Annotated in this window: 48 protein-coding genes (2 of these 48 only partly in view); 19 read left to right on the forward strand and 29 right to left on the reverse strand. The window is 65.4% G+C overall.

The genetic code is table 11. The features are described 5' to 3' along the window. The 4 genes from MWN34_RS02455 to MWN34_RS02470 form a co-directional block, all read right to left on the reverse strand. Positions 1–150, reverse strand: partial view of a monovalent cation/H+ antiporter complex subunit F gene (locus MWN34_RS02455; protein ID WP_247026210.1) — the start only. Its footprint begins 234 nt before the window's first position; 150 of the gene's 384 nt are visible here — the first part of the coding sequence; its start codon is at positions 148–150; the stop codon falls past the left edge of the window. Beyond that, positions 143–712 carry a Na+/H+ antiporter subunit E gene (locus MWN34_RS02460; protein WP_247026211.1) on the reverse strand — a complete coding sequence of 190 codons (570 nt, stop codon included), beginning with the start codon at positions 710–712 and terminating at the stop codon, positions 143–145. Before MWN34_RS02460 ends, MWN34_RS02455 begins: the two co-directional genes overlap by 8 nt. Before the next feature lie 374 nt (positions 713–1,086). After that, complete coding sequence (locus MWN34_RS02465) at positions 1,087–2,238, reverse strand: aromatic ring-hydroxylating oxygenase subunit alpha (protein WP_247026212.1); 1,152 nt, start codon at positions 2,236–2,238, stop codon at positions 1,087–1,089. A gap of 4 nt (positions 2,239–2,242) precedes the next feature. Then, a complete protein-coding gene (locus MWN34_RS02470) occupies positions 2,243–3,397 on the reverse strand; it encodes an aromatic ring-hydroxylating oxygenase subunit alpha (protein ID WP_247026213.1) in 1,155 nt (384 codons plus the stop codon). A gap of 126 nt (positions 3,398–3,523) precedes the next feature. Between MWN34_RS02470 and MWN34_RS02475 the strand changes: the two genes are divergently transcribed. Then, entirely contained in the window at positions 3,524–4,444 is a 921-nt protein-coding gene (locus tag MWN34_RS02475) for a LysR family transcriptional regulator (RefSeq protein ID WP_247026214.1), read from the forward strand. Positions 4,445–4,607: 163 nt separating this feature from the next. On the opposite strand, the gene MWN34_RS02480 is transcribed toward MWN34_RS02475, so the two are convergent. The 4 genes from MWN34_RS02480 to MWN34_RS02495 all read right to left on the reverse strand — a co-directional run bounded on the left by MWN34_RS02480 (position 4,608) and on the right by MWN34_RS02495 (position 9,160). Further along, positions 4,608–5,501 carry an amidohydrolase family protein gene (locus MWN34_RS02480; RefSeq protein ID WP_247026215.1) on the reverse strand — a complete coding sequence of 298 codons (894 nt, stop codon included), beginning with the start codon at positions 5,499–5,501 and terminating at the stop codon, positions 4,608–4,610. 88 nt (positions 5,502–5,589) lie between these two features. Further along, entirely contained in the window at positions 5,590–6,579 is a 990-nt protein-coding gene (locus tag MWN34_RS02485) for a substrate-binding domain-containing protein (protein WP_247026216.1), read from the reverse strand. Positions 6,580–6,632: 53 nt separating this feature from the next. Next, positions 6,633–7,643, reverse strand: a complete 1,011-nt coding sequence (locus MWN34_RS02490; protein ID WP_247026217.1) for an ABC transporter permease — start codon at positions 7,641–7,643, stop codon at positions 6,633–6,635. Between the two features lie 47 nt (positions 7,644–7,690). Continuing rightward, a complete protein-coding gene (locus MWN34_RS02495; RefSeq protein ID WP_247026218.1) occupies positions 7,691–9,160 on the reverse strand; it encodes a sugar ABC transporter ATP-binding protein in 1,470 nt (489 codons plus the stop codon). 538 nt (positions 9,161–9,698) lie between these two features. Between MWN34_RS02495 and tkt the strand changes: the two genes are divergently transcribed. Together tkt and MWN34_RS02505 are read left to right on the forward strand one after the other, a co-directional pair. Beyond that, entirely contained in the window at positions 9,699–11,654 is a 1,956-nt protein-coding gene (gene tkt, locus MWN34_RS02500) for a transketolase (RefSeq protein ID WP_247026878.1), read from the forward strand. Between the two features lie 32 nt (positions 11,655–11,686). Then, positions 11,687–12,646 (forward strand): D-2-hydroxyacid dehydrogenase, encoded by a 960-nt coding sequence (locus MWN34_RS02505; protein WP_247026219.1) that lies wholly within the window; start codon positions 11,687–11,689, stop codon positions 12,644–12,646. 115 nt (positions 12,647–12,761) lie between these two features. Here the strand turns inward: MWN34_RS02505 and MWN34_RS02510 are convergent, their stop codons facing one another. From MWN34_RS02510 to MWN34_RS02535, 6 genes are all read right to left on the reverse strand, one after another. Beyond that, positions 12,762–14,630: a TRAP transporter large permease gene (locus tag MWN34_RS02510; RefSeq protein WP_425532051.1), complete on the reverse strand. Its 1,869-nt coding sequence runs from the start codon at positions 14,628–14,630 to the stop codon at positions 12,762–12,764. A 16-nt stretch (positions 14,631–14,646) separates the two neighbouring features. After that, complete coding sequence (locus MWN34_RS02515; protein ID WP_247026221.1) at positions 14,647–15,669, reverse strand: TRAP transporter substrate-binding protein; 1,023 nt, start codon at positions 15,667–15,669, stop codon at positions 14,647–14,649. 62 nt (positions 15,670–15,731) lie between these two features. Further along, on the reverse strand, positions 15,732–16,631 hold the full coding sequence (locus tag MWN34_RS02520; protein ID WP_343311810.1) for an NAD(P)-dependent oxidoreductase: 900 nt from the start codon (positions 16,629–16,631) through the stop codon (positions 15,732–15,734). A 30-nt stretch (positions 16,632–16,661) separates the two neighbouring features. Then, positions 16,662–17,687 (reverse strand): transketolase family protein, encoded by a 1,026-nt coding sequence (locus tag MWN34_RS02525; RefSeq protein ID WP_247026223.1) that lies wholly within the window; start codon positions 17,685–17,687, stop codon positions 16,662–16,664. After that, positions 17,684–18,529, reverse strand: a complete 846-nt coding sequence (locus MWN34_RS02530; RefSeq protein ID WP_247026224.1) for a transketolase — start codon at positions 18,527–18,529, stop codon at positions 17,684–17,686. Before MWN34_RS02530 ends, MWN34_RS02525 begins: the two co-directional genes overlap by 4 nt. Before the next feature lie 89 nt (positions 18,530–18,618). Beyond that, entirely contained in the window at positions 18,619–19,368 is a 750-nt protein-coding gene (locus MWN34_RS02535; RefSeq protein ID WP_247026225.1) for an SDR family NAD(P)-dependent oxidoreductase, read from the reverse strand. Between the two features lie 136 nt (positions 19,369–19,504). On the opposite strand from MWN34_RS02535, the gene MWN34_RS02540 reads away from it, so the two are divergent. Beyond that, on the forward strand, positions 19,505–20,392 hold the full coding sequence (locus tag MWN34_RS02540) for a LysR substrate-binding domain-containing protein (protein ID WP_247026226.1): 888 nt from the start codon (positions 19,505–19,507) through the stop codon (positions 20,390–20,392). Between the two features lie 24 nt (positions 20,393–20,416). Here MWN34_RS02540 and MWN34_RS02545 read toward each other — a convergent pair whose 3' ends face one another. Next, entirely contained in the window at positions 20,417–21,430 is a 1,014-nt protein-coding gene (locus MWN34_RS02545) for a zinc-dependent alcohol dehydrogenase family protein (RefSeq protein WP_247026227.1), read from the reverse strand. 222 nt (positions 21,431–21,652) lie between these two features. On the opposite strand from MWN34_RS02545, the gene MWN34_RS02550 reads away from it, so the two are divergent. From MWN34_RS02550 to MWN34_RS02575, 6 genes are all read left to right on the forward strand, one after another. Then, complete coding sequence (locus MWN34_RS02550) at positions 21,653–21,949, forward strand: cupin domain-containing protein (protein WP_247026228.1); 297 nt, start codon at positions 21,653–21,655, stop codon at positions 21,947–21,949. Between the two features lie 250 nt (positions 21,950–22,199). Further along, entirely contained in the window at positions 22,200–23,300 is a 1,101-nt protein-coding gene (locus tag MWN34_RS02555; protein WP_247026229.1) for an ABC transporter ATP-binding protein, read from the forward strand. Between the two features lie 65 nt (positions 23,301–23,365). Then, complete coding sequence (locus MWN34_RS02560; RefSeq protein ID WP_247026230.1) at positions 23,366–24,421, forward strand: ABC transporter substrate-binding protein; 1,056 nt, start codon at positions 23,366–23,368, stop codon at positions 24,419–24,421. 24 nt (positions 24,422–24,445) lie between these two features. Further along, a complete protein-coding gene (locus MWN34_RS02565; protein WP_247026231.1) occupies positions 24,446–25,684 on the forward strand; it encodes an ABC transporter permease in 1,239 nt (412 codons plus the stop codon). A gap of 4 nt (positions 25,685–25,688) precedes the next feature. Beyond that, complete coding sequence (locus MWN34_RS02570; RefSeq protein ID WP_247026232.1) at positions 25,689–26,489, forward strand: ABC transporter permease; 801 nt, start codon at positions 25,689–25,691, stop codon at positions 26,487–26,489. 97 nt (positions 26,490–26,586) lie between these two features. Then, complete coding sequence (locus MWN34_RS02575) at positions 26,587–27,939, forward strand: MFS transporter (RefSeq protein ID WP_281502842.1); 1,353 nt, start codon at positions 26,587–26,589, stop codon at positions 27,937–27,939. A 21-nt stretch (positions 27,940–27,960) separates the two neighbouring features. Here MWN34_RS02575 and MWN34_RS02580 read toward each other — a convergent pair whose 3' ends face one another. The 9 genes from MWN34_RS02580 to MWN34_RS02620 all read right to left on the reverse strand — a co-directional run bounded on the left by MWN34_RS02580 (position 27,961) and on the right by MWN34_RS02620 (position 38,941). After that, complete coding sequence (locus MWN34_RS02580; protein WP_247026234.1) at positions 27,961–28,299, reverse strand: slr1659 superfamily regulator; 339 nt, start codon at positions 28,297–28,299, stop codon at positions 27,961–27,963. Positions 28,300–28,323: 24 nt separating this feature from the next. Beyond that, positions 28,324–28,884 carry a slr1658 superfamily regulator gene (locus MWN34_RS02585; protein ID WP_247026235.1) on the reverse strand — a complete coding sequence of 187 codons (561 nt, stop codon included), beginning with the start codon at positions 28,882–28,884 and terminating at the stop codon, positions 28,324–28,326. After that, positions 28,885–31,245 (reverse strand): SpoIIE family protein phosphatase, encoded by a 2,361-nt coding sequence (locus MWN34_RS02590; RefSeq protein ID WP_247026236.1) that lies wholly within the window; start codon positions 31,243–31,245, stop codon positions 28,885–28,887. After that, positions 31,242–32,420: a class I SAM-dependent methyltransferase gene (locus tag MWN34_RS02595; protein ID WP_247026237.1), complete on the reverse strand. Its 1,179-nt coding sequence runs from the start codon at positions 32,418–32,420 to the stop codon at positions 31,242–31,244. Before MWN34_RS02595 ends, MWN34_RS02590 begins: the two co-directional genes overlap by 4 nt. Beyond that, positions 32,417–32,893: a ubiquinone biosynthesis methyltransferase UbiE gene (locus MWN34_RS02600; RefSeq protein ID WP_247026238.1), complete on the reverse strand. Its 477-nt coding sequence runs from the start codon at positions 32,891–32,893 to the stop codon at positions 32,417–32,419. Before MWN34_RS02600 ends, MWN34_RS02595 begins: the two co-directional genes overlap by 4 nt. A gap of 76 nt (positions 32,894–32,969) precedes the next feature. Beyond that, positions 32,970–34,667 carry a putative bifunctional diguanylate cyclase/phosphodiesterase gene (locus tag MWN34_RS02605; protein WP_247026239.1) on the reverse strand — a complete coding sequence of 566 codons (1,698 nt, stop codon included), beginning with the start codon at positions 34,665–34,667 and terminating at the stop codon, positions 32,970–32,972. Positions 34,668–35,250: 583 nt separating this feature from the next. Then, positions 35,251–36,381 (reverse strand): SGNH/GDSL hydrolase family protein, encoded by a 1,131-nt coding sequence (locus MWN34_RS02610; protein WP_247026240.1) that lies wholly within the window; start codon positions 36,379–36,381, stop codon positions 35,251–35,253. Positions 36,382–36,469: 88 nt separating this feature from the next. Further along, complete coding sequence (locus MWN34_RS02615) at positions 36,470–37,639, reverse strand: acyltransferase family protein (protein ID WP_247026241.1); 1,170 nt, start codon at positions 37,637–37,639, stop codon at positions 36,470–36,472. Positions 37,640–37,693: 54 nt separating this feature from the next. Next, on the reverse strand, positions 37,694–38,941 hold the full coding sequence (locus MWN34_RS02620; RefSeq protein ID WP_247026242.1) for a glycosyltransferase: 1,248 nt from the start codon (positions 38,939–38,941) through the stop codon (positions 37,694–37,696). A 551-nt stretch (positions 38,942–39,492) separates the two neighbouring features. Between MWN34_RS02620 and MWN34_RS02625 the strand changes: the two genes are divergently transcribed. Continuing rightward, positions 39,493–40,485 carry a GNAT family N-acetyltransferase gene (locus MWN34_RS02625; protein ID WP_247026243.1) on the forward strand — a complete coding sequence of 331 codons (993 nt, stop codon included), beginning with the start codon at positions 39,493–39,495 and terminating at the stop codon, positions 40,483–40,485. A 27-nt stretch (positions 40,486–40,512) separates the two neighbouring features. On the opposite strand, the gene MWN34_RS02630 is transcribed toward MWN34_RS02625, so the two are convergent. Further along, positions 40,513–41,028, reverse strand: coding sequence for an Lrp/AsnC family transcriptional regulator (locus tag MWN34_RS02630; RefSeq protein WP_247026244.1), 516 nt, complete (start codon positions 41,026–41,028; stop codon positions 40,513–40,515). 108 nt (positions 41,029–41,136) lie between these two features. On the opposite strand from MWN34_RS02630, the gene MWN34_RS02635 reads away from it, so the two are divergent. The 4 genes from MWN34_RS02635 to MWN34_RS02650 all read left to right on the forward strand — a co-directional run bounded on the left by MWN34_RS02635 (position 41,137) and on the right by MWN34_RS02650 (position 46,270). Next, entirely contained in the window at positions 41,137–42,333 is a 1,197-nt protein-coding gene (locus MWN34_RS02635; RefSeq protein WP_247026245.1) for a diaminopropionate ammonia-lyase, read from the forward strand. Further along, on the forward strand, positions 42,330–43,592 hold the full coding sequence (locus MWN34_RS02640) for a Zn-dependent hydrolase (RefSeq protein WP_247026246.1): 1,263 nt from the start codon (positions 42,330–42,332) through the stop codon (positions 43,590–43,592). Before MWN34_RS02635 ends, MWN34_RS02640 begins: the two co-directional genes overlap by 4 nt. Continuing rightward, entirely contained in the window at positions 43,576–44,742 is a 1,167-nt protein-coding gene (locus MWN34_RS02645; RefSeq protein ID WP_247026247.1) for an amidohydrolase, read from the forward strand. Before MWN34_RS02640 ends, MWN34_RS02645 begins: the two co-directional genes overlap by 17 nt. 127 nt (positions 44,743–44,869) lie before the next feature. Continuing rightward, positions 44,870–46,270: an AmpG family muropeptide MFS transporter gene (locus tag MWN34_RS02650; protein WP_425532052.1), complete on the forward strand. Its 1,401-nt coding sequence runs from the start codon at positions 44,870–44,872 to the stop codon at positions 46,268–46,270. Positions 46,271–46,276: 6 nt separating this feature from the next. Here the strand turns inward: MWN34_RS02650 and recR are convergent, their stop codons facing one another. Further along, the gene (gene recR, locus MWN34_RS02655; RefSeq protein WP_247026248.1) at positions 46,277–46,882 is read right to left on the reverse strand and encodes a recombination mediator RecR; all 606 of its coding nucleotides are present in this window, start codon (positions 46,880–46,882) and stop codon (positions 46,277–46,279) included. A gap of 260 nt (positions 46,883–47,142) precedes the next feature. Here recR and MWN34_RS02660 point away from each other — a divergent pair, with 260 nt between their 5' ends. Continuing rightward, the gene (locus MWN34_RS02660; RefSeq protein WP_247026249.1) at positions 47,143–48,573 is read left to right on the forward strand and encodes a sodium:proton antiporter; all 1,431 of its coding nucleotides are present in this window, start codon (positions 47,143–47,145) and stop codon (positions 48,571–48,573) included. Here MWN34_RS02660 and treY read toward each other — a convergent pair. Genes treY through glgX form a run of 3 tightly spaced genes read right to left on the reverse strand, consistent with a single transcriptional unit; the run spans position 48,570 to position 55,020 of the window. Continuing rightward, positions 48,570–51,152 (reverse strand): malto-oligosyltrehalose synthase, encoded by a 2,583-nt coding sequence (treY, locus tag MWN34_RS02665; protein ID WP_247026250.1) that lies wholly within the window; start codon positions 51,150–51,152, stop codon positions 48,570–48,572. The genes MWN34_RS02660 and treY overlap by 4 nt on opposite strands. Continuing rightward, positions 51,149–52,960, reverse strand: coding sequence for a malto-oligosyltrehalose trehalohydrolase (treZ, locus tag MWN34_RS02670; protein ID WP_247026251.1), 1,812 nt, complete (start codon positions 52,958–52,960; stop codon positions 51,149–51,151). Before treZ ends, treY begins: the two co-directional genes overlap by 4 nt. Next, positions 52,957–55,020, reverse strand: coding sequence for a glycogen debranching protein GlgX (gene glgX, locus MWN34_RS02675; RefSeq protein WP_247026252.1), 2,064 nt, complete (start codon positions 55,018–55,020; stop codon positions 52,957–52,959). Before glgX ends, treZ begins: the two co-directional genes overlap by 4 nt. 472 nt (positions 55,021–55,492) lie before the next feature. On the opposite strand from glgX, the gene MWN34_RS02680 reads away from it, so the two are divergent. The 3 genes in view from MWN34_RS02680 to MWN34_RS02690 are tightly spaced (at most 29 nt apart) and all read left to right on the forward strand, a layout consistent with a single transcriptional unit that may run on beyond the window. Beyond that, on the forward strand, positions 55,493–56,983 hold the full coding sequence (locus MWN34_RS02680) for a sensor histidine kinase (RefSeq protein ID WP_247026253.1): 1,491 nt from the start codon (positions 55,493–55,495) through the stop codon (positions 56,981–56,983). 29 nt (positions 56,984–57,012) lie between these two features. Next, entirely contained in the window at positions 57,013–57,426 is a 414-nt protein-coding gene (locus tag MWN34_RS02685) for a response regulator (RefSeq protein ID WP_247026882.1), read from the forward strand. Then, a protein-coding gene (locus MWN34_RS02690) for a histidine kinase dimerization/phosphoacceptor domain -containing protein (RefSeq protein ID WP_247026254.1) crosses the window boundary here: on the forward strand, positions 57,426–57,671 show its 5' portion. Its footprint extends 828 nt past the window's final position; the window shows 246 of its 1,074 coding nt (coding positions 1–246); the start codon lies at positions 57,426–57,428; its stop codon lies off the right edge, out of view. Before MWN34_RS02685 ends, MWN34_RS02690 begins: the two co-directional genes overlap by 1 nt.

Genomic DNA, 57,671 nt, shown 5'->3' on the forward strand with positions numbered 1-57,671 from the left:
GACCAGCAGGCAGATAGCCGCTCCCGACGAGCCGACGAGCTGGGCTGCCATCATCCGGTCGACAGGGGTCGGCGCGCGCAGCAGCGCCAGCATGGAAAGTGCCAGAAGCGCGGCGATGACAAGACCGGCGCCGAGCAGAAACTCATCCATGGCGCTTGTCCTCCTGCGCGTCGGCGATCGGGCGGAGCACGAGGCCCGCAGCTTTTGCGAAGGCCTGCTCTGCCGCCGCGAATTGCGCGCATACATCCTGTCGGCGGTCCAGGCAGTGAATAAGGAAGCCGTCGGCATCGGGGCATTCGGTGGGCAGGCTGCCCGGTTGCAGGCTCATGAGGGCGCGAAAGGCGTCGCGCCCCGGCCCCGCAGGCAGCCGCACCGGATAGAAAACGAGTCCGGGGTCGAGGTCGAGGCGCGGGGCGAGGGCGCGGCGCGCGACATCGAGCCCTGCCCACATCGAGCCACGGCACACGTCAAGCATCAAGGCAGCCATGGCTACCGGGCGGATGCGGTTTCCCGCAGGCGGCTGCAGGCGCAGGCTCGCCCATGTCGCCAGCGCGGTGACGATCAGACCGGGAAAGAGCAGGGCAAGCCGAGCTCCTCCCAGTGCGAACCAGACGGCGAGAAACAGGATCCACCGAAAGACGATGCTGGAAAATGCCGGATGAAGCGTCGGTCTGTCTCGAACCATGCCGTTCTCCCGGCGGTGCCCGCTCACTTATGGTGGCATGATCCGCAAGGCGCAATAAGCCTTTGAAGCGGAGGTGTCCGCGCTGTTCGCCTTCGGCCCCCGCTTTCCCCACCGCGACGGCTGCCCATTCGAAGCCGGCCCGGTTTCTTCTGGCGTGATGAGCGGGAAAGGGAGATTCATCGGCACGCGCACGCTCGCGATGACCGGCGATTGTCCTCTTGTCATATCGTAACATCAGGCCGAAGGGCACGATCTGACCGGCTGATGGCGCCGCCGTCAGCATTCCCGCGTACCTCGCATGTGGACGGTCATGCGTTGGTCGCCGCGCGCGGCGAGGCCGAGTCACCCTCCTCATCGGAGACTGTGAATCACATCTCAATCGAGATTAATAGGTTCTGAGCCTAGGCGCTCGCCGATCGGCTCGGGCCGGGGAAGGATCGGCGCCCGAGATAGCGATAGAAGTCCCAGATCGTGCCCTCATAGTCCCGTGGCGCCAGCGGGCCCGACGGCGCGTAGCGGGATGAGAGGGCGCGCTGCATCTTTTCCAGCTTCTCCCGATCCTCGCGATTGACCTCGTGCCAGAGTGAAATCCGGCTTTCAAGTTCGTCTTGGGTGAGTTCGTCGCCATAGGTCGACATCGTCCAGCGGACTCTTATGCGATCGACCGTCATCGGCTGGATTGAAAGGGAGACCAGGAGGGTCGCCGCCTGGCTGACGATCTGGGTAGGGAACAGGCAGAAAAGCGTGGAGCGGCGGCGCTCCTCCTCGCTCAGATCGGGCGCGCCCATGCCGCGCGAGGTCGCCGTATCCGGATAGTTGGCGCAATAGGAGGTGAAGGCATCGTCCGACATCGACTTCCGGCTGAGTCCCGTTGGCGTGTAGGGGTGCAGCGTCTCGGGGTGCACGACCGAGAGATGGTACGCCTCCATGAAGTTTTCGACGAGGCACTTCCAGTTCGTGCGCCACTCTTCCTCGAAGGTGCGCACGATCCGCATGCCGGCGGTCCCATAATTGCCGAGCAGCTTTTCCAACTGGCCGAGCCGTGGGCTGAGCGGGCCGGCCCCGTGATCGAGATTGGCATAGATGAAGCCGTTCCAGATCTCGCTGCGGAACGACGGGAGACTGCAGGTCTCCTCCGTCACGCCCTTGTCGCGCATACGTGGCGCGTTGATGAGTTCGCCAGCGCGGCCATAGCTCCAGGCGTGGTAGGAGCACACGAAGCGGCGTGTCGAGCCGGAATTCTCCGCGAGCGGCATGCCGCGATGGCGGCAAAGGTTTGTCAGTACGCGTATCCGGCCGTCGTCGCCCCGCACCACGAGGAGCGGCTCGTCAAACAACCTGGTGGTGAAATAGTCGCCCGGGTTCGGGACTTCGTCGGCGCGGCCGAGGCAATGCCATTCACGCGAGAGGAAGGTCTCGACCTCGTACCGGAAATAGTCGGGGTCGGTGTAGAAGCCGCCCGGCAGGCACTGTGCGTCGTGCTCGGGGAGCGCGGCGACGGCACGCAACGTATTGTTCATCGCCTCGATGCCGGCGCAGATGGCCGCCGCCATGGCCTTATTCCGCAGCGAGAGCGAAGGAACGATCGAAGCCGGTGGCCCGATCAGCGATGTAGTGCATGAAGTCGTAGATCGGGCGCTCCAGATAGGAGAGGTGGCCGGCGCGTGCCACGCCCGCATTCATGCCCCGGAACACCTTCTCCGTGCAGCCGCGGTCCTCGACATTCACCTCGTCCAGCAGGTTCTTCAGCGTCGCCACATATTCCCCGGCGCGCGGATCAGCCATGAATTCCGGCGACAGCCCGCCGCCGAACACCATTGCCACCTGTCCGGCGCCCTTTGGATGCAGGGAGAGATACCAGAAATAGCCGGGGGTCAGGGTAATGAGATGACTTGGATAGAGAGAGAGCAGCGCGGTCGTCTTTCGCCAGCGACCTTCGAGACGGGTGTTTTCCGGGTGCGCATTGCCGATCGGCAGCGATGCCTCCTTGGTGATCCAGTGATAGTTGAAGGCGGCAAGACCCGGAGGACATTCCATCTCCTCGAGCTTCGAATGACCCCCCACGGTTTCGGCGTGACAGACCGGGAGGTGATAGCTCTCCATGAAGTTCTCGGCGAGCACCTTCCAGTTGGTGTCCCATATATGGGTCTCGCGGAAGCACTCGACATAGTCCTCCATCCGGTACTGGGCGATCATCGCTTCCAGCGGCCGCAGCGCCGAGGCGACGCTCGGGCGATTCTTGTCGAGCGTTATGTAGATCCAGCCGAGCCATTCCTCGCAGCGGATCGAGGGCAGGGCGTAGTCGTCCTTGCAGAAGCCCGTGGTCTCGGTCATGAACGGCGCCCCGCGCAGGTGGCCGTCCAGACCGTAGGTCCAGGCGTGATAGGGGCAGACGATGGCGCGCCTGTTTCCGGTGCCCTCGAGCAGCGTCGACATGCGATGCAGGCAGACATTCGAAAAAGCGCGCAACTGGCCTTCCTTGTCGCGCAGCACGATCACCGGCTGGCCCGCAAGCTCGTAGGTCAAATAGTCGCCCGGTGTGGCGAGGCTGCCGGCTCGACCGACGCACATCCACTCCTTCGAGAAGATGGTCTCCAACTCACGCGCCAAGAATTCCGGGCTGGTATAGACGCTTGGCGGCATCGCGCGCGCATCCTCGAACGGCCGCCCGGCGGCGTCGAGCAGTTCGGCAAAGGGCTGGGCTGGCGACATCGCGCGTATCCTCATCCTCGCAGGCGGGTACCGCTCCGGTCGAGCGGACAACCGATCGAAAGCCAGATTGAACTTCTTTTAAGATAGGGGAAAACTTAAATATCTTTGGTTTGGACAAGAGTGGATATGGTTCGTTATACGCTCCGCCAATGCACCTATTTCCGTGCCATCGCCGAGCATGGCGGCATCGCGCAGGCGGCACGCGCGCTCAACATCTCCCAACCCTCGGTCGCTCAGGCTCTCGACAAGCTGGAGAGCATCACCGGCCTCACGCTGTTCGATCGGCATCACGCGCGGGGGCTTACACTCACGCTTCAGGGGCGCGTATTTCTGGAGCATGTGACCCGCCTCGATCAGCAGGCCCAGCAGGTTGAGCGAGAGGCCTTGGCGCTGGCCGCGGAAGCAGCGGGGGAGATTCGGCTCGGGGTATTCTGGACACTCTCTCCTTTTTACGCAGCGGGCCTCATCCGCGCCTTCGCGGACATTGCTCCGGGAGTCATCGTCCGGCAGAGAGAGATGTCGCTCACCGATCTGGCCGACGCGCTCAGGGAGGGTTCGATCGATCTCGCCCTGACCTATGACCGCGGAGCGGAACCTGACGGGCTGGCCTTCGTCGAGCTCGCTGTACTCCGGCCCATGATCGTACTCGCTGCCGATCATCCGCTTGCGAGCCGCCGCTCGATCAATCTCTCGGATCTCGCCACAGAATCCTATGTCATGCTCGATGGACCGGGAAGCCGCAGCTATTTCGAGGGTTTGCTGGCAGAGATCGGCATCAACCCGCATATTTCGTACGTCTCCACCTCGCTGGAAGCTGTCAGGAGTGCGGTTGCGGCCGGCTTCGGATTCACGCTGCTGGTGATGCGGCCTCCGTCATCTCTCACATACGACGGAGGCCGGGTGAAAACCCTGAGGATCGACAACGAGGTGCGCCCGCTACGTGTCGTGCTCGCTTCGCGCGACGGTGCCCATCGAGGGTTGATACTTAGGCGTTTCGCCGAGCATGCCGTAAGATACTTCGCGGCTCTCAAGGAGCCGGCGTCCTAGCTGTCACAGGTGACGGCCACGCCGCCGTATCCTCTCGTCCATCACAGTGCCGCTCCGAGGTGGCGACGCTCCATTTCGCTGAAAAGCTTGCTGAGGTCGCTCATTCGATCGAGGCGTGGTCGCGTGCGGAACCGAAGGAGGGGCACCGCTGGCGCCCCCACGTTCACAGGCGGTAGAAACGCTCCGCATTGTCGTGGAACAGTTTGCGCCTGTCAGTCGCCGGGTAGTCCGCGGTGATCGCCTTGAAGGCATCGAAGATCTGGTCGTAGCTGGAGAACAGCTTGTCGACCGGGAAGTTCGAGGCGAACATGCAACGGTCGATGCCGAAGGCGGCGATCGCCTCCTCGACATAGGGGCGGATGCTCTCGGTCGTCCAGCTCCAGTCGCCCATGCCGAGGCCCGAGATCTTGCAAGCGACATTGGGCGCTTCGGCGAGGCGGCTCATGCCCGCCTTCCACGCCGCGAAATGCTCGATGCCGTCCACCTGCATCCCGGTGTGGTTCAGGATGATCTGGGTATCGGGAAAGGCGCGGGCGAGCTCATAGGCCTCTTCCATCTGCGGATAGTAGATTTGCAGGTCGAAGTTCATCCCGAAGTCGCGCAGATGGTGGAAGCCAGCCCGCCACTGCGGCTCGGCGCTCACACCCGGGCGGGAGAGATAGGTCTTCACCGGATCAGGATGATAGTTCAACGACTGCCGGATGCCGCGGAAATTGGGATAGCGGCTGTGTCCTTCGAGGATGTCCCGGACATTCGCCGCGCCGAGATCGGCATAGCCGACGATGCCGTGGGGAAAGCCGTGCTGGTCTGCGACCTCCTGTAGCCAGCGGGTTTCGCCGACCGGGTCGCTGGGGTCGAAGCCGACATCCAGATGCACCGACTTCACGACATTCTGGTTCCTGGCGTCCGCGAGGAAATCCTCGATACGGTAGTTACGGATGATCGGCGAGTAATCACCGAACACGATCGGCTTTGGCCCGTCGGTAAGCCAGGGATAATAGTGCTTGTCGAGATCCCAGAGATGGTGATGCGGATCGATGATCGGAAAGTCGTCCATGGGGGCACCCCGCAAGCGCAGACAGCAATAATGGCCGGCAATGGAAGCTCCGGGCGTACCCGCTGCAGGCGCCCGGAGCTGCGTCTGGTCAGTAGAGGCCGGCGGCCGGCGGATAGACCCGCTTCAGCTTCGCCTGCGCCGCCGCGCTATCAATGTCCTTCGAGGTGACCAGCGGCTCGGCGAGCGGAAGGTCCTTGGTCACCGCAGCACCGGTCAGGGCGTTGTGGACCTGCTGTACCGCCTCGATGCCCTGTCCGCCGGCTTCCTGCAGGAACAGGCCCTGGATGACGCCGTCGCGCAGCAGCTTCACCGTGGTCGGGCTGCCATCGGCGGTCGCGACGCCGATCTTGCCGACAAGGCCCCGCGTCTGCAGCACCTTTGCGGCACCGGTGGCAGCCTCGTCATACATGCCGTAGATCGCCTTCACGTCCGGATGGGCGGTGAGCAGGTCATTGGCCTGGTCCACCGCCTCGCGCACGGTCAGGCCCTTGGTCTGCAGAACCTGCACCAGTTCGCACCCGTCGGCGGCGAAGGATTCCTTCGCTCCCTTGAGGTATTTCTGGGCATTCTCGCGGTCCTGCGGCAGCGAGAGCATGCCGACCTGGCTGCCGCCCCGCTCTTTGGCCAATGCGCAGACGAAGCTGCCTTCCGCCTTGCCGGCCTCGTAATTGTTCGCGGTCACCGCAGAGGTGTAGTCGGTTTCGCCGGGCTGCGGGCCGATGCCGGTGAAGGCGATCGGGATGTTCTTCTCCTTCAGCAGCCGCAGCACCGGCGGGGTGCTGGTCGAGCTGACGGGACCCATGACGATCGCGTCGACGCCGCGGGTGATGGCGGTACGCACATTGGTCATCTGGTCGACCGGGGAATTGTGCGAGTCCATCTCGATATAGTCCATGCCGAGCTCGGCGGCCTTGGTCTTGGCGCCATAGGCGACCCACTGCCAGTAGGAGATGTCGAGCGAGGGCGCGATATAGGCCACCGTCAGCTTCTTGGCCTCGGCCGTGCCGCTGCTGGCGGTTGCTGCGCCGAGCGCCAGTGCGGCAGCCGCGACGAGACCGAGGGTCTTCATCCTGGACATGGTTTCCTCCGTTGGGTTCTTGTTGGTTGTGTCGTTGCCGTCCGCCGCGCGGATCAGGCACGCATTTTCGTGAGCCGGTCGATCAGCACGGCGATCAGGATCACCAGGCCGGTCACCGAGCCCTGCCAGAAGCTGTTGATGCCGATGAGGTTCACGCCGTTCTGGATCACGGTGATCATCACCGCGCCCAGCATGGCGCCGATCGCCGAGCCGGTGCCGCCGAACAGGCTCGCCCCGCCGATGACGCAGGCGGCGATGGCCTGCAGCATCATGTTCGCGCCGGATGTGGCCTCGGAATTCGAGATGTAGGACAGGCTGATGAGGCTGGCGAAGGAGGCGAAGAGGCCCGACGCGGCATAGACCCCGAAGCGCACCGCCCACACCGGGATGCCGAGCAGCCTGGCGGCCTTGTCGTTGCTGCCGATGGCATAGATCCAGCGGCCGAGCACCAGCTTGCGAAGCGCGAACTCCAGCGCCGCCACCGCGACGATGCAGAACAGTACGTAGTTGGCGAGGCCCGGCACCAGTTCGCCGCCATTGAGCCGCCAGAAATCGGGATCGAGGATCGCGATCGAGTGGCCGTCGGTCACGACGAAGGCGAGACTGCCGCCCACCGCGAAGGTGATGAGCGTCACGACGAAGGGCGCGAGCCCGACAAAGGTTACGAGGCCGCCATTGATGGCGCCCACGACAAGTCCTACGCCGAGCGCCACGAAGCAGGCCAGCGGCCACGCCATGCCGCCCGAAAGGGCGAGGCCGGCGATCATGCCGGTGAGCGAGAAGGTGGAGCCGACCGAAAGGTCGATGCCGCTGGTCGCAATCACCAGGAAGACGCCGAGCGACATCAGGATGAGGGGCGCCGAAGCCTGCGCGATATTGGCGATGTTGCCGTAGGACAGAGCCTGCGGCGACCACAGGCTCACCACCAGCTCGATCAGTATGATGGCGACCGCGATGGCGATTTCGGTGCGGTAGCTGCGCAGCAGGCGCACGCCGAGGCTGGCACGGCGCGGCGCGTGATAGCTGTCCGCATCCCGGTGAGCGCCGGCAATGGTGTCGGTCATGGTCGTATCCTCGTCTCGGGCTGGCGGCGTTCCGGCCATGTCGCGAACTACGCGGCCATGCCGGTGGCGCGCGCGAGGGCCACCTCGCTGATGTTGCCGGCCTCGATTACGCCGCTGACGGTGCCGCGCAGATCGAAGGCGACGATGCGGTCGCAGATCTCGGTGAGTTCGGAGAATTCGGTGGACCACCACACCACCACGGCACCCCGCGCCGCCATGTCCCGGATGATCGCGTAGATCTCCCGCTTGGTGCCGATGTCGACGCCGCGCGTCGGTTCCTCCAGCACGAGAAGCCGGGGGATGCGTTCCAGCCAGCGGGCCAGCAGCAGCTTCTGCTGGGTGCCGCCGGACAAGGTGAGGGGCGAATCGTCGATCGAACCCGCCTTGATGGCGAGGCGCTCGAGCGCGTCCTGCGTCACCCGCGCCTCGCGGCGGCCCGCGAACCAGCGCCGCCCGGCGATCCGGGCCGCGGCGACCACATTGTCGAGGATCGGAAGGGTGACGAGCAGGCCTTTTTCGGCGCGGTCGCCGGAGACGTAGCCGACGCCCTGCCGCACGGCCTCGGCCGGCACGGCGAAGTGCCGTAAAGCGCCATCCATCGCGATCCGCCAGTGGAGATCGGTGTTCGCGCCGATCAGCGTGTCGATGAGCCGCGACGGTCCGCCCGGCGCGCCGGCAAGGCCGAGCACCGAGCCCGGGGGCAGGGTGACCGACAGGCCAGGCCCTTCAATCGACACCGTGGTGCCGGCGGTGGCCCGTATCGCGGCGTGAGCGGTTTCGGCCCGCATGGCCCCCTTTTGTCCCATCGCCTCGACGATGGCGGCATCGGAGAGTTCCGTCAGCGGCTGACGATTCACCACTGTCCGCCCGTCGCGCAGGATGGTGCAGACATCGGCGACGGCGCGGATTTCGTTCATGCGGTGCGACACGATCAGCGTGGCGATGCCACGGCTCGCCAGCCGGCGCAGAATGGAGAAAAGCCTCTCGCTTTCGGCGAAGGTCAGGTTGGCGGTCGGCTCGTCCAGAAGCAGCAGCCGGGCGCCGGAGGAGAGGGCCCGCGCGATCTCCACGAGCTGACGCTGGTGCAGGTCGATCTCGGCCACCGGGGTGTCGAGCGCCTCGCGGGCAAGCGTTTCATCGATCTGGGCGAGCGCCGCGCGGGCCTCTTCGCGCCGCTCAGCGGCCCGCACCCGTTCCAGGCCGCGATGGCGATGCGGCAGATAGATGTTTTCGGCCACCGTCATGTGCGGGAGCAGGGCCAATTCCTGGAACACCACGGCGATGGCGTTCGGGGAGGCTTCCTCCTGCCCGTCGACCCGCAAGGTGCCGCCATCGCGGCGCAGTAAGCCGCACAGGATGCGGATAAGGGTGGACTTGCCGGCGCCGTTACCGCCGAGCAGGGCGTGAATCTCGCCACGGGCAATCCTCAGATCGGCCCGCCGCAACACGGAGGTGGCACCGAAACTCTTTTCGATGTCCACGGCTTCGAGAATGAAATCGGGGGAGGATGCGCTCACGCGGCACCTCCTCGCCGGGAAGCGACGCGGCGCGTCTCTCCCCATGCTCCGGCACGGTTCATTGGCGTCATCCTCCCGGATGTACGAACGGGTTTTCCCGTTTTCGTTCCGTCATACTCCCCGGATCATCCCGCGGGCACAAACGGATTTTATGCACCGACTGATGAGTTGAGTTCATCGACGAAGCGGCCTCGACGCTTGCAGCGATACCGCAAGTCTTCTGCCCGATGAGCGTTCAATCCATCTGCGTCGCGGCAGCGATCGAGACCCTCCGGCGTGCGGCTTTCACCGACCCGGCCACGCATCGCGCTCATAGATGAGTTGACGTCAACAATGGGTGGCTTTTTTGCGTTAACGGCGCCTGGCGGCTTTCGGCATCATCGCGGCCCTAAAAGACCAAAAGACGATGAGGAGACGAACCGTGAGCGGCCAAGCCACCGTCCTGCCGAACGCCCGTGTCAGGGCCTCCGACCCTGCCAGATCCGCTGACCTTGCAACTCCGGGAGATGATCCGGTCGACGCCGCGCTGCTTCAACCGATGGCGCATGCCATCCGCTTCCTCGCGGTGGATGCCATTCTGGCGGCCGGGGAAGGGCATCAGGGCGTTCCGCTCGGGATGGCGGAGATCGCGACGGTGCTCTATGCGAGGCATCTGCGGTTCGACCCGGCCGATCCGACCTGGCCTGACCGTGACCGCGTGGTGATCTCCAACGGGCACGGCTCAACCCTGCTCTATGCACTGCTGCACCTGAGCGGCTATCACCACATCACGCTCGATGCGCTGAAGAGCTTCCGTGAGCTGGGTTCACCCTGCGCCGGACACCCCGAATACGAGCCCGCGGCCGGTATCGAGACCACGACCGGCCCGCTTGGGCAGGGCATCGCCAACGCGCTTGGCATGGCCATCGCCGAGGCCCATCTCGGCGCGCGCTTCAGGGCAGACCTCATCGACCATCGCACCTGGGCCTTCGTCGGCGATGGCTGCCTTCAGGAAGGGGTGGGGCAGGAGGTGATCCAGCTCGCCGGCCACCTGAAGCTCGGCAAGCTGACCTTCTTCTGGGACAATAACGCCATCACCGACGACGGTTCGACGGAACTCTCCATCTCGGAGAACGTCGCCGACCGCTTCCGGGTGGCGGGCTGGCACGTGGTGGAGATCGACGGTCACGACCTTGATGCGGTGGATGCCGCCATCCACGCCGCCAAGGCTGACCCGCGACCTTCGCTGATTGCCTGCAAGACCGTGATCGCCCGTGGCATTCCGCGTCTGGAAGGACAGCGTGGAGGACATTCCGGCAAGCTCTTCCCGGAGGATCGCGCGCAGATGGCCGCACGCTTCGGCTGGACGGCGCCGTCTTTCGATGTCCCGCAGGACATCGGCGAGGCCTGGCGCGCCACGGCTGCCGCCGGCGGGACCGAGCGCGATAGCTGGCAGCGCCGTCTCGAGGCGGCGGATCCTGATGTGCAGGATGAATTCCATCGCACCGAGGCCGGCCTTCTGGCCGAAGGCTGGCGCGGGGCGATCCACGCCTACAAGGCCCGGGCGGCGGCAGAACGCGTGGCCGAATTTGCTATCGCCGCCTCCGGCGATATCGTGGCGGCGCTCTATGACGTGCTGCCGGACATGGTCACCGGCTGTGCCGATCTTGAGGCGCCGACCAACCACAAGCGTCAGCTTTCCGCCTTCACCGTCGGGGACCGGGCCGGACGCTACATTCACTGCGGCGTGCGCGAGCATGCCATGGGCTCGCTGGCCAACGGCATGGCGGCCCATGGCGGCGTCATTCCGCTGGCCGTTACCTATCTGCCGTTCTCGGACTATGAGCGCCCGGCGCTGCGTATGGCGGCGCTCATGGGGTTGCCGGTGAAGTTCGTGTTCAGTCACGATTCCATCGGCATCGGCAAAAACGGACCGACCCATCAGCCGGTCGAGATCATCGCCTCCCTGCGCGCCATGCCGAACATGATGGTGATCCGTCCCTGCGACGCCGTCGAGGCTGCGGAAGCGTGGGAGATCGCGCTCGAGCACCGCACCGGCCCGGTCTCGCTGGTGTTCGCCCGCCAGTCACTGCCGGTGCTGCGCAGCGATGGCGGCGCCGAGAACCGCTCGGCCCGCGGCGCCTATGTGCTGCACGAGGCGGAGGGCGGGCCGCGGCGGATCACCCTGCTCGCCACCGGCTCCGAAGTGCAGATCGCCGTGGAGGCGAGAGCTGCGCTTCAGGCCGAGGGTCTTCCGACCGCGGTGGTGTCCATGCCCTGCTGGAGCCTGTTCGAGGCCCAGGATCGTGCCTATCGCGATGCCGTACTGGGCGTGGGCACCGTGCGCGTCGCCGTCGAGGCGGCAGTGAAGTTCGGCTGGGAGCGCTGGATCGGCGAGGATGGCGGATTCGTCGGCATGACCGGCTTCGGCGCCTCCGGCCCGGCCGATGCCTTGTACCGTCACTTCGGCATCACGGCCGAAGCGGTGGTCGAGGCCGCCCGCACCCGGCTGTGATTCCTCGCGAGACGCATCGAAAGAACCCGACCATGCACAAGATCGTCGTCCTCGACCGCGACACCATCGCGCCAGAGGTCAATGTCCGCCGTCCCTCCTTCCCTCACGAGTGGATCGAATATCCGCGCACCGGCGCCGCCGAGGTCGTCGAGCGGGCGAGGGATGCCACCATCCTCATCAACAACAAGGTGGAGCTGCGCGCCGGCACGTTGGAGCAACTGCCCGACCTCGCGCTGATCGCCATCTCCGCCACTGGCACTGATTGCGTGGACAAGGCCGCGGCGGCAGTGCGGGGCGTGCCTACCGTGAATATCCGCGGCTATGCCCGCGCCACCGTGCCCGAGCATACCTTCGCCCTGCTGCTGGCGCTGGCCCGTTCCATCGTGCCCTACCGGCAGGAGGTAATCGATGGCGCGTGGCAGGCGGCGCAGCAGTTCTGCTTCTTCACCAACCCCATCATCGACCTGAGTGGAAAGCGCATCGGCATTGTCGGTGCCGGCGTGCTGGGCTCGCAGGTGGCGGGCATCGCGCGGGCGTTCGGGATGGAGGTGGTGTTCTACGATCCAATGGCGAAGCCCGGCACCGACGGCGTGGTAAGCCTCGCCGAACTCATCGAGACGGCGCACGTCGTCACGCTGCATTGCCCGCTCACCGACGCGACCCGCGGCCTTCTGGATCTCGCCGCCTTCCGGCGAATGAAGCAGCGGCCGATCATCATCAACACCGCGCGTGGCGGGCTGATCATCGAGGAATATCTCGAGATCGCTCTCGACGAAGGGCTCGTGAGCGCCGCCGGCCTCGACGTGACCCTGCCCGAGCCTCCCGCTGCGGACAGTGCCTTCATGCGGCTTGCCCGCCGGAAGAACGTGATCTGCACGCCCCACGTGGCCTGGGCCTCGTTGGAGGCGCAGCAGGCGCTCGCCGACCAGCTCATCGACAACATCGAGAATTTCGTCGCCGGCAAGCCCTCGAACGTCGTCTCGCCGGACTGATCCTGCAGCGTTCCCAAAAGCAAGGCGCCGACCGGGTTTCCCGATCGGCGCCTTTTTTGTTGCCGTGGTGCATCGGAGGAACCGCCGCGCGGTTCGCCGGCGGTTCGCGGGATCGTCAGAGGAAGCCTATGGAGATCCACGGCACCGCGGCGACCACCGCCAGCGCGATCAACAGCACCACCATGTAGCCGATGATGGGCTTCATGCCCTCGTCCGGATTCACTCCGCCAATGGCCGTGGCGCAGTAATAGCCGACCCCGAAGGGCGGGGCGAAGAGGCCGATGCCCATGGCGAGGATCACCACCATCGCATAATGCACCTCGTGGATGCCCATTTGCCGCGCGATGGGGAACAGCAGCGGTCCGAACAGCACGATGGACGGGATGCCCTCCAGCACTGAGCCGAGGATGATGAAGGCGAGGATCGAGACGACCATGAAGGTCACCGCCCCGCCGGGCAGCCCGGCCATCATGGTGGCGAGGCTCTGCGAGAAGCCCGACTGGGTGAGAGCCCAGGCCATGCCTGTCGCCGCGCCGATGATGAGGAGGATCGCGCCCGAGAGCGCCGCGGTGCTGATCATCATCGGCACGATGCGGCTCCAGTCGAACTGCCGGTAGACGAAGAGCCCCACGAGCACCGAATAGATGATGCCGATGGTGGAAACCTCGGTTGCCGTCGCGATCCCCTCCATCACCGCGCCGCGGATGACGAAGGGCAGGGCGATGGCTGGCAGGGCGATGAGCGCGGACCAGGCGATCTCCCGCGCCGAGACGCGCTTGACGCCGGAGAGGTCGTCATTGCGGTAGCGGTAGCGCACGAGCAGGCACAGCGCGAGGCCGAGCACGAGGGCCGGCAGCAGCCCGCCGGTGAACAGCGCTGCAATGGAGACGCCCGTGACCGAGCCGATCGTCAGCAAGACCAGTGAGGGCGGGATGGTTTCCGTCTGCGCACCGGTGGCCGCAAGAAGGGCGACGAGGTCGCCCTTCTTGGCACCGCGCTTCACCATCTCCGGGAACAGCACGGGAGTGACGGCCGCCATGTCCGCTGCCTTCGATCCAGAGATACCGGAGACCAGATACATGGCGCCGATCAGCACATAGGACAGACCGCCGCGCACGTGGCCGAGCAGGCTGGCGAGGAACCCTACCAGGGCCCGGGCCATGCCCGTGAGTTCGATCAGCAGGCCCAGGAAGACGAACAGCGGCACCGACAGCAGGATGAGGTGGCTCATGCCCTCATCCATGCGCCCCACCACGACCGCGAGAGGGGTCGACGTGGTGAAGCTCAGATAGCCCACCGTGGCGAGGCCGAACGAGAAGGCGATCGGCACGCCCGCGAACACCAGCGCCGCGACCAGTCCCACCAGAAAGATGAGGAGGTTGTAGTTGCCGAGCGTCTTGAGCCAGGGCGAGGCCAGATGACCGAGCCCGACCAGCGCGACCAGCCCCGCACACACGATGAGCGTGTGCACGGGATTGGCCGAGCGGACCAGTTTCAGGAAGCAGATCAGCGCCATCAGCGCGATGCCCACCGGCAGCGCTGCCGCCTTCCACGTATTGGGTACGTCGAGGGCGGGAAGCGTCACGAACATCTCGTCCTGCGCATATTCGATGCTGGGATGGAGCACCGCGGCGAGGAAGACCAGCGGCGCGGCGAGCGCCAGCGTCTCCAGGACCGCGCGCGTGCCCGAAGAGGCCATGCTGACGAACGCGGTCATGCGCATATGGCTGTTCCGCTGCAGCGCCAGCACCGCACCGAACATGGCAAGCCAGATGAAGAGGACCGCGGCCAGTTCATCCGACCACACGATGGGGCTGTGAAGGGCATAGCGCTTCACGACGCCGACGAAGAGCACCGTGATCTCCGCAAGCACCAGGGCGGCGGCAAGATATTCCACCAACACACAAACGGCCCTCTCGGCGCCGAGCAGAAGCCGGCGCCACGAGGTATCGGGCAGCGCCACGGCGGGCGCCTCGTCGCTCATCGTGCGGGACATGGCATCAACCCAGCTTCCCGACGGCGGCTTCGAGCAGGTTCCACGCCTCCTCGCCGTATTTGGTCTTCCACTCGCCATAGAAGGGGGTGGCGGCCAGTGCCTTGCGGAACTGCTCGCGGTCGACATCGATGAAGGTGATGCCCTTGGCCGTGAGGTCGGCCCGCAGGCTCTGGTTGAGCGCTGCGATGTCGGCACGCTGGCTCGCGCCCGAAGCGTCGAGTTCGCGGGCGACGATGGTGCGCAGGTCTTCCGGCAGCGCGGCCCAGGCGCGGCGATTGCCCAGGATGGCATAGCCGTCCCACACATGGCCCGTCATGGCACAGGACTTCTGCACCTCGTACAGCCGGGTGGATGCGATGATGGCGAGCGGATTCTCTTGCCCTTCCACCACCTTGGTCTGCAGGGCTGAATAGAGTTCGTTGAAGTTGATGGGAGTGGCGCCGGCGTTGAGCGACTTGAACACCGAGGTGAGCATCGGCGCGGGCGGGACGCGGATCTTGAAGCCGTTCAGATCCCGCGGGGTGCGGATCTCCCGCGTCGACGAGGTGATCTGCCGGAAACCGTTGTCCCAGAATTTTGCGGGAGCGACGAGGCCGGCCTTTTCGATCTGCTTCCGGATATAGGTGCCGAGGTCGCCATCCATCGCCTTCCAGACGGTCGCGTAATCCGGGAAGGCGAAGCCGGTGTTCACGATGCCCGACACCGGGACCAGCGTGGCGAGGATCGAAGTGGACAGATTGAAGAACTCGACGCCGCCGCTGCGTACCTGTGCAAGCAGGTCGGTGTCCGATCCAAGCTGGTTGGCGGGAAACAGCTTGAACTCCACCCGGCCGGAGGTGGCTTCGCGGATGCGGTCGAGCGCTTCCTGCGCCCGCTTGTTCACCGGGTGAGTGGGGTCCTGCCCGGTGGCGTATTTGTAAGTGAACTCCGCAGCCTCACCCCGACGGGTGAGAATGCCGAAGAGCGGAATGGCGGCGCCGGCTGCCAGGACGTGGCGGCGCGTGAGGCCGGTCTCGGTCTTTGTCATGAGCGTCTTCTCCCTTGTGATGTACCGCTTTGCGCGGCTTTATCGTTGTGAGATGGGTCGGCTTAGGTTCGGCCCTGAAGGGCCCGATAGGCGGCGATGACCTGGCTGTCGTCTTCGGCACCGCGACCGCGGCCCGACACGGACAGGAACTGTTGGTAGGCGAGCGCCGCCATAGGCAGGGCGGTCTTGGCACTCGCGCCGGCCTCCAGCACGATGCTCAGATCCTTTACGAAGATATCGACGGCGCTCGTCACGCGGGGCTCCGCCTCGAGCATGCGCGGTCCGCGGTCCCTCAGCATCCAGCTCGATGCAGCAGAACCCGACACGATGTCGAGCATGCGCTCCATGTCGACGCCGAGCTTTTCGGCCAGCGACAGCGCCTCCGCGGCCACCGCCAGATGCACGCCGCACAGGAGCTGATTGACGGCCTTGGCGGTGGCGCCCTGTCCCGCGCTCTCGCCGAGGAGGACGACTTTGGAGCCCATGGCGTCCAGCAACGGCCGCACCGTTGCGAACAGGTCGGTCGGCGCCGCGACCATTATGGTGAGGTTGCCGGCCTCCGCGCCCACGACGCCGCCGGAAACCGGGGCGTCGACGAGGCAACGTCCCTCGGCTTCGACGCGGCGGGCCAGTGCAGCGACGGAGGCTGGCGGGCAGGTGGCCATGAGGATGACCGCGCCACCCGCCGGCAGATGCGCAAGGGCGCCCTCGCCGAACAGGATGTCCTCGGCTTGGGCGGCATTCACCACCATCAGCACCACGGCATCCTGGCCGGCGAAGGCCTCGGCGAGACGGGAGGCGGCGGTGCCGCCGGCCTCCACGAGTTTCGCGCCGGCTTCGGGGCGCAAGTCGAAACCCGTAACCGCGAAGCCCGCGCGGGCGAGATTACCCGCCATGGGCAGACCCATGGAGCCGAGCCCCACGAAGCCGATCTTCTTCATGCTGTCCTCCCGGGTGGCCACCTCTCTTGCCGGAGGCTGGGGCCGATGGACTTAAGTGAGCCAGCCCTTTACCTGTGTGCAGAGCGCGTCCGTCGAGATGCCGTAGCGATCGTGGAGGGTGGGCAGCGCGCCGGCGGCGAGGAATTCGTCCGGCAGGCCAATCGTCCGGAAGGCGGGATGCACCCCGGCACGCATGAGCAGACCTGCCACCGCTTCGCCGAGCCCGCCGATCACCGTGTGGTTTTCCGCGACCACGACGAGCCGGCCGGGACGCGAGCAGGCCTCGAGGATGGTGGCGGCATCCAGTGGCTTGATGGTCGGCACATGCAGCACGCCCACATCGACGCGATCGGCCTCCAGCGCCTTGGCGGCCTCCAGCGCACGCATGGTCATGATGCCCGACGAGATGAACAGCACTTCATAGCCGTTGCGCAGCATCTTCGCCTTGCCCAGCTCAAAGGTGTAGCCGTACTCGTCAAGCACCATCGGCACATGCCCGCGCAGCAAGCGCATGTAGACCGGGCCTTTATGGGCGACGATGGCTGGTACGACCTGCTCGATCTCATGGGCGTCGCAGGGGTCGATGATCGTCATGTTGGGCATGGCGCGCATCAGCGCCAGATCTTCGGCCGCCTGGTGGGAGGGGCCGTAGCCGGACGTCAGGCCGGGCAGCGCGCAGACGATTTTGACGTTGCGGTCTTCCTCGGCGATCGTCTGATGGATGAAGTCGTAGGCCCGGCGCGAGGCGAACACCGCATAGGTAGTCGCGAACGGCGTGAAGCCCTCCGCCGCGAAGCCGGACGCAGCGCCGAACAGAAGCTGCTCGGCCATGCCCATCTGGTAGTAACGGTCCGGGAAGGCCTGTTGGAAGATGTGCAGGTCGGTGTACTTGCCGAGATCGGCGGTCATACCGACGATCGAGGCATCGGCCCGTGCACAGTTCACCAGCGCATGGCCGAACGGAGCCGGCTTCGTGCGCTGTCCCTCGCCCGCGATCGAGGCGATCATGGCCGAGGTGGTCAGGCGCGGCTTGGCGGCCTTCGCCGTGTCGAGCTTGGCGACGGGAGCGGGTTTCATGCGGGCTTCCTCTCGTCGAGTGCGGCCAGGGCCAGCTGCCACTCATGCCCGTCCACCCGGATGAAATGGTTTTTCTCGCGCGCTTCGAGGAAGGGGATTCCCTTGCCCATCAGCGTGTCGGCGATGATCATGCTGGGGCGCCCGCCATTGGCGGATTTCGCCGCGTCGAAGGCGGCACGCACGGCGGAAAGGTCGTTGCCGTCCACGCGCTGCACGAACCAGCCGAACGCTTCCAGCTTCTCCTTCAGCGGCTCGAAGCCGAGCACGCCGGTGGACGGACCGTCGGCCTGCTGGTTGTTGACGTCCACTATGGCGATGAGGTTGTCGAGCCTGTGATGGGCGGCGGACATGATCGCTTCCCAGACCGATCCCTCATCGAGTTCGCCGTCGGAGAACAGCGTGTAGACCCGGCTGTCGGAGCCCTTGCGCTTGAGGCCGAGGCACTTGCCCACCGCGATGGACAGGCCGAGGCCGAGGGAGCCGCCGGACATCTCCATGCCGGGCGTGTAGCTTGCCATGCCCGACATGGGCAGGCGGCTCTCGTCGAAGCCGTAGGTCTCGAGTTCTTCCTCCGGCACGATGCCGGCTTCGATCAGCGCCGCATAAAGCGCAATCGCATAATGGCCGTTAGAGAGCAGGAAGCGGTCGCGGCCCTCCCATTCCGGGTTATGAGGCTCGTAGCGCATGGCGTGGAAATAGGCCGTGGCCAGCACATCGGCGATGTCGAGGGCTTGGGCGATGTAGCCCTGCCCCTGAACCTCGCCCATGCGGATGGCGTTACGGCGGATGTTCCACGCGCGCCTTTCCAGTGAGATGTTGTTGCCGAAGGGTGCCGTGCTCATGTCCCTGTTCCTGTGCGGGAGCGCCCGCGCCGGGACATGGCCGATCGCGCCGCGGCCGGCATCGTCCTTCAGGCGCCGGCGGGCCGGGATTAATGGATCAGCATGCCGCCATTGACGTCGATCACCGCGCCGGTGACGTAGGCGGACAGGTCGCTGGCGAGGAAGAGGTAGATGCCGGCCACGTCGCTGGCGTCGCCGAGGCGGTTCAGCGGGATGCCTTTCAGGATGTCCTTGCGCATCTCGTCGGTCAGCTTGCCGCCTGTGATGTCGGTCTGGATGAGGCCGGGCGTGACGCAGTTCACGCGGATGCCGTCCACGCCGAACTCGCGCGCCATGGCCTTGGCGAGGCCGAGAACGCCGGCCTTGGCGGACGAATAATGCGGACCGCCGAAGATGCCGCCCCCGCGCTGGGCCGATACCGAGGACATGCAGGCGATGGAACCGGACTTCCGCTCCCGCATGTGCGGGATGAACACCTGGCTGAGGAAGAGCACGCCCTTGCAGTTGATGTCCTGCACGCGATCCCAGCTCGCCTCGTCGATCTCCAGCGTCTTGACCGGCTGGGTCACGCCCGCATTGTTGACGAGGATGTCAAGATGACCAAACGCCTGCAGAACCGCGTCGGCGGCGGTCTGGCAGGAGGGCTTGCTGGCGACGTCGCAGCCGACGCCGATATGTTCGGGGCCGAGCTCGGCAGCCGCAGCCTTTGCGGCGGTCTCGTCGATGTCGAGAATGGCGATCCGCGCACCGTGGCTGGCGAACAGCCTCGCCGTCGCGAGGCCAATGCCACGCGCGCTGGCCGCCCCCGATATGGCGGCCGTCTTGTTCTTGAGCAACATGGTTTCCTCCAAGAGGGCTTCTTCTTGTCTGGTGATACTGGCTCCCGTTTACCTTGCTGAAAAACGCAAAAATTGCGCGGATGGATGAATTGTGCTCAACTGAGATCGCTGCATTGCCGTCGCTGCGGTTTTCGACATGAAGCGTCTTCCCCTCTCCGCCCTTCAGGCCTTCGAATCCGCCGCCCGACGCGGTTCGTTCAGGATCGCGGGGGAAGAGCTGGGGATTTCCCCGAGCGCCGTCAGCCATGCGGTGCGCAAGCTCGAGGACCTGATGGGTGCAGCGCTCTTCGAGCGGGAAGGCCGCGCTGTACGGCTCAATCCGGCCGGCGAGGCGTTGATGCGCCACGTGGCGGTGGGGTTCGACGAGATGCGGCAGGGCATCGAGATGGTCGGTGCGCGCTCGGTGAACCTCCTGCGCCTGCACTGCGCGCCCTCCTTGGCGGCGCAGTGGCTGCTGCCGCGGCTGCGCACGCTGCTGGCCGGTCAGCCGGGTCTGGAAGTGCGGCTCGCTGCGGGCGTCAATTATCCCCGCTTCGAGCACGACGAGTTCGACGCCGACATCTGCTACGGTCCGCCTCGCCAGGAGGGGCTCATCGTGGTTCCCCTCGGCGAGGAGACCGTGACGCCGCTCTGCGCGCCCGAAATGGCCGCGCGCATCTCCGAGCCGCTTGACCTGCTCGCCCATGATCTGATCGAGAGCGACAACAAGCGCGTGCGCTGGAGCCACTGGTTCGAATCCAACGGCATAGCCCCACCGGGCCCGCGTGGTTCACGGTTCGACCGTTCCTTCATGGCCATCGCCGCGGCGGTGGATGGGTTGGGCATTGCCCTCGAATCCACCCGCCTCGCCGAGCGCGAGATCGCCCGCGGCCAGCTGGTGGCCCCGCTGGCGGGCAAGGCGAACGACGTGCGCTATGTGGGGCACTATCTCGTCTTCCCTCGGGCCGCCAAGGCTCGCCGCGCGGTGCGCATGTTCACCACCTGGATCACCCAGGAACTGGACGTGCCTACCCCGCGCATCTGAGCGGGGTCGAGATCGCCCGCGTCCTCACCATTCGACCACGACCTTGCCGAAATGACGGCCGCTTTCCTGGAAGCGGAAGGCGTCGGCCAGTTGCTCCAGCGGAAAGCTGCGATCAATGACGGGCCGCAGGCCCGTCTGCTCCAGGGCGGCCACATAGTCCTGTTGCTGGCGGCGGTTGCCGACGATCAGGCCCTGCAGGCGCGCCTGCTTCGCCATGAGGATGGCGCTCGGCACCTCGCCCTGGCGCCCGGTCAACACCCCGATCAGCGCGATGTGGCCGCCGACGCGCACGGCCTTGATGGATTGCGCCAGCGTGCCCGGTCCGCCGACCTCGACGACATGATCGACGCCGCGTCCGCCTGTCAGCTCCAGCACCGCCGCGCCCCACTTTTCGGTAGTGCGGTAGTTGACGAGATGATCGGCGCCGAGCCCACGGGCGCGCTCGAGCTTCTCGTCGGAAGAGGACGTGGCGATCACCGAGGCGCCCATGGCCTTCGCGATCTGCAGGGCGGCGATCGAGACGCCGCCGGTGCCAAGCACGAGCACACTGGCTCCCGGCTTGATGGCGCCGTCCACCACCAGCGCGCGCCATGCGGTCAGTCCGGCGGTGGTTATGGTCGCTGCCTCGGCATGGCTCCAGCCGCGCGGCGCCTGTGTGAAATCGCTTGCGGACCGCACGGCATATTCCGCTGCATAGCCATCGATGCCATCGCCGGGCGTGCCGCGGAAGTTGCCGACGGCGTCGAACGGAAGGCCGTCCAGCCATTGTGGAAAGAAGGTCGAGACCACATGGTCGCCGACCGAGAAGCCGGCGACGCCGTCGCCCACCGCTTCGACCACGCCTGCACCGTCCGACATGAGCACTCGGCCATCTTCGGTGGGAATGGCACCATTGGCGACCAGCAGGTCGTGGAAGTTCAGAGAACTCGCATGTAGCGCCACCCGAATCTGGCCGGGACCGGGCTGGCCCGGATCGGGCAGGTCGCGAAGCTCGAGACGATCGAGCCCGCCGGGGGAACGGACGAGGACGGCCTTCATCACGCATCTCCTTGGCACTGGACAGCATCTGAGCGCCGCCGCGGCCACCATTCCCTATCGGTTCAATGCCGACAAGGGTTGCGCACCAGCGGCGCAGCGGAATGGCTCGGGGCTTACGCGCCTTCTTGTAGATCAGGTGATTCCGCCAGATCGGAAAGGGTTCTAGATTGTGCTGCGTCGCGTGAATCGCCGACCGCGTTTCATGATCGGGAGGAATGAAACATGCCGTTCGAGTGCTCGACCCCAGCCGTTCCCACGGTGCTCGCGGAGGATGACAAGGCCAAGATCACCCGTTGGGATTTCGAGCCCGGCGCTACCACGGGCTGGCACGAGCACGCGATGGATTATGCGGTGGTCATCATGACCGACGCGGTCATGGCCTATGAGATCGATGGTCAGGTGACCGAGAAGGAGGTGCGCGCCGGCGACAGCTATATCCGGCCGAAGGGTGTCCGGCACGACGTCAAGAACGCCGGTTCGACACGCCTGAGCTTCATCGAGATCGAGATCAAGCGGTGATGTGAAGGGGGCGACGGAGCGCTCACCGCATGTCGCCGATGAATGCGCGGCGATACCCGTGTTTTCGTGACCTTTGGCGATGCTTTGCGGCAATGCAGCATGAAACTGTATGAAAAGAGGGCATGCCACAAATTGCGCCATTAAGACTTAACGCCAATTCCGTCGAAAAAGACGCCGCGGACACTGCCCATAGGCCTACGCTTCCGCTAGCGTGGCGCCCAGAATGAGACCGCTAGATCGGCACGAGTGCATGACCGCGACGAATGACGCTTTCGTCACCTTCGAAAAGGTTCGCAAGACCTATGACGGGCGCGCGCTCGTCGTCTCGGACCTTGATCTCGCCATTGCCAAGGGCGAGTTCCTGACGATGCTCGGGCCGTCCGGCTCGGGCAAAACCACCTGCCTGATGATGCTGGCCGGCTTCGAGCACCCGACGTCCGGGCGCATAACGCTGGGTGGCCGCCCGATCGACGGCGTTCCGCCGCACCGGCGCGACATTGGCGTCGTGTTCCAGAATTATGCGCTGTTCCCGCACATGACGGTGCTGGAGAACGTCGCCTTCCCGCTCAGCGTGCGGCAGGTGTCGTCCGCAGAGGCCGGAGAGCGGGCGCGCGCGGCACTCGGCATGGTGCATTTGCAACATCTGGCCGAACGCAGGCCGGGCCAGCTTTCGGGCGGCCAGCAGCAGCGCGTTGCGTTGGCTCGCGCCCTCGTCTTCGAGCCGAAGCTGGTGCTGATGGACGAGCCGCTCGGAGCGCTCGACAAGCAGCTGCGCGAGCATATGCAGTATGAGATCAAGCACCTGCACGAGCGGCTCGGAGTGACGATCGTCTACGTCACTCATGACCAGGGCGAGGCGCTGACGATGTCGGACCGGGTTGCAGTGTTCAACGAAGGCAAGATCCAGCAGCTCTCGACCCCGCGCGAACTCTATGAGCGGCCGCAGAACGCCTTCGTCGCCAGCTTCATCGGCGAGAACAATGCCGTGCGCGGGACGCTGAAGAGCGTGGGTGCCGGCGCGTGCGAGGTGGAGATTCCCGGGGGAATGCTGCGCTGCGTGCCGATCGGCGCCGGCGGCGTGGGCAGCGGCAAGTTGGTCTCGATCCGGCCCGAGCGCGTGCACATCGTCGAGGACGGCGCCTCGTTCGGCAATGTCATGCCCGCCCGCATCGAGGAGGTGATCTATCATGGGGATCACCTCAGGCTCCGGCTCTCGACCATGGGCATGGGCGACTTCATCGCCAAGGTGCCCAATGCGCGCGGCAATCAGCGCTTCGTCGAAGGCGGCGAACTCAGGATCGGTTGCGACCCCGCGGATTGCCTGGCGCTGGATGTGCCCACAAACGGTTGAGGCCGTGTCGGGTGGCCGGGCTTCGGTAGAACTGCCTGAAACATAACAAAAGTGAGGAAACGACCATGAAGACCAACATCGGACGACTGGTTCTCGTCGCGGGACTGACCACCGGCCTTCTCGCCACCGCGGGAGCTGCCATGGCGCGCGACCTGACGGTGACAGGTTGGGGTGGCACGGCGCAGGCCGCACAGGACAAGGCGATGTTCCAGCCCTATGTGAAGGAGACGGGCAACAAGCTGGTTCAGGACAGCTGGAACGGCGGCATCGGCGTGCTGCGCACCAAGGCGCAGGGTGATTCGACCTGGGACGTCGTGCAGGTCGAAGCGGATGAGCTCGCGCTGGGCTGCGAGGAAGGCATCTACGCCAAGCTCGACTGGTCGAAGCTCGGCAACAAGGATGAATATCTGCCCGGCATGGCTGGCGAGTGCGGAGTCGGCACCTTCGTCTGGTCGACCGCGCTGGCCTATGACAAGGCGAAGCTCGGCGAGAACGGCCCGAAGAGCTGGGCGGATTTCTTCGACACCAAGAAGTTCCCCGGCAAGCGCTCCCTGCGTCGCGGGCCGCGCCAGTCGCTTGAATTCGCGCTGCTGGCCGACGGCGTCGCGCCCGGCGACATCTATAAGCAGCTTGCAACCAAGGAAGGCGTCGACCGCGCCTTCAAGAAGCTCGACACCATCAAGAAAGACATCGTCTGGTGGGAAGCCGGCGCCCAGCCCGTACAGCTGCTGCAGTCCGGCGAAGTGGTGATGACCAGCGTGTATAACGGGCGCATCTTCGCCGCCAACAATGCCGACAAGACCAACTTCGCCATCGCGTGGCCGGCGGGCTTCGTCTACCAGGTCGACAGCTGGGCCATCCTCGCCAATTCGCCGAATAAGGACGAGGCGATGGGCTTCCTGAAGTTCATCCAAACCCCGGCCCGTCAGCAGGACGTCGCCAATGTCCTCGCCTATGGCCCGACGCTGAAGGACTCCACGGGCCAGATCGCCCCGAACGTTCTGCCCTATCTGCCGACGGCGCCGGGCGTCATCGAGCATGGCATGTCCTTCAACACCGCTTTCTGGGTCGACAACATCGAGGCGCTGAACGAGCGCTTCAACGCCTGGGCGGCGCAGTGATCTGAGCGAGAAGGACGGGAGAGGATGATGGTCGCCGACGAGACCCGGAACCTGCGCGCCTCGCTGCGGCGCGCGGAGCGTCGGCGCACCCTGCGCGGACTGGGGCTCACCTTGCCACTCATCCTCTTCACTCTCGTCTTCTTCATCGTTCCGATCGCCGGGATGCTGGTGAAGAGCGTGCAGAACGGTCCGATGCCGGACATCCTGCCGCAGACCTCGGCATTGCTGCAGCCCTGGCGCGCGAGCGCGGAGCGCGGCGTGCCCGACGAAGCGGTGTTCGCCGCCTTCGCCGGGGAGCTGCGCACAGCCTCGCAGGAGCGCACCCTGCCGGAGCTCGCCACCCGGCTGAACTTCGAGAATGCCGGCTATCGTTCGCTGCTGATGGCGACCGCGCGCCGGCTGCCCGAGGCGCCGACCGGGACATGGCGTGAGACGCTCACGGGCATCAATCCGCAATGGGGCGAGGTCGCGATCTGGGCCGCTCTGGGCCGGGCCTCGACGCGGGTGACCGACAATTACCTGCTCGCCGCGCTCGATCACCGCCGCGACGACAACGACCGTATCCAGGCCACCGATCCGAGCCGAGCGGTCTATGTCGCCTCGCTGCTGCGCACGCTGGAGATCAGCGGCATCGTCACGCTGCTGTGCCTGCTGTTGGCCTATCCGCTCGCATACCGGCTGGCGACGTTGCCGGAATCGACCGCCAACCTCCTGATGATCCTCGTCCTGCTGCCGTTCTGGACCTCGCTTCTGGTGCGCACCGCGAGCTGGCTGGTGATCCTGCAGAGGGAGGGACCGCTGAACGATGCGCTCAGATGGCTGGGCCTCATCAGCCAGCCACTGGAACTGGTGTTCAACCGGCCGGGCGTCATCATCGCGATGACCCATGTCCTGCTGCCCTTCATGGTGCTTCCGATCTATTCGGTGATGAAGGGCATTCCACCCAATTACATGCGGGCCGCCACCTCGCTGGGGGCGCCGTTCTTCACGGCGTTCCGTCGCGTCTATTTCCCGTTGTCGCTGCCCGGCGTGACGGCCGGCTGCCTGCTCGTCTTCATCCTGGCGATCGGCTATTACATCACGCCGCTGCTGATCGGCGGCGCCAACGACCAGATGGTGTCCTCGCTCATTTCCTTCCTCGCCCTGCAGACCCTCAACTGGGGCTTGGCGGCGGCACTGGGTACGGTGCTTCTCGTCATCACCGTCGCCCTTTATTTCGTTTATTCGCGCGTCGTCGGCACCGACGGCGTGAAGCTCGGGTGACGCCATGGCAGCGCGGATCCGCGGTATCGTCCTGTGGAGCGTAAGCATCGCGGTGCTCGCCTTTCTCGTGCTGCCGCTCCTTGTGATCGTGCCGATCTCCTTCTCCTCGGCAAGTTTCCTGAGCCTGCCGATTCCGGGCGTCTCGCTGCGCTGGTACGAGACACTGCTCACCAGCCCGGTCTGGGGCCGGGCGATGCTGAACAGTCTTATTGTCGGCGCCATCGCCACCAGCATCGCGGTCACGTTGGGCACGCTTGCGGCCATCGGGCTTCACCGCAATGAGTTTCGCGGCAAGTCGCTGCTGATGGGCGTGCTGATCTCACCGATGATCGTGCCGATCGTCATCGTGGCGCTCGGAAGCTATTTCTTCTATGCACCCCTCGGTCTTGCCAGTTCGCTCTTCGGTCTCGGCCTCGCCCATGCGGCGCTCGGCGCTCCCTTCGTGCTCATCACGGTGAGCGCGACGCTCACCGGCTTCGATCCCAATCTCGCGCGGGCCGCTTCGAGCCTCGGGGCCTCGCCGATCACCGTATTTCGCCGCGTGACACTGCCGGTGATCGCGCCTGGCGTCATCTCCGGGGCACTGTTCGCCTTCGTCACCTCCTTCGACGAGGTGGTGGTCGCCCTATTCCTCACCGGTCCCTTGCAGCGCACCCTGCCACGGCAGATGTTCGACGGAATCCGGGAGAACATCAGCCCAACCATCCTCGCTGCCGCGACGCTGCTCATCGTGTTCGCGGTGGTGCTGCTGCTGACCGCGGAGCTGCTTCGGCGGCGGAGCCAGCGGCTGCGCGGCATCAGCTGAGCGTGCGCATCCCGGGACACCCCCCGCTGGTCTTCGGTGGCGATCCTGTCATCATCGACGGATCGTCAGCCTCATTGCGGAGCCGGCCCTCGTGACCCTGAACTCGACCTCGCCGAACCAGGCTGACCTCACAGCAGGAGGGGCTGCGATTACCGTCGACGAGGCGATTACCAGGGCAGGGGTCGGGCGCTTCCAGCAACATCTGTTCCTCATTTTCGGCCTTGTCTGGGCCGCGGACGCGATGCAGGTGCTGTCCATCGGCTTCAGCGCGCCCTCCATCGCGCAAACCTTTGGTCTCACCATCCCGCAGGCGCTGCAGACCGGGACGCTGTTCTTCGTCGGCATGCTGATCGGCGCCTTCGGTTTCGGCCGGCTTGCCGACCGCATCGGCCGGCGACCGGTGCTGATGGCGACGATCGTCGTCGATGCTCTGGCCGGCATCAGTTCGGCCTTTGCGCCGGACTTCCAGTGGTTGCTCATCCTGCGTCTCGTCACCGGCATCGGCGTCGGCGGCACGCTGCCGGTCGACTACACGATGATGGCGGAGTTCCTTCCCTCGGATAGGCGAGGGCGCTGGCTGGTGCTGCTCGAATCCTTCTGGGCGGTGGGCACGATCGCGTTGGCGCTGCTCGCGCTGGTGGCCGGTTCGCAAGGCGGCGAAGCGTGGCGCACCATCTTCTTTGTGACCGGCATTCCCGCCATCATCGGCGTGGTGCTGCGGTTCCGCGTGCCTGAATCGCCGCGCTATCTCGCGCGCAAGGGCCGGCTCGCCGAGGCGCGTGAGGTGTTGGATCGCATGGCGGAGGTGAATGGCACCCGCGCCGGCATCCCCGCGGTAAAGGCCGAACCGGCGCAACGCAGTTCGATCCTCGCTCTGTTCTCGCCGCTGCTGCGCCGGCGCAGCATTTGCCTTCTGCTGGCGTGGTTCCTCATCTCGGTCGCGTATTACGGCGTCTTCGTTCACCTGCCGGTCCGCCTTGCCGGCGAGGGCTTCGGCTTCATGCGGGGTCAGTATTTCCTCGTGCTGCTGGCGCTGGTGCAATTGCCGGGCTATGCGCTGGCTGCCTACGGGGTGGAGCGCTGGGGCCGGCGGCCGACGCTGATCGGCTTCATCCTGCTCAGCGCCGTCGGCTGCCTGCTCTACAGCTTCGGTCATTCCACCACCGTCGTGGTCGGCTCGACCCTGCTCATGAGCTTCGCGCTGCTCGGCACCTGGGCGGGCATCTATGCCTTCACGCCCGAGGTCTATCCCACCGACCTGCGTTCGACCGGCATGGGGACGGCCGGCGCCGTTGCCCGCGCCGGCGGCCTGCTGGCACCCTCCGTGATCGCGCCGGTGATGACCACCAGCTTCACGCTGGCGCTGGTGTTCATCTCGACCTCGCTGGTCGCCGCGGCGATCGGCGTCTGGCTGATCGACATCGAATCGCGGAACCGGGCGCTGGAATAGGTAGGAGATCGGCAGGCCGGCTCAATCGACCAGCAATGTGACCGAGGGGTGCAGCTTTTGTAGGTTTCGCAGCGATTTGGATTGCCACGGAACACTCTGAGCACCGCGGACGACCAACTGGACCTCCGGGTGCCGTCGCGTCTCGATCGTGAATTTCGCCAGCAGGTTGATGCCCGACGAGTTCAGGAATTCGAGGTCGGTGAGGTTGAGGGTGACAGTCGAGGCACCCGATGCCAGAACGTTCATCATCAGATCGAGGATCGGCGCATAGGCCTCCGATCCCGACAGGCGCATGATGCCATCGAAATAGATGGTGGAACCCTCGTCCCACACGCGAAAGTCGCCAGTCTTGATTTCCATAGCGTGGTTCCGTGTGGTTGGGCGTCAGTGCGCGACCGGGGCGACGACCGGCAGAATGGCGTGCGTTTCGATGAAGACGCGGGATCCGTCGGCGCTCGGATTGAACACCCAGGCGAGGCGTGCCCCATAGTCGCTCATGAGGGTCAGCAATCCAAGGCCGGAACCTGAATAGGTCGGATCGGCGGCATTGGCCTCGATGCGGCGGATGAGCAAGTCTCCAGGATCGCCGTCGGTGATCTCCAGGATCAGACCCTGGAAACGGGCGGCGGTGTCTCGGTCCACCTGGTTGGAGACCTTCACCCTGAAAGTGCCGTCGCGCATCGCCGCTTCCACGGCAATGATGCCGGGCGCGCGGAACTTCACCGCGTTCTCGATGAGCTCGTTGACCAGATAGCCGATGCTGTGGCGGATCTCGCGATAGTCCGGCGAAGCTTCGCCGACGCGAATGGCGAAGAGTTCTCCGACGAAATCGGCGGTCATGGCACAGTGATGCCAGCCGATTTCCAGAGGCCCGTCGAAGAGTTGGATGCGGCTGATATCGTCTGTCGCGCCGAGCATGATGTCCGCGGATCCGAAGGTCGCCATCTATCTGTGCCTCACTACGACGAGGGTGATGTCGTCGTGTATCTTGCAGCCGTCGATATGTGCCATGACATCGGCAACGATCCCGGCCTTGATCTCTTCCGCATTCCCTAGGCGATGCCGAAACGCGCTTTCGCACAGGCGCTCTATGCCGAACATGATGCGCCTGGCATTCTCCGCCTCGGTAATTCCATCGGTGTAGAGCAGGATGACGTCGCCGCTCTCGAAGCGGATCTCGCGGGTGGCGATGAACGGGGTGATGTCGCGCTCGAGGCCCACGGGCAGTCCGAGGTCTATCGTGTCGATCCGTTCGATCGCGCCATCGCCGCGGATGATGACGATTTCCTCATGCTGGCCGGACAGCGTGATGTTGCTGTTCTCGTAGTCGAGGAAGGCAAGCGAAAGGTGCTTGTCTGAATTGGTGCGCTCGAGATTCTTGTAGATCGCCCGGTTGAGCTGATCGAGGAAGCGACGGGGATCGGTCTCGCCCGCTTCCTGGAGGGCGCGGGCGATGGACTGGACCATGAGCATGAGCACGCCCGACTGCAGCCCATGTCCGGTGACGTCGCCAATGCCGATCTTCAACCGTCCATCATCCTCCAACACATCATAATAGTCGCCACCCACCTCGTCGGCCGGTCGCATATAGGCTGCGATGTCGAGTTCCGGGACGGATTCCAGCTCGAGTGGGCGCGGCAGGACCATCATCTGGATCTGCCGGGCGATATCGAGTTCGGCACCGAGGCGCAGGTTCTCGCTGCGCAGCTTTTCGTTCAGCCCCGAGATCTCCTGATTGGCGTTCTCCAGTTCATGCGTGCGCTCGTCGACGAGGCGCGCGAGGTTCTCGGTATGGAAGCTCATTTCGGCTGCCATCCGGTTGAAGGCGAGCCCGACCTCGCCCACCTCGTCGCGGGTCGGCACCTTCACCCGGACCGAATAGTCTTTCGCTTGCAGGCGGGCGGCCGCATCCGCCAGCGCGCTGAGCCCTCCGGTTATCCTCTTCGAGACGCTGAGAACCGCGACGAACACGAGCAGCAGCGAGAGGATGATGGCGCCGATCTGGTAGAGCAGGATCCGGTTCGTCGCGAGCAGGATTCCATTCTGAGCCGTGATGAGCGAGGCGTAGATCTCGCGTTCGGGCACCACGATGCCGACGGACATGGTCTCGCGCTGGATCGGGCCCATGGTCCAGAGATTGGTGGGCTGCAGCCGCTTGAGCACGATGATGTAGGGCACGGATTCGCCGTGCTCCTCCAGCGTGATGTGCTGGATCTCACCATCGTTCTCGTCCAGCCGCAGCGAGGCAATGGCGGGCTGCATGGCGGTGCGCAGCGAGCGTTCGACGCCCGTCACACCCTGCCCGCTGCTTCCTTTCGACGATACGAGCCCGATGACGCCTTCGCCCCGCGGATTTATGGCCACGACATTGCCGTTGGACATGGCGAGAAAGCCGAAGCCGGTCTGCGCGATCTTCACCCGCTCGACGATGGAAGCGAGCTGGTCCAGCGTGATGTCGGTGCCGGCGACACCGGCTATGCCGGTGCGGTCGCGGGTCCAGAGCGGCTGGAAGAAGCTGACGATGAGCTTGCCGGTGATGGCGTCGGTGTAGGGCGCAGTTTGTGTGAGGAAGCTGTCGGTTGGACGCGAGGCGGGATCCGCGATCCAATCTTGCCAGGATTCGTAGATACCGGGAAAGAAGAAGGTCCAGAAGGACGAGGTGTTGTGCCCGGGATAGAGGCGGTCGAAGGTCTGCGCCTGGTCGGTATAGGGCGCGGTCCGGAAGATGGGGCGCTCTTTCGGACCGATGAAATACATCTGCAGCTTGGGCGCCCCGCTGGCCAGCAGGCTGGGCGCTACGAGGTCCAGCACGGCGCTGTCCTCGATCTCCTTTTGCACGTCTGACCGAGGCAGGTGGCTTCCGTCGAGAAGGTAACCCCACACGCTCACCACCGAAGGTGAAGGCCTGAGATTCTGCGCCCAGCCACCTTGCGCGTCATAGACGACATCGGTTGACGTCGGCCCCGCCTGCGCAAGCGCCCGGCCGACCGCATCGCGCCGCGACGGGTCGTCGATCTGGCTCTGCAGCACGCCCGAGAGCACGCCCACATCCGCATGCACGCGGTCGATCAGCAGGTTGGCCTCGGTGACGGTCGCCTCGGCATAGGAGCGCAGGTAGTCCTGGGTGGCGGTGGTCAGGCCCTGTCCGACCTCGAGCGCGGCATCGCGCGAGAGCCGTTGCACGTTCCACAGTGCGAGGCCACCGCTGAGAACAAGGTCGAACAGCACCGCGGCGCCGACGACGAGCACGAACTTTGCGCGAAACGAGCGCAGTCCGAACAGGGGGCGGGAGGGCGCGCTGCTCATGCTGGTTTGCGTCCCGAGGCGACCCAGATCGGCCAGCCGGCATAGCCCTTCGGATGAAGCGCAGCGTAGATGTGATCCTGGAAACCCTGTCGGAACCGTTCGATAAATTCTGGAGAATCGCCGCGCCGCACCGCCATGTCGCCCGCATAGACACCTTCCCACGCCGAGACGACGTTGACGAAGTCCTGCGGATCGCCGTCGAGATTTGTGACCATGAACGATTCGATCCGTATGTCCTCCAGTCCGGCTTCAATGAGATAGCGCCGGCTTTTCGGACCGAGCTCGACATCCATCTCGAAATGAGCGAACAGCTTCGCCACCTCATTATAGGTCCACTGGATGCTCTCCGCGCGCGGTTCGCCTAGACAGTGGGAATTCTTTTCATTGGTAACGTAGATGCGTCCGCCTGGACGACAGATGCGATGGAGCTCTTTCAGGATGAGCTCAGGGCGGTTGAAAATCTGCAGTGAGTGACGGCAGGTCACGAAGTCGAACTGGTTGTCGCTCACCAGCATCTGCGCGGCGTCGCCATAGGTGTATTCGATGCCCTGGATCCCGAAATCGTCCGCCACCTTGCGCGCATAAGCAAGGCTGGAGCGCGAGTGATCGAGGGCGACGATGCGAGATGGCTGGAATTCCTTGTGCACCAGAACCGCGAAATCGCCTATGCCGCAGCAGATATCCGCGACGGCAAGGCCCGGCCTCATGCCGTGGCGGGGGAGAATTTCCCGCTCGTGCCGCCAGGTCATCTTGGTTTGGGTGCGCAGGATCGGGATGAAGCCTCCCTCCTCGAGGAAGGCCTGCCCCGGATAGAAGTCGCTGTCATAGGTCTCGACCGCGATCGCAGGCTCGATCTGCGACAGGTGGCGAAACCTGCGCGCGGCCCATCCGACGATCGTCGAGATGACGACCACAAGCCGCAGCTCCGGCCGTGCACGGCACGCCTCGACCATGACGCCGGTAAGCGCGTGGAAGGCGGTGTTGTTCATCAGGACGAGGCGGCGCATGTCGATATAGAGGACGCCATGCGAACGCCGGGCCGCGTCCTGAAGCTGGGCGAGGCTGGAGGCGAGTTCCTGAACGCCCTGCGGACGCAGCGTGCCGGAGATCGAGAACACCTGATCGTTCTCGTTGTACTCGGTGCGGAAACGCGGAGGGGAAAGACGCGGGCTCAACTGACCAGCCTTTCAAGCGGGAGGTCAGCCACCAGCGTGAGGGCCTCGGCGTCCATGCTTTCCAGCGTCAGCCGGGCGTGGCATTCGATCACCATCGCGGAGAGCACCTCCTGATGCACTGGCGCGAGATCGCCGGCGAGAATGCTCAGATATTGGGTCTCGGCGTCCTCTGCGCCGGCTCTGGCGACGGAGGCCTCGTAGATCCAGCGATCCGCGGCGGCGCACGGGAAGGTCAGCGTGACGCGTTCGATCCCGTCGCAGCGCAGGATCCGGCACACCACCCGGCCATCGAGCCGGCGCGAGGCCCGGAAGGCGATTTCCATCAGTTCATTCAGCGCCGAGGAAAACAGGTTCGCATAGCGGATGGAGTCCGAACGGTTGTGGCTGATCATGTTCGCCACGTAGTTCGCAATGCCGTCGCACTGTCGCCATTCGGCCTGCAGCGCCTCGATGCTGAGCTCGATCTCGATCATCGGCTCGAATGGCGTGTCCTGGACGCCGTCTTTCGCAAGAGTAGCCATGCACGCCTCTGTTACGGTCTGTCGTCGTTCAGTCTTCGGTGATCGGTCGTGGCGGCGATTTGTCGGGCATCGTTTCGGGCCAGTCCGCAACGCTGCGTCCGGCCGTTCGGCGGATGAATTCCAGCGTCGCATCGGCAGGCATCGGACGGCCGAGATAGTAGCCCTGCAGCCGGTCGCATCCTGCGTCCGCCAGCCACTCGGCCTGTCCCGGCATCTCCACGCCCTCGGCGGTGACGGTCATGCCGAGCCCATGGGCGAGGTCGAGAACCGAGCGCACGATGATCTGGCTCTTCACGTTCGACCTGATGTCGCTGATGAAATACTGGTCGATCTTCATGGTATCGAATGGAAAATTCTTCAGATAGCTAAGGGATGAATAAGATTTTCCGAAGTCGTCCAAAGAAATTCGAATTCCGAGCACGTTGAGCGTATTCAGTGTGTCGAGATTGTCGACGGTTTTTTCGAGCAGAACGGATTCGGTGATTTCCACCTCCAGCCGATCCGGGTGAAGCTCGGATGCATCGAGCGCGTGTGCGATGGTGTCCGTGATGCCGCCGCTCAGGAACTGGGCGGACGACACGTTCACGGCAAGGCTGAACGTCGGCGGCCATGCCCGCGCCTGTTCGCATCCCCTGCGAAGCACCCAGGCGCCGATCTCGTCCATCAATCCATCGGTTTCGGCGATGGGGATGAAGATGCCCGGCGGGATAAGCCCGAGTTCGGGATGCCGCCATCGCAACAGCGCCTCGAAGCCCACGACGCCGACCGTTGGTTGCACCAGTGGCTGGTATTCGAGAAAAAGCTCTCCATTGGCGAGAGCGCCGCGCAGCTTGCGCCGCAGATTCTCGCGCTGCTCGATCAGGAGTTGCATGGGCTGGCTGAAGACGCGCGCACAGCCGCGGCCATCCCGTTTGGCGGCATAAAGCGCGATGTCGGCCGCCTTCATCAATTCCTCGCTGCTCCGGCCGTGGTCCGGCGTGTGTGCAATGCCGACGCTGGCGCCCACGAAGATCGGAAGACCGTTGAGCAGGAAAGGCGCCTGAAAGGCGGCAATGAGGTCGCTGGCCAGTCTTTCAGCGGAGGCGGGCTGCGGCTTGCCCAGCTGGACCACCGCAAATTCGTCTCCCGCATAGCGATAGGCGAAGTCGCGGTCGTCGATCGTGCGCCGGATACGCTCGGCCGCCATCTGAAGGAGCAGGTCTCCCGCTCCATGACCCAGGGTGTCGTTCACCACCTTGAAGTTGTCGAGGTCGATCTGCAGGAAGGCCGGCGGGGTGTCGCCGGGAGCGTCGTGAAGTACATTCCGCAACCGCTCGGTGAGTTGTCTGCGGTTTTCGAGCCCGGTCAATACGTCATGCGTCGCGTGATAAAGCAGGGTCGAGGAGTCGCCCTCGTCAAGGGCGGATGCCGCAGTCGCGATGGACGGGACCGGCTGCTCGTTCAGTCCGACGCCGCTGCCGACGCGAAAGATGCACAGGCGGGAAGGGGTGCCCGGCGAGCCGTCGGGCATATCGAGCCATTCCTCTCGGCCGCTGCCGATCACGCGCTTCACAGCCTCGCGGAGCGTGAGGCTTTCGACATCGGCATAGATGTCCCACAGCAATTTTCCCGGGGCGACATCTTTCCGCAGGCTGGTGAGCGAGGGCGTGTGATGGATGAGGCGATGGGAGCTATCGTAAATGGAAATCTTCTCGCTGGAGTTGTTCAATACATCCAGCATGTCCATGCCGCAGGGTGTCCGGCGCAACGGTTTCGCGCTGCTATCCGTGGCGAGCGCCACGGAGCTGCTAAACCGTTGCAACAACAAACGCCACAAGCTTCGAACTCCCCCGCTCGATCGAAGACGCTACCATAGCGATGACGCAAACCAAACTGCGTGCGCCCTGTACCTTTCATCGCGTCCTCCAGAAAATGATACCATTATCGGGGAAGTCTGAAGCAAGCTGTATCTGACCTTGAACTTTCGTGGAGTTCAGGCCGGCAGGTGCTTGCCCTAAGGTTCGCGCCGGACATTGGCCACCATGCCGGCTCACCTATCGGAAGAAGCGAGGCCCCGACGTGAGCCTCGGTTATGGAGTGTAGTGGCTGGAATGAGACGAGGAAACCTGGCGGGTATCACCGCGGCCCTTACCCTATCTCTGGCCCCTGCGAGGGGCCTGGGCGCGTCCGGTACCCACAAGGAAGCCACTATGAAAGCGTTGGCGCGGGTCGATCCGAGCTTCCGTGCCGAACAGCGTTGCGATTCCCGCGCGATGGGGGAGGTGCAGCGGCATCATTCGGGCATGGGCGCCCCTTCTTAGACCCCTTCTTCAGCCGGCCCGAGCAAAGCTGGGGCCCAGGAAGCTCATGATCTCGCTGTCCGTGATCGGGCGGATGTCGAGCCCGAAGGTCTTGTTCATGGCGGCGACCAGGCTCTGTGCCCACAGGGCGTTCCATGCGACGCCGGCATGGGCATCGGCGAGCACGGCATTGTGGGGATCGTTGCCCGAGGTGTTGGTGATAGCCCAGCCAGGGGCCAGCTGCAGCGTCTTGTAGTCCGGAAGGCCGCGAGCGTCGCGCGTGCCCCACAGATTGCGAAACCAAGCGCGGTTGTCGAAGAAAAGGATGTGGGGATCGCCGGCGGCCAGCGCTTTCAAACCCTCATCGTACATATCCATTCCGGCCTCGATATTGGCGATGGCCTCGCCCGAGTGCCAGTTGGGAAACTCCTCCGACCAGTCGGCATTGTTCAGGATACCGACGAGGACGATGCGCGTGTCGGGATGTCTCTCGCGGATAAGGGCGGTTGCCCGGGCGATGGCGTCGACGCAGGCCTTGATCCGGGAGAGAGCGTGGGGGGACTGCCGGTCATGGGCCAGCTCGTCGAGCTCCTCATGGGTACCGATATCGTTGATGCCGATGCGGATCACCACGACGCCGGCGCGCCAGCCGTCCGGATCCGTGTCCATCAGGTCGATGAGGTCGAGTGCCTGCCGCTCTTTCTGGCCGAAAAGCTGGTCGCAGGTCGCGCCCGTGATTGCGAAATTATAGCGGAAATCCTCCTTGCGGGGCGTGCGTGCGGGTACGCCGCGGGCTTCGTCGAACAGTGCGCGGACCTTGCCGGTGCCCCAGGCTCCCCATTCGCCCTGATCGATCTGGTCGCTGCGCAGCCGGTCGAGGATTTCGGTCCACTGATAGGTCGTCATGCGATGTGGGCCGCCCCGCAGACCCGGGTCAGTGCCGAGCAGCACGGTGTCATGATAGGAATGGCTGTCGGAATCGCCCAGCACCGCAAGCCGGATCCGCCCGCCCGCCTTCACATTCGACGAAGCCAGGGCCGGCGCATGCTGTCTGAGAAGCTGGGGTGCCATCAGCCGGATGCCGGCCAGCGCCGACAGAGCGGCCAGTACCAGAGCAAGGCCCGAGAGCAGGATCAGGAGCGAGGGACGGGTAAGACGCATGGGTGAGCCTGCCTCCGGCTCTCAGGCCTATCCGATGGGCGCCTCGGCGTCCATCGGATAGGCCTGAGAGCCGTCGCGAGCGAGATCCTTATTTGGTGAGCTGGACGCTGCCGACGCTGCCCTTGGCGGCGGTCGATCTGTCATGGAACGCCATGCTCGTCAGGAGCCTTCGCACGGGGCTGTCTAAAAGCGTCGCGATGGCGCAGGAAAGAAGGACGGTGGCAAGGGTGGCGGAGATCAGCATTTCCATCGGTGTCAGCCCGTTCCGGTGGCCGATCGCCCACACCATCCAGCCGACGGGGATATGCAGGCAATAGACCGGGTAGGACAGCCAGCCGAGAAAGTTGGCGATGCTCTGCGAGGCCGTGTTCCTGATAATCGTATGTCCGCCGACCCAGACCAGCGCCGGGCCGCCGATCGTGATGAAGAACAGCGCGTAGATCCCGTCGATGTCGAAGGGAAACAGGAGCAGCAACGAGGCGGCGCCATACAGCATCCATGCCTTGCCCCACATCACCGTTTCCTGGGGTGAGGAGGTGCGCGGCGTCGAGATATAGCGGCACAGGATTATGCCGGTCACGAAGCTGAAGATGACGCGGGGAAATCCGCCGATGAAGGTGCCGGTGTTGTAGCCCATGCCGAAGACCAGGCCGTTCTGGTGGCTGATCCGGGCGAAATAGCCGGCCAGCGCGAGCAGCACTACGAGGCTGACGATGGCGACGCGCATCAGGCTTCGCGACTGCAGCTTGTAGAGGAAGATGAACAGGAAGCTCGCAATCAGTTCGAAGACGAGCGACCAGGCGGGCGGGTTCAGCGGAAAGATCTGCCCGGCCAGCGTCGCGCCATCCTCGAAGTCGAAGATGAGCGTGTCGTTGGCATAGGGAAATCCCAGAAGGTTGTAGGAGAGTTCCTTCGTCGCCAGCTTGGCGGAAAAGGCCGCGAGGCCCGTCGTGCCGAGCATGTAGCTCGCAATGGTGCCGATGACGAGGCCTGCCAGGAACAGCGGGTAGAGCCGGATGGCGCGCTTTAGCAGGTACTCGCGAACGCCGAGATCGGTGCTCAGTGCGCGGGCATAGGAATGATAGATCACGAAGCCGCTGAGAACGAAGAACAGGTCGACCGCTAGATAGGCGGAATCGAACGGCGTGACGAAGCCTTCGGCGAACAGGCGTCCCCGCGAGCTGAAATGATAGATCATCACCATCAGCGCGGCGATGCCTCGCAAGCCGTCGAGCGCAATGTAGCGATGCTGCGTCATCCTGCCTGGTCCTGGTGACTGCGGCCCGGGAGCCGGTCCTGGATTGTCCGCCGCTCAGCTCGTGAGCTTGCCGAGGGAGCCCGTTTCGTCGAACACCGGCCGTGCCGGTGCATCGGTGCGAATGGTGAGGGCGCGCTCGTCCTTGCGGGCGAGACGCTCGATGAGAGCGGCGGCATCGCTGCCGCGATCGAACTGGGCATAATAGGCAAAGGCCGCGTTCTGGGCGTCGGCCAGACGCCGGTCATCGCCCAGCACGCGTGCAACCTCGGCCTCAGCGAGCGGAAACACCGCTTCCTCGTAGCCGGACGGCAGGCCGTCCAGCGCCGAGCGGGAGACGAAGGCCGGCACGCCCGCGCGCAGGGCCCCAACGATCTTCATCTTGAGGCCTGTGCCGTCCACCGGCGAGAGCGCCGCCTTGCTGCGGGCGTAGATCTCCTCCGGCCGGTCGACATAGCCGAGCAGACGCACATTGGCATGGCGGCCGGCGAGGGCGACCACATCGGGATCGTTGCAGACATTGCCGCAGATCGCGATGCGGTAGCGCGCCAGCCACTCGCCGTTCTGGGCGAACATCTGGACGAGGCCACGCCCGTTCATCGCATAGGCGGAGCCGAAGAACACAAGGTCGATGTCGCGCTCGCTGGCCGGAGCGACGTCGGCCCGCTTGCGCGGGGGGTCCCATGCCGCAACGTAGTGAACCCGGTCGTCCTCAAGCATCATGCGGAAGAAGGCGGCCTCGGAAGGCGAGATCGCGACGAGGGCGTAGACGATCTGCAGGACGGCAATCTCGCCGCGAAGCTTGCGCAGCGAGGTCAGCGAGACGGAACTGGCGCGCGCGAGCTTCGCCCATTTCGCGAAGTTGACGTCATGGGTGTCGACCACGCAGCGGTCGGGATCGACACCGTTCAACTGGGCGAGACCGTGCGTGTAGTTCACGAAGATCGAGCCCGCCTCGGCCTTCACGCCAGCGAATTTGGGGCTGGCGCCGGGCAGCGACAGCTTCACGAGATTGCGTGCCATGCCGGGAAAGAAGGAGATGAGGAGGTTCTTCACGCGCGTAGCGAGTTTCAACCGACCTGAATAGTGCTCGAGCACCAGCTCGACGCCCGGCCAGCGCTGGTGGAAGGCCTGGATGTTCCGCTCCTTCCAGGGGAAATCGGGATGGTTGTCGTAGGAATAGACCACCACCCGCGGGAAGCTCAGCACGAGGCGATCCAGCAGCGAGCAGACGCGCGCATGGCAGCCGTCGGCTTCCGGGCTGAAGGCGCCGTAGAAATAGACGGCAATCTTGTTCCGGGTCATCGGACGCCATCCTTTGCCAGGCGGCGGTGGCGACCGGTGGCCAGGTGACCTGCGCTTTCCATCGACATGTAAGCCTCCAGATCGTCACCCTTGGAATGTCCAGCTCCGGGGTTTCCTCGAAATGCGTTGGGCCAATATTCGTTTCGCAAGGGCAAAAGTCTCATCGCAAAGGAATGATCGTTGACATTGCCATGCAGCATAGAAGCCGACCCGGCGGCCTGAAACAGCGCAACCGGCTGTCCGAGCCGGTGGCCCGTGAACAAAGGCGGTAGTCCGGCGGGAGTGGATTCGAACGGGCATCACGGCGTGTGGATGGGTTACGCCGTCCGATGGGGCGGTTCGGCGCAAAGGGATAGGCGGGCGCGCGGATTCGTAGCCATCGGGATAGTGCGAGCGGGTGTCCCACGTCGTATCAGGGGACTTCTTGACCGAAGGAAACGCACGGAAGGCCCGGTTTTCTTGTTATAAGGCCTAAATCCTTTCCGCGGCGTATCATTACACGACCAGGGGCAGAGTTTCGGCGTAAAAGCCATTCCTCCAGGGTATCTCTTATGCTTTCATATAGTTCTGTTTTCGATGAGCCGTGGTGGTACGAAGCCGCCACGGGCGGAAGCTGGCGTAAGGTTGAGTTTGACGACGGCAAGGTACTTGCTGCCAGTCTAGTTTATTCCACCTATCGCGAGGGAGGACTTCGGATCGTCGGCATGCCTCATCTCGCGCGGGTCATGCAACCAACCATCAAGTTCCACTCCGTCGAGGCGCGGCGCAATCTGTCCCATGTCATCCGGGCGCTGCAGGGACTGAGCGAGCAACTGCCGAAATTCGACAGGTTCTCCTACACGCTGGCTCCCGATTCCGATCTCGACCTCGCCTTCAATCTCGCCGGCTTTACGGTGACCACCAGCTTCACCTTCCGCACGAGGCAGGATCCCGATTACGATCCGCTCCGGGAGATGGATCAGAAGGTGAGGTACAATATCAAGACCGGCCTCAAGCGGATGCAGGTGGTCGAGCACACCGACGTCGAGCGCTATATTCGACTCTCGCAAAGTTTCATCGGCGACCGCGCCTTCAAGGACAACGTCGATTACGGCGCGATCCGGCGCATCATGGCGGCAGCAGTCGATCGGGGGCAGGCCATCATCCTGGCATGCGTGGATGAAACCGGGGCGGATATGGCGAGCGCCGTATTGCTGACCGACAGCCGCTATCTCTATTACTGGCTCAACAGCCGAAACCCGGCGGCCAATGAAGGGGCGGCCAACAGTGTGCTCATCTGGAAGTCGATCGAAAAGGCCCGGGCGCTGGGCCTGACCTTCGATATGGATGGCTATGCGAAGGCCAATACCGGCGTGTTCCTGTCCCGGTTCGGGCTGATCCCGCAGCGGCGGTCCGAGATCTCGATGGTCACCAACGCGGCGACGCTGCGCATGGCGGCCGCCTCCCACGTGCGCAGCCTCGTCGGCCCTAAGCTGCGGCAGAAGCTGCTGTCCATCCGCAACACCGTTTCGGGTCGCAAATCGCCGATGTCCCAGGCGAGCTGAAGGCGAGCTCGCCGACCGAGATGGCCTTCAGCGGCGCGGCGGCGTGCGGGCTGCCACACCGTCCTTCAGGGGAACCGTAAGGCCGACCTTGACCCGGTCCATGGCCACGAGGGAGCGGAACCTCTTCACATTGTTGTTGCCGAAGAACAGCCGACGAGTCAGCGCCTCATAGGCGGCCATGGTCGGCACCAGCATCACCAGCACGAAATCCGCCTCGCCCGTGACGTAATAGCACTGCTGCACCTCGGGCACGGCGGCGAAGCCGCGCTTGGCGGCATCTATCAACTCGGCGGTCTCGCTGACCAGTTCGACCTCGACGACGAGGGTGAGTGGCTGCCCTACCTGCGCCGGATCGACGAGCGCGACATTCGCCGCGATGACACCGGCATCCTCCATGCGGCGAATGCGGCGCTGCACCGCCGGCGCCGACAGGTTCACCGCCTCGCCGATGAGCCGCTGAGGGGTTGCGTTGTCGCGCTGAAGGAATTCGAGGATGGCGAGATCGAAGGCGTCCAACGAGGTGGGCAGGGCCGTGTCCGTCATCCGAGCCTCGAAGAATGAAATATTTGTGCGTGGATGTGGCTGATATAGAGCCCGTTCTGCACGCCCTCTGCAATATCCTCTCGTCGTTCCTGTCGCGAGAGATGTTCGATGTTCCTGTCCAACGCCCATCCCGATTATCGTCAGCCCCTCGATCCGGCCGATGGCGACATGCTTGGCGAAGCCGGCGCCGATGCGGTGGACGCCTATCTGGCGCAGCGCGACAACCATGCACCCACCCCGCTCCATGCGCTGCCCGGCTTGGCCGCGGAGCTTGGCGTCGGTGCACTGCATGTGAAGGACGAGGGGTTCCGGCTCGGGCTCGGCAGCTTCAAGGCGCTCGGCGGCGCCTATGCGGTGGCACGGCTGGTGCTGGCAGAGGCCGGGCGAGCTCTCGGTCGCCCGGTCGAGATGGAGGAGATGCAGGAGCCGGCGGTGCGCGCCGTCGCGGCGGGGGTGACCGTCGCCTGCGCCACCGATGGAAACCACGGCCGCTCGGTGGCGCAGGGCGCGGGGCTGATGGGGGCTGCCGCGGCGATCTTCGTGCATTCCGGCGTCAGCGACGAGCGCGTCGCGGCCATCGCCCGTTATGGGGCGCGGATGATCCGGGTCGAGGGCACCTATGACGATTCCGTCGCCGAGGCCACCCGCGTGGCGCAGCAGGAGGGCTGGACCATCGTCTCCGACACCTCCTGGCCGGGTTATGAGCAGATTCCGGCGCTGGTGATGCAGGGTTACACCGCCATGGTGCGCGAGGCGCTGCGCCAGTTGCCCGAGCTGCCGACCCACGTCTTCGTGCAGGCCGGCGTCGGCGGCGTCGCGGCGGCAGTGGCGGCGCATCTGCAGCTGGTGCTGGGCGAGCGTCGCCCGCGCTTTATCGTCGTCGAGCCCGCCCGCGCGGCCTGTGTTTGTGAAAGCGTGCGCGTGGGCGCGCCGGTGCGGATCGCTCATGGCGAACCCACGGTGATGGCGATGCTCGAATGCTACGAGCCCTCGCGCATTGCCTGGCGGGTGCTCTCCCGCGCGGCGGATGCCTTCATGACCGTCGATGAGGAGGACGCCGTGGCGGTGATGAACCGACTGGCGCGCCCGGTCTTTGGCGATCCGGCCATCGTCGCGGGGGAAAGCGGCGGTGCCGGGCTGGCGGGGCTGCTGCGGGCGATGGCCACGCCGGAGATCCGCACCGCGCTCGATCTGGGGCCGTCCTCGCGCGTCTTCGTCATCAACACCGAGGGGGCGACCGACCCCGGACGTTATGCCGAGCTCGTAGGTCTGGCGCCTGATGTCGTCCGGGCTGGGCCGGCATGAGCGGCCTGGCGATCCATGAGGCGCGCCTGCTCGGCCGGCTGCACGCGCTTGGGCAGATCGGGCGTGATGGCGAGAACCGTCTCACCCGTCTCGCCGCCTCCGACACCGACCGCGCAGGGCGCGACGCTCTGGTCGGCTGGCTGCGCGAGGCGGACCTCGACGTTGTGGTCGATCGCATCGGCAACATCTTCGGCATCTGGCGGACTCATGCGAACGCCGCGGAAGCGCCGCTGCTGCTCGGCTCGCATATCGACACGGTCATTGATGCCGGCATCTATGACGGCTGCTACGGCGTGCTCGCCGGGCTGGAGGTGATCGAGACGCTGCGCGCCGCAGGCCTCACGCCGGTTCGTCCCATCGCGGTCGCCGCCTTCACCAATGAGGAGGGCGTGCGCTACGCACCCGACATGATGGGCTCCCTCGTCCATGCCGGCGGGCTTTCGGTAGAGGAGGCGCTGGCGAGCATCGGCACCGACGGCACAACGCTGGGCGCCGAGTTGGAGCGCATCGGCTATGCCGGCGTCGCCGAGCCGGGCTTCCTGCGCCCGCATGCCTATGTCGAACTGCACATCGAGCAGGGCCCGGTGCTGGAGCGCGAAGGCGTGCCGATCGGTGCGGTCGCGACGCTGCAGGGCATTTCCTGGCAGCGCGTGGTGATGGAAGGCACGGCCAACCACGCCGGCACGACCCCGATGTCGATGCGCCGCGATGCCGGCTACGCCGCCGCGCGTGTCATCGCCTTCGTGAACGAGCAGGCGCGAAAGGCGCATGACCCTTCGGTCGCCACCGTCGGCTGCATCGCCTTCGAGCCCAACGCGATCAACGTCATCCCGGCGCGGGCGACCTTCACCGTCGATCTGCGCGACCCGGACGAGGCGCGGCTCGCGGCCGGGGAAGCGGCGCTGGCCATCTTCCTCGACGAGGTGGCGGCCAGCGAAGGCGTGTCGGTCTCGGTTGAAAGACTGGCGCGCTTCTCACCCGTCGCATTCGATGCCGGCATCGTCGCGCTTATTGAGCAGGCGGCCGCGGGCCGTGGGCTCGCCTATCAGCGCATGACCTCCGGTGCCGGGCATGATGCGCAGATGATGGCGCGCATGGCTCCGGCGGCGATGATCTTTGTGCCGAGCCTTGGTGGCATCAGCCATAATCCGCGCGAACACACGCCGCAGGCCGATCTGGTGGCCGGTGCCAATGTTCTGCTGGACGTCGTCGCCTGCCTCGCCGACGCAAAGGGAGACCGCCATGGCTATGGATCCTGAGGCGCTCGAGCGCGAGATGACGATCTGGCGGCATGATCTCCACGCTCATCCCGAATTCGGCTTCGAGGAGCGGCGCACCAGCGCCTTCGTCGCGGCAAAGCTGCGGGAGATCGGGCTCGACGAGGTGGTCGAGGGCGTCGGCGGCACCGGGGTCGTCGGCACCCTGAAGCGTGGCACCGGCAACCGCGCCATCGCGTTGCGTGCGGATATGGACGCGCTGCGCATCGCCGAGCAGGGCACCCACGCCCATGCGTCGCGTCATCCGGGCACGATGCACGCCTGCGGGCATGACGGCCACACCGCCATGCTGCTTGGCGCCGCCCGCCTTCTGGCCGGCGAAGGCGGCTTCGATGGAACGGTGCGCTTCGTGTTCCAGCCGGCCGAGGAGTGGGGGCAGGGCGCGCAGGCCATGCTTGATGACGGCTTGCTGGAGCGCTTTCCCTTTTCCGAGATCTACGGCCTGCACAACATGCCCGGGCTCGCGATCGGCCATGTCGAGACCCGGCCGGGGCCCATCATGTCGGCGGAGGACATTTTCGAGATCGTGCTGACCGGCATCGGCGGGCATGCCGCGCGCCCGCATCAGGGAAGCGAGGTGATGCTCGCCGCCTGCGCCACGGTGCTGAACCTGCAGGCCATCGTCTCGCGCCGGATCAGCCCGGCCGACATCGCCGTGGTCTCGGTAACCGAACTCATCACCGACGGTACCCGAAACGCCCTGCCGGGGCAGGCCCGCATTCTGGGTGATGCCCGTTCCTTCCTCCCGGAGGTGAGCGCAACGATCGAGCGGGAGATGCGTGCGATCGCCGAGGGCACGGCGCTGGCCCACAATGTGGCGGCGTCTGTGCGCTATGCCCGTGAATTCGTGCCGCTCGTCAACGATGCCGCCCTCGCGGACGAGGTGCTGAAAGCGGCACGAGGGGTCTGCGGACCGGAGCGGGTGGCGTCGGCGGAAGAGCCGATGACGGCTTCCGAGGACTTCGCCCGTTTCCTCGCCCATGTGCCGGGCTGCTTCGCCTTCGTTGGCAACGGGCCTTCCGCGCCGCTGCACAACCCGACCTATGACTTCGACGACGCCGGCCTGCTGCCTGGCACAAGGCTGCATGCCGCCATCGTGCGCACCCGTCTTCCCGTCGCGGAACAGGCGTGAAGGGGCGTCGGCGCGACAGGCCGGACGAGACCGGTTAAACAGCAGAAGGCGAGGGCCCGCAGGCCGATTCGCCGCCTGCGGGCCCTCGCCCGGATCACCGCCGCAGCCGAGGCGCCGAATGAGCGACATCGCCCCGCCGGATCGAGCTGGAACGGACAGTCCCGCCCCCGCGCAGGGGCGCCCCGGCCTGCTGGCCGGGCTTACGGTCTATTTGCGCCCGCGCGTGCTGGCGGTCATGCTGCTGGGCTTTTCCTCCGGCCTGCCGCTGGCGCTCTCCGGTTCCACCCTGCTTATCTGGATGCGCGAGGCGGGGGTCGATCTCACCACCATCGGCCTGTTCGCGCTGGTCGGCACGCCCTACGCCATCAAGTTCCTCTGGGCGCCCGTGGTCGATGCGCTTCCGGTGCCGCTGCTGACGCGCTGGCTGGGGCGGCGGCGCGGCTGGCTGGTGCTGTCCCAGCTCCTGCTCGCCGCCGCGATCGCGCTGCTGGCGCTGGTCGATCCGGCCCGTGCCCCGGCCATGGTGGCGCTGGTCGCTCTGCTGGTCGCCACCGCCTCGGCGACGCAGGACATCGTGATCGACGCCTATCGCGTCGAACGGCTGGATCCCTCCGAACAGGCCGCCGGCATGGGCGCCTATGTCGCCGCCTACCGGGTCGGCATGGTGGTCTCGACCGCCGGCATCCTGTTCCTCGTCAGCGGCATCCAGGAAAAGCTCGGCGTGCCGGGTCCGGTGGCGTGGCGCTATGGCTATCTCGTCATGGCGGCGGCGGTGGGCATCGGCCTCATAACCGCGCTGGTCTCGGGTGAGCCGTCCGCGCCGCAGGGAGCGGAGGCGGACGAGGAACGCCACGAGCGTCCCCTGAAGCGGGTATTTCATGCCGCTGCCGGAGCCTTTACCGAATTCCTCACCCGGCCGATGGCGGTGGCGATCCTCGCCTTCGTGGTACTGTACAAGTTCTGCGATGCCTTTGCCGGCACCATGACGGCGCCTTTCGTCATCGATCTCGGCTTCACCCGCACCGATTATGCGGCCATCGTGAAGGGGCTGGGCCTCGGCGCCACACTGGTGGGCGGCATTGTCGGGGGCATGGCGGCGCGTTCGTTGCCGCTGGCGACCATGCTGTGGATCGGCGCGATCCTGCAGAGCGTCTCCAACCTCACCTTCGCCTGGCTGGCGACGCGAGGGCTGGATTACGGTGCCCTGTCCCTCGCCATCGTCGCGGAGAACTTCACCAGCGCCATCGGTACCGTGGTGTTCGTCGCCTATCTTTCGGGGCTCTGCCGCAATCCGTTGCACACCGCCACCCAATATGCGCTGCTCACCGCGCTGGCGGCGACCGGCCGGACCTATCTTTCGGCGAGCGCGGGCTATGTGGCGGCGGAGCTTGGCTGGGTGTGGTTCTTCGCGGGTTCGCTGGTCACCGCCGTGCCGAGCCTGATCCTCCTCGCCTGGCTCCAGGCCCGCGGCCATTTTCGCGAGGAGGGGCTGGACGGGCGCCGGACACGCGCCGCCGCTGTCGGCTGAGGGTGCTCAGAACGAAGTCCGCGCCCGGATCGCCGCTGCCAGCGTGCCCTCGTCGAGGTAATCGAGTTCGCCGCCCACGGGAACGCCCTGGGCGAGGCGAGTGACCTTCACGCCGCTGTCCCGCAAGAGGTCGGTGATGTAATGCGCGGTGGTCTGGCCGTCGACCGTGGCGCCGAGGGCAAGCAGCACCTCGTTCACCTCCGGCTCATGTGCGCGCGTCACCAGCGCCTCGATGTTGAGATCGTCCGGCCCGATACCGTCGAGCGGGGACAATACGCCGCCGAGCACGTGATAGCGCGCATGGGTCGCGCCGGAGCGTTCCAGCGCCCAGAGGTCGGCGACATCCGCCACCACCACCAGCATCGCCGCATCGCGGGTCGGGTCGGTGCAGACGGTGCAGGGGTTGCGCACGTCAATATTGCCGCAGACCCGGCACGTCTCCAGCTTGCCGAGCGCCTCTCCCATCGCAGCGGTGAGCGGGGCGAGCAGGGCCTCGCGCTTCTTGATGAGATGCAGCGCCGCCCGCCGGGCCGAGCGCGGGCCAAGGCCCGGCACGCGAGCCAGAAGCTGGATGAGGCGTTCGATCTCGGGGCCGGCGACGGCGCGGGACATGGGCGGCTCGCTTCGCGGGGGCGGTCGGATGGAGCGGTGTAGCCCAGCCCGGCATGCCGCGCCAAGAAAAGTCGCGCCAAGAAAAGTCGCGCCAATGGAGGTCGCATAAGGGCGTTCTGCCCCGAGTACGCCCATCGGGCGAGCGGACGCCTATGTGACCGGGACGGCAGGAGGGCAGGCGCTTTTCCTCGACAGGCGGATGGGGGGCTTGCTAGCAGGGGGTGACCGAGCGAGAGGTGACGATGGCAGGCGGAAGACGGATGACGGGCGGCGGGCTGTTTCTTGCCGTCATGTTTTCGGGGATGGGCGTCGTCCCGGCATTGGCGGCGGAAGGCGGGCCGGACGGCGCGTCCCTCTCCCTGTTCTGGGGCATTCCTTTCGCCGGAATCCTTCTGTCCATTGCCCTTATGCCGCTGCTGGCCGCACGCGTCTGGCATCATCATTCAGGCAAGATAGCTCTGTTCTGGGCGCTCGCCTTCCTCATGCCGTTCGGCGCGGTTTTCGGGGTCGAGGCGGCGGCGCATGCGCTGGTCCATGCCGCGCTCGCCGAATATGTGCCCTTCATCGTGCTGCTGTTCACGCTGTTCACGGTGGCGGGCGGCATTCTTCTGACCGGCAACATCAACGGCACACCGGCGGTCAATACCGGGCTGCTCGCCATCGGCACGCTGCTCGCCAGCGTCATCGGGACCACGGGGGCTTCGATGGTGATGATCCGCCCGTTGCTGCGCGCCAATGATCATCGCCATCACAATGTGCACCCCGTGGTGTTCTTCATCTTCCTGGTGTCGAACATCGGGGGAGCGTTGACCCCGCTCGGCGACCCGCCTCTTTTCCTCGGCTTCCTGAAGGGCGTGGACTTTTTCTGGACCACGCGGCATCTCGCTCTGGAAACGGCGCTGCTGGTTGGCCTGCTGCTGGCGGCGTTCTACTGGATGGACCGGTATTTCCAGGCCCGCGAGGCGGCGCTGCCGAAGCGTGCCGACCCGACGCCGGACACCGGTGGCGACCTGCCGCTCGGCCTGCGCGGCCGGCGCAACCTGCCGGTCCTCGCCGGAGTGATCGTCGTGATCCTCGCGAGTGCGGCCTGGCAGCCGGGGATCGCCTTTCATATTCTCGGCACCGACGTGCCGTTGCAGGCGGTGCTGCGCGACGTCGCGCTGCTCGCGCTGGCGGGCCTCTCGCTGGCCATGACCCCCGCTTTTATCCGCGAGCGCAACGGCTTCGACTGGGAACCGATCGCCGAAGTGGCGCGCCTGTTCGCCGCGATCTTCCTCGCCATCGTGCCGGTGATCGCGATGCTGCGGGCCGGCAGCGAGGGGCCAATGGGCGGCTTGGTGGCGCTCGTCACCCGGCCGGACGGTGAGCCCTTTGTGCCCGGCTATTTCTGGATGACCGGCGTGCTTTCGGCCTTCCTCGACAACGCCCCGACCTATCTCGTCTTCTTCAATCTCGCGGGCGGCGATGCGGCGACGCTGATGACCACCCATGCCCGCACGCTGGAGGCGATTTCGGCGGGAGCGGTCTTCATGGGCGCACTCACCTATGTCGGCAACGCGCCCAATTTCATGGTGCTGGCCATCGCCCGCTCGCGCGGGGTCAGGATGCCGGGTTTCTTCGGCTATATCGGCTGGTCCGCGCTGTTCCTGCTTCCCGGCTTCGTGCTGGTGACGTGGCTGTCCTTCCTCTAGCCGCGCAGCAACACCTGCCAGGGGCGGGAGGGATCGGCGAGCATGCGCGGTTCCGCCCGGTTTCCGTCGAGGTTGCGCCAGCCGCCGCCGAGATCGTCGGCAAGCGTGATTGACGGCGGCGCTTCGGAGCCGATCGGCACGCGGGTGGGCACGATGAGCAGCGCCGCCGATCCGTCCGCCTCGCGCATAAAGCCGAACCAGCGCCACGGGCTCGGCGCAAAGCCGAGCGCCCTGTAGGCACCGCCCGTCAGCGCCGGGCACGTCCTGCGGGCGGTGAGCAACTGGCGGGTCAGCGTGCCTAACTCGGCGTCGCGCGGATCGATGCCGTCCACCTTGCCGTCCAGCACCGCCTTTCGCGCAACATAGTCGACGGGGCGGCGATTGTCGGGATCGACCAGCGAGAAATCGCGGAACTCGGTTCCCTGATAGATGTCCGGCGTGCCGGGCATGGTAAGCTGGACGAGGCTCTGCGCTACCCCGAAAATGTGGCCCGCTTCATCGAACCGCTCGACCAGCCGGCCGAGCGCCGCGCGATAAGGTTCTGTCTCGGGTGCTGCGATCAGGCTGCGGGCAAAGCCGAGTGTCGCGGCTTCATAGGTCTCGTCCGGCGTTTCCCAATTGGAATGGCGCTTGGCTTCGCGCAGCGCCTTGGTGAGATATTGCTCCATCCGCTCCGGAGTGATCGGCCAGGCGGCCAGCAGCGTCTGGTGCACCAGCCATGCGTCGAGATCGTCCGGCATCGGCCGCCCTTCTTCGGAGCGCCGGCGCGGGCGGGTGAACTCCTCGATGGTGGCGAGGAAGTCGAGGAATGCGTCCGGGTCGAGCGTAAGGGCGTTGAGCCGCGCGCGCGTGGACGGGCCGCGCTTGGTGTCATGGGTAGCAAGGGGAGTGAGGTCGCGCGCGCCGCTCTCCGCCCTCTGCCGCAGCAGCGCGTGCAGTTCATCCCGGCTTCGGCCGGGCCGCAGCAGGTCTCCGCCGACCTCGTTCACCGAAAGCAGGGTCATGTTCCGGTAGAGCTCGGTGTCTTCGAAGCCCTTGGCCATGGCCGGGCCGCTGAGCTGCTGGAACCGGGTGCGGAAGCGGTGATCATCGGCATCGCGGGGGTCGGCAAGGTGGTCCAGCAGCAGCGCCGCCGCCTTGGCGGTCAGCGGATCCTCGGCGGCCTCGATGGCGGCTCGAGCGCGGTTCCACAGTTCGGCATCCGCGTCCGAATGCCCGGCCTCGGTCGCATAGGACCGATAGACCGGAAAATGGGCGATCAGCGCGATTAGTCCCCGCCTCAGGGCCGCCGGGCTCATATCGGCCGCTTCCATCTGCTCGGCCAAGGCCGTGTGGGCCAGTTCGGTCAGTGCCTTGATCTCGTTGAGGAAGCTGCGCTCCAGCACGTCCTTCTTGGCGGTGACGATCCGTGCTTCCACGGTGCCGGCCAGAAGATTCGCCTCGCGCAGATGCGTCTCCAGCGCGCGATAGCCGTCTTCGTCAACGAACAGGCCGTTGATGTCGTTCAGCCGCTCATAGCCTGTGGTGCCGTCGATGGGCCAGGGTGGCAGTACCTCGCCATGTTCGAGGATCTTCTCGACAAAGATCGGCGCATGCCCGCCCACCGCAGCACGCAGGCGCCTGGTGTAAGCCTCTGGATCGACAAGCCCGTCGATATGATCGACGCGCAATCCGTCCACCACGCCTTCGCGCACCAGAAGCAACGGCAGGCGATGCACCAGTTCGAACACGTGCGGGTCTTCCACGCGCACGCCCACAAGGTCGTTGATGTTGAAGAACCGGCGATAATTCAGCTCGTCCGAGGCGATGCGCCACCAGGCGAGCCGCCAGTGCTGGGTGGAGAGGATCTCCGCGACATCCGCTCTCGCAAGTTCGGCCTCGAGCGTCTCGCGGTCGGCCTCGGGCAAGGCGGAGAGCGCCGCCCGCGCCCGCGCGATATCGTCGGGATCGACGGGGCCGCTGGCGAGCATCGACCAGAGGTCGGCGGCGTAGGAGAGCGCTGCTCCATCCTCGCTGTGTTCCGCCGCGGTTGCGAGCAATGCCGCCACGCTGGCCGGCGCGAGGGGAAAGGTCTTCTCCCCATAGGCGGCCGCATTGATACGCCCCACCGCCCAGTCGGGTTCAAGCGTGATCTGTCCGGCCTCCATCGTGTCGGCGAGGCTGTCGCCGAGTACGGGCAGCAGCAGCTTTCCGGCGCCCCAGTCGATATCGAACAGACGTGCTGCGGGACCGTCGGGACCGAATTCGAGCGCCTCCATCCAATAGGGATTGTGGTCGGAGGCCGCCATGTGGTTCGGCACGATATCGAGGATGAGTCCGATCCCCTCTGCGGCAAACGCCTCCGCCATGGCGCGGAAGCCGGCCTCTCCTCCGAGCTCCGGGTTGATCATCGCGGGATCGGTGACGTCATAACCATGCGTCGAGCCGGGAACGGCGGCGAAGACAGGCGAGCAATAGGCGTGACTGATGCCCAGCTCGCGCAGATGGGGCGCAAGCGCCTGCGCGGCGGGGAAGGGAAAGTCCTTGTGGAACTGCAGGCGATAGGTGGACAGGAGAGGGCGTCCGGTCGTCGTCGTCATCGCGCCTCGCTCCACACCGCGGCTGAAAAGGGTCCGAGCCGGCACGGCAGGCCCGGTTCCACCGTTCCCAGGATCGCATCGGGTGGCCCGGGCGCCCGGTCGGCGCCGAAGGGGCCATGGGCGCTCGCCTCGGCATCGGTGGCGTTCGCCATCATCACCAGAGCTCCACCGTCAAAACGCCAGGTGACGCTCACGACATCGTCCTCCCGACGGTGTTCGGCGCCGAGAAAGCCGCTCGCCGCCAGCGGCCAGACCAGCCGGGCGCGCGCATGGGCGAGCTGGCGGAACTCGTCGAGCTCCAGCCGCGCCTCCGGTGTCTCGAACAGGGCGGGCGCCAGCTTGGCAGAGAGGAAAGTGCTCTCCGCCAAGGGGTCGGGCAGGTCATCCACCGAGCCGGCATGGTGGGCGAAGAAGTCCTTGAACTCATTGCGCCGCCCCTGCCGGACGGCATCGGCCAATTCGCCCTGAAAATCGCAGAAGAAGGGAAACGGTGTCGCCAGCTCAGCTTCTTCGCCCTGAAAGAACAGAGGGATTTCCGGGCAGAGCATGAGCACGAAGCGCAGGAAATCGAGCTTGCGCTTCTCCAGCGCACCAGCCAGCCGGTCTCCGAGCGGGCGGTTGCCGATATGGTCGTGATTCTGGATGAAGGAGACGAAGGCATCCGGCGGCAGGTGCCGGGACAGCTCGCCGCGCGGGGCACCGGCCTTGTCGGGATAGCTCTCGCCCTGGAACACGAAGCCCTCCGACAGCGCGCGGGCGAGGTCGGCGACCGGATCGATAGCGTAGGGCGCGTAATAGCCCGACTTCTCGCCGGTCGCGAGATGATGCAGCACATGGTGCCAGTCGTCGTTCCATTGAGCGGTGTAACCGCCGGCAGCGATGTCGGGCGCGCGTGCAAGCCAGCGAGCGGTGTTGTCGTGGTTCTCCAGCACCAGCCACGCATCCGGGCGCACCGTGCGGCAGGCCTCGGCGAGCTCGCGCAGGAAATCTTCCACCCCGCGCGTCGCCAGCGCATGAACCGCGTCGAAGCGCAGCCCGTCGAAACCATAGGTCGCGAGCCAGTGCGTCGCGCTCTCGGCGAAGAAAGCGCGCACCATCTCGTTTTCGAGATCGACCGCCGGGCCCCACGGCGTGTGGATGTCGGCCCGGAAGAAGGAGGGTGCGTAGAGGGGGAGATAATTCCCCGCCGGACCGAAATGGTTGTAGACCACGTCCAGCATCATGCCGAGGCCCCGCGCATGGGCGGCATCGACCAGCGCTTTCAGGTCTTCCGGTGTGCCATAGGCCCGGTCCGGGGCGAACAGCAGCACACCGTCATAGCCCCAGTTCCACCGGCCCGGAAAATCGGCGACCGGCAGCAGCTCGATCACGGTGTAGCCGGCGTCGCGATAGTGATCGAGCCGGTCGATGAGGGCGCGGAAGGTGCCCTCCGGCGTCGCGCTGCCGACATGGACCTCGGCGATGACCGCCTCGTGCCAGGGTCGGACGACCCGAGCCGGCGTGTCGTGCGGAACAGGGGCGGGCACCACGCTCCATCCCTCGACATCCACCCGCTGCCCCCGTGAAGCGGGGTCCGGTACGTCATGCCCTGCGACGCGGAACATATAGGCCGTGCCGGGGCCGGCTGCCGGTACGTCCCGCATGAACATGCCGGCGGCGTCTCGCATCATCGCAGCAGGGGACGCGCCGTCGAGCAGAAGCTCAACCCCGTCCGCTCCCGGCGCCCATAGCCGAAACAGGGTGCCCCGCCCGGTGACGAGCGGGCCGAAGCGCGGTGCGCCAGGCGCGAGAGCGTCGGGCGCACTCATTCACGCCACTCCAGCACCACGAGAGAGCGCGCGGGCATGGTGAGGGTCTGCCTTGCGTCGAGCGTCACGCCTTCCAGATCGCCCGCCGTGCCGAGAATCACCTCCCAATGACCGCTTTCCACGGGAGGGGTGACGAAGGGCACGTCGACATGGGAGGCGTTCATCATCACGACCAGCGACGGCTCGCCCGGCAATGCGGGGGCAAGGCGCACGGTGATGCATTTGTTGTAGGGATCGGCCCAGGCCTCGTCCGACATGCGCTCGCCGTCGGTGCCAAACCAGCTCACATCGGGCTGCCCGAGCTCGTTGCGCGAGCCGGTGAGGAACTCCGGCCGCGACAACGCGCTGCGGCTCTTGCGCAGGGCTGTCAGCCGGGCGACGAAGGCGGTGATCTCGGTGTCGTCGCCGCTCCAGTCGACCCAGCCGATCTCGTTGTCCTGGCAATAGGCGTTGTTGTTGCCGCCCTGCGAGTTCGAGCGCTCGTCGCCTCCGAGCATCATCGGGACGCCTTGCGAGAGGAAAAGCGTGGCGAGCAGGTTCTTCTTCTGCTGCCGCCGGAGCTGGATGATGCCGGGATCGTCGGTCTCGCCCTCCGCGCCGCAGTTCCAGCCCTTGTTGTCGTCGTGACCGTCCCGACCATCCTCCCCATTGGCCTCATTGTGCTTGTCGTTGTAGGAGACCAGATCCTGCAGGGTGAAGCCGTCATGGGCAGTTATGAAGTTCACGCTCGACCATGGCCGCCGCTTGCCTTCCGAGAAGATGTCCTGCGAGGCGGCGAAACGCGTGGCGAAGCTCGGCAGAACCCCTTCCGAGCCGCACCAGAACTCGCGGACCTTGTCGCGGTAATCGCCGTTCCATTCCGAAAAGCCCGGCGGGAAGTTGCCGAGCTGATAGCCGCCCTGACCGACATCCCACGGCTCTGCAATGAGCTTCAGCCCGCCCAGCGTTGGATCCTGCAATATGGCGTTGAAGAAGGCGTGGGCCGGATCGAAGCCGGTCGGCCGACGACCGAGCGTGACGGCAAGGTCGAAGCGGAAGCCGTCTATGCCGTAGATCGACGCCCACATGCGCAGGGAATCCATCACCATCTGCAGCACGCGCGGGTGATCGGTATTCAGCGAATTGCCGCAGCCGGTCATGTCGTCATAGTAACGCGGCGCGTCCGGCATTAGCCGGTAATAGGACTTGTTGTCGATGCCACGATAGCTGAGCGTCGGACCGAAATGGTTGCCCTCGCAGGTGTGGTTGTAGACCACGTCGAGGATGACCTCGATGCCGGCCTGATGCAGCCGGTCCACGGCCTCGGCTATGGATTCCAGCCCGCCTTCGCCGAGATAGCGAGGCTCAGGTGCGAAGAAGCCGAGAGTGTTGTAGCCCCAGTAGTTTGAAAGGCCGCGATCCAGCAGATGGCGGTCCTGGGCGAAGGAATGCACCGGCAGCAATTCGAGCGCGGTGACGCCCAGCTCCACGAGCTCGTCGATGAAGGCCGGAATACCGAGCGCCGTGAAGGTGCCGCGGATCTGTTCGGGTACGAAGGGCGCGCGCATGGTGAGGCCGCGCACATTGCCCTCATAGATGACAGCCTTGTGCCACGGCACGCGCGGATGGGACGTGGCGACCATCGGCATGCGGGTGTTGACGCGGGCCTTGGGCATGAAGGGTGCGCTGTCGCGCTCGTCGAAGACGAGATCGGCATCGTCGCCGGCGCCGATGGTGTAACCGTAGAGTGCGTCGTCCCAGCGTATTGCGCCCACCAGTTCGCGGGCATAGGGATCCAGCAGCAACTTGTTCTGATTGAAGCGATGCCCCTCTTCGGGTACCCAGGGTCCTGAAACGCGCCAGCCATAGACTTGGCCCCGGCCGACGCCCGGCAGGTGGCAGTGCCAGACGCCATTGGTGCATTCTCTCAGGGGGATGCGTTCCTGTTCCTTCTCGCCATAGCGATCGAACAGGCACAGGGTCACGCCCTCGGCATTGTCCGAGAAGATCGCGAAATTGGTGCCGGTCTTGTCGACATTGACGCCGAGCGGGAAGGCGTAGCCGGGTTCGACTCGTCTCATGTAAGGCCAATGCTCCAAGGCTGGCAGCGCTCTGGGGGATGAACTGCGGCGGGCGGGGAACCTGCCCTACGGCAACACCCGCCTCGGTTCAGACGTTCCACGGCAGCACATTTATTTTGCGCTGCCGCACGACGTGGCAGGTTCATCGGGCCGGCCATGTTCAGCCGTGCTTTAGCGGGGTTGGACGGGGCGGCGTCGGCAACCTTGTCCCCGCCGAGGTTGCCTTGCAGCACGCTGCGCGGGCGAGTTGGCCGTGCAGCTTCGCGCCGCATGCGGACAGCCTTTTCAACATGCGACGCCCTGCTGACTGGTTGCGAGCCGCGCATTTCAATCCGTGGCCGGGCCCTGGTCGCGATGTGCGGGGCATGGCATCGATCCGCCCAGACATCGCCCCGTGGGAAAGGCTTGCCTGCCGGCGGGGCATTGCTACCTTCTCGGCGGCCGCTTTCCCGAGATTCCAGCCGGACACCTCATGCCGATTTCACGCACAACCTTCCTGCGTTCCACGCTGTTGCTGATGCTGATCGGCATCGGTGCGCTTGTCGCCGTCGTCGCCACGACGATCTGGCTGGTCAGCCATACGCAGGATTATTTCGATTCCGTCGTGACGCTGCGCAAATCGCGTGCTGCGCTCGTGGAATTGCGCTCGCAGCTTCAGGATGCGGAAACGGGGCAGCGCGGCTATCTGTTGACGCTGGACGAGGCCTATCTCGCTCCCTTCCTCAGGGCGAAGGAGGCTGTCCCGGCCCAGTTCGCGCTCGTGGAGCAACGCCTTGCCGGTCGCGACGCATCCCAGCTTGCAAAACTCAAGCCCGTCATCGCGACCAAGATGGGGGAACTCGAAGAAACAATAAACCTTGCCCGTGCCGGGCAGCGCGACAAGGCGCTGGACATGGTCCGCACCGATCTCGGCAAGACGGCGATGGACGAAGCGCGCGGAATTCTCGCGCAGATTATCGAGGGCACCGACCAGTTGCTCAACGATCGGGTCGAGGAGCAGAATCGCAGCGCCGCGGCATTGTGGTGGGTCGTCGTCGTGGCGGGCATCGTCATCCTTGCGGTCACCCTGCTGGGTGGCCTCACGATTTCGGCCTATATGCGGGAATTGGCCGCCGCACGTCGTGAGGTCGAGGACCTCAATATGGGGCTCGAGGGACGGGTGCGCGAACGCACACAGGAACTGGCCCGGGCCAATGAGGAGATCCAGCGCTTCGCCTATATCGTGACCCACGATCTTCGGGCGCCGCTCGTGAACATCATGGGTTTCACATCCGAACTGGAGGCGAGCCTCGCGCCCGTGAAGGCCTATATCAGCCATCTCGACCCGCCGCCGATCGATCCTGCCTTCCGGGAGGCGAAGCAGGCCGCTGACGAGGACCTGCCGGAGGCGCTGGGCTTCATCCGCTCCTCGACCCGCAAGATGGATGGCTTGATCAACGCCATCCTCAAACTGTCCCGCGAAGGACGCCGCGTGCTGAAGCCGGAGACGATCGACCTGCGCAATTTGGCGGAGCACGCCTCGCGCACCGTGACCCACCAGGTCGCGGAGGCCGACGGCGCCTTTGATCTCGACATCAAGGTGGGGCCGATCGTCTCTGATCGGCTGGCGCTGGAACAAATCGTCGGAAACCTGCTTGATAATGCGGTCAAATACCGCCGGAAGGATGTGCCCCTGCACATCGCGGTGCGGGCACGGCGAGGCGATCGGGCGCGGGTGGTTGTCGATATCGAGGATAATGGTCGCGGCATCGCGGCGCAGGACCATGAACGGGTGTTCGAGTTGTTCCGCCGCTCGGGCGCGCAGGATCAGGCCGGCGAAGGCATCGGCCTTGCCCATGTCCGTACACTGGTTCGTAATATTGGCGGTGAAATCAGCCTGACATCCGAACTCGGAAAGGGTACGACCTTCTCGATTGTCCTGCCCCAGGACATGCGCACCGTTGTCGGGAGTATCGCTGCGTGAGCACGGAAGCCATTTCGGTCGGCATCGTCATGATAGAGGACGATGAAGGCCACGCGCGCCTCATCGAGCGCAACATCAGGCGGGCGGGCGTCAACAATCCCATCACGCCCTTCACCAACGGCACGGAGGCGCTTGCCTACCTGCTCGGGCCGAACGGCAGCGGGGAGGTGAGCGCCGGTCGGCATCTGCTCATCCTGCTGGACCTCAATCTGCCGGACATGACAGGTATCGAGATACTTGAGAAGGTGAAGAGCAATCCGCACACGCGCCGCACCCCGGTCGTCGTGCTGACCACCACCGACGACAGCCGCGAGATCCAGCGCTGCTACGATCTCGGCGCCAATGTCTACATCACCAAGCCTGTGAACTATGAGAGCTTCGCCCACGCGATCCGCCAGCTCGGGCTGTTCTTCTCGGTGATGCAAGTGCCGGAAACGGCGTGATGCCCAATTCCCTGCGCCGCGTGCTCTATATCGATGACGATCCGGCGCTGGGACGGCTCGTGGAGAAGGCACTCGGCCGTCGCGGTTATGAGGTTGTGCTCGTCAACGACGCCGAAAGCGGCTTGAAAAGGCTTGCCGAAGGTGGCGTCGACGTGGTGGCGCTGGATCATTTCCTGCCGACCGGTACCGGCATCGACGTGCTGACCGCCCTTCAGGGGGTCGAGCGCGCGCCGCCCGTCGTCTAT

The organism is Ancylobacter crimeensis, from assembly GCF_023016805.1.
GTDB classification, from domain to species: domain Bacteria; phylum Pseudomonadota; class Alphaproteobacteria; order Rhizobiales; family Xanthobacteraceae; genus Ancylobacter; species Ancylobacter crimeensis.

Coding starts and splice junctions, on each gene's coding strand:
- glgX (WP_247026252.1), bottom strand. CDS start 55,020: ATGAGACGAGTCGAACCCGGCTACGCCTTCCCGCTCGGCGTCAATGTC.
- MWN34_RS02630 (WP_247026244.1), bottom strand. CDS start 41,028: ATGACGGACACGGCCCTGCCCACCTCGTTGGACGCCTTCGATCTCGCC.
- MWN34_RS02615 (WP_247026241.1), bottom strand. CDS start 37,639: ATGACGCAGCATCGCTACATTGCGCTCGACGGCTTGCGAGGCATCGCC.
- MWN34_RS02560 (WP_247026230.1), top strand. CDS start 23,366: ATGAAGACCAACATCGGACGACTGGTTCTCGTCGCGGGACTGACCACC.
- recR (WP_247026248.1), bottom strand. CDS start 46,882: ATGTCCCGCGCCGTCGCCGGCCCCGAGATCGAACGCCTCATCCAGCTT.
- MWN34_RS02510 (WP_425532051.1), bottom strand. CDS start 14,630: ATGAGCGACGAGGCGCCCGCCGTGGCGCTGCCCGATACCTCGTGGCGC.
- MWN34_RS02635 (WP_247026245.1), top strand. CDS start 41,137: ATGTTCCTGTCCAACGCCCATCCCGATTATCGTCAGCCCCTCGATCCG.
- MWN34_RS02475 (WP_247026214.1), top strand. CDS start 3,524: ATGGTTCGTTATACGCTCCGCCAATGCACCTATTTCCGTGCCATCGCC.
- MWN34_RS02490 (WP_247026217.1), bottom strand. CDS start 7,643: ATGACCGACACCATTGCCGGCGCTCACCGGGATGCGGACAGCTATCAC.
- MWN34_RS02535 (WP_247026225.1), bottom strand. CDS start 19,368: ATGTTGCTCAAGAACAAGACGGCCGCCATATCGGGGGCGGCCAGCGCG.
- MWN34_RS02645 (WP_247026247.1), top strand. CDS start 43,576: ATGGCTATGGATCCTGAGGCGCTCGAGCGCGAGATGACGATCTGGCGG.
- MWN34_RS02660 (WP_247026249.1), top strand. CDS start 47,143: ATGACGGGCGGCGGGCTGTTTCTTGCCGTCATGTTTTCGGGGATGGGC.
- MWN34_RS02640 (WP_247026246.1), top strand. CDS start 42,330: ATGAGCGGCCTGGCGATCCATGAGGCGCGCCTGCTCGGCCGGCTGCAC.
- MWN34_RS02605 (WP_247026239.1), bottom strand. CDS start 34,667: ATGGACATGCTGGATGTATTGAACAACTCCAGCGAGAAGATTTCCATT.
- MWN34_RS02545 (WP_247026227.1), bottom strand. CDS start 21,430: ATGAAGGCCGTCCTCGTCCGTTCCCCCGGCGGGCTCGATCGTCTCGAG.
- MWN34_RS02525 (WP_247026223.1), bottom strand. CDS start 17,687: ATGAAACCCGCTCCCGTCGCCAAGCTCGACACGGCGAAGGCCGCCAAG.
- MWN34_RS02530 (WP_247026224.1), bottom strand. CDS start 18,529: ATGAGCACGGCACCCTTCGGCAACAACATCTCACTGGAAAGGCGCGCG.
- MWN34_RS02625 (WP_247026243.1), top strand. CDS start 39,493: ATGCTTTCATATAGTTCTGTTTTCGATGAGCCGTGGTGGTACGAAGCC.
- MWN34_RS02485 (WP_247026216.1), bottom strand. CDS start 6,579: ATGTCCAGGATGAAGACCCTCGGTCTCGTCGCGGCTGCCGCACTGGCG.
- treY (WP_247026250.1), bottom strand. CDS start 51,152: ATGACGACGACGACCGGACGCCCTCTCCTGTCCACCTATCGCCTGCAG.
- MWN34_RS02685 (WP_247026882.1), top strand. CDS start 57,013: ATGATAGAGGACGATGAAGGCCACGCGCGCCTCATCGAGCGCAACATC.
- MWN34_RS02585 (WP_247026235.1), bottom strand. CDS start 28,884: ATGGCGACCTTCGGATCCGCGGACATCATGCTCGGCGCGACAGACGAT.
- MWN34_RS02590 (WP_247026236.1), bottom strand. CDS start 31,245: ATGAGCAGCGCGCCCTCCCGCCCCCTGTTCGGACTGCGCTCGTTTCGC.
- MWN34_RS02600 (WP_247026238.1), bottom strand. CDS start 32,893: ATGATCGAGATCGAGCTCAGCATCGAGGCGCTGCAGGCCGAATGGCGA.
- MWN34_RS02620 (WP_247026242.1), bottom strand. CDS start 38,941: ATGACCCGGAACAAGATTGCCGTCTATTTCTACGGCGCCTTCAGCCCG.
- MWN34_RS02680 (WP_247026253.1), top strand. CDS start 55,493: ATGCCGATTTCACGCACAACCTTCCTGCGTTCCACGCTGTTGCTGATG.
- MWN34_RS02550 (WP_247026228.1), top strand. CDS start 21,653: ATGCCGTTCGAGTGCTCGACCCCAGCCGTTCCCACGGTGCTCGCGGAG.
- treZ (WP_247026251.1), bottom strand. CDS start 52,960: ATGAGTGCGCCCGACGCTCTCGCGCCTGGCGCACCGCGCTTCGGCCCG.
- MWN34_RS02470 (WP_247026213.1), bottom strand. CDS start 3,397: ATGTCGCCAGCCCAGCCCTTTGCCGAACTGCTCGACGCCGCCGGGCGG.
- MWN34_RS02565 (WP_247026231.1), top strand. CDS start 24,446: ATGATGGTCGCCGACGAGACCCGGAACCTGCGCGCCTCGCTGCGGCGC.
- MWN34_RS02505 (WP_247026219.1), top strand. CDS start 11,687: ATGCACAAGATCGTCGTCCTCGACCGCGACACCATCGCGCCAGAGGTC.
- MWN34_RS02610 (WP_247026240.1), bottom strand. CDS start 36,381: ATGCGTCTTACCCGTCCCTCGCTCCTGATCCTGCTCTCGGGCCTTGCT.
- tkt (WP_247026878.1), top strand. CDS start 9,699: ATGGCGCATGCCATCCGCTTCCTCGCGGTGGATGCCATTCTGGCGGCC.
- MWN34_RS02555 (WP_247026229.1), top strand. CDS start 22,200: ATGACCGCGACGAATGACGCTTTCGTCACCTTCGAAAAGGTTCGCAAG.
- MWN34_RS02515 (WP_247026221.1), bottom strand. CDS start 15,669: ATGACAAAGACCGAGACCGGCCTCACGCGCCGCCACGTCCTGGCAGCC.
- MWN34_RS02465 (WP_247026212.1), bottom strand. CDS start 2,238: ATGGCGGCGGCCATCTGCGCCGGCATCGAGGCGATGAACAATACGTTG.
- MWN34_RS02480 (WP_247026215.1), bottom strand. CDS start 5,501: ATGGACGACTTTCCGATCATCGATCCGCATCACCATCTCTGGGATCTC.
- MWN34_RS02540 (WP_247026226.1), top strand. CDS start 19,505: ATGAAGCGTCTTCCCCTCTCCGCCCTTCAGGCCTTCGAATCCGCCGCC.
- MWN34_RS02570 (WP_247026232.1), top strand. CDS start 25,689: ATGGCAGCGCGGATCCGCGGTATCGTCCTGTGGAGCGTAAGCATCGCG.
- MWN34_RS02580 (WP_247026234.1), bottom strand. CDS start 28,299: ATGGAAATCAAGACTGGCGACTTTCGCGTGTGGGACGAGGGTTCCACC.